The 57671-nt window shown below is 40.3% G+C and carries 54 protein-coding genes (3 of these 54 running past the window's edge); 27 read left to right on the top strand and 27 right to left on the bottom strand.

Features of this window, described 5'->3' with window-relative positions:
* Positions 1–20 carry the 3' end of a hypothetical protein gene (locus TPSD3_RS00510; RefSeq protein WP_086486643.1) on the top strand. 238 nt of this gene lie to the left of the window's left edge, so only the last 20 of its 258 coding nucleotides appear in the window; its start codon lies beyond the left edge, outside the window; the stop codon is at positions 18–20.
* On the top strand, positions 1–687 hold the 3' portion of the coding sequence (locus tag TPSD3_RS00505; RefSeq protein ID WP_176329664.1) for a substrate-binding domain-containing protein. It extends 3 nt beyond the left edge of the window; the window shows 687 of its 690 coding nt (coding positions 4–690); its start codon lies beyond the left edge, outside the window; the stop codon is at positions 685–687. The genes TPSD3_RS00510 and TPSD3_RS00505 overlap by 23 nt, the downstream gene beginning before the upstream one ends.
* A gap of 48 nt (positions 688–735) precedes the next feature.
* Positions 736–1488, top strand: a complete 753-nt coding sequence (locus tag TPSD3_RS00500) for a PspA/IM30 family protein (protein ID WP_086486641.1) — start codon at positions 736–738, stop codon at positions 1486–1488.
* On the top strand, positions 1488–2300 hold the full coding sequence (locus tag TPSD3_RS00495; protein ID WP_086486640.1) for a hypothetical protein: 813 nt from the start codon (positions 1488–1490) through the stop codon (positions 2298–2300). Before TPSD3_RS00500 ends, TPSD3_RS00495 begins: the two co-directional genes overlap by 1 nt.
* 53 nt (positions 2301–2353) lie before the next feature.
* Positions 2354–3685 carry a cell envelope integrity protein CreD gene (gene creD / locus TPSD3_RS00490; protein WP_086486639.1) on the top strand — a complete coding sequence of 444 codons (1332 nt, stop codon included), beginning with the start codon at positions 2354–2356 and terminating at the stop codon, positions 3683–3685.
* A 10-nt stretch (positions 3686–3695) separates the two neighbouring features.
* Positions 3696–4127 (top strand): DUF4259 domain-containing protein, encoded by a 432-nt coding sequence (locus TPSD3_RS00485; protein ID WP_086486638.1) that lies wholly within the window; start codon positions 3696–3698, stop codon positions 4125–4127.
* Between the two features lie 24 nt (positions 4128–4151).
* Positions 4152–6323 (top strand): polyphosphate kinase 1, encoded by a 2172-nt coding sequence (gene ppk1, locus TPSD3_RS00480; protein WP_086486637.1) that lies wholly within the window; start codon positions 4152–4154, stop codon positions 6321–6323.
* 239 nt (positions 6324–6562) lie between these two features.
* Positions 6563–7561, top strand: a complete 999-nt coding sequence (locus tag TPSD3_RS00475) for an IS630 family transposase (RefSeq protein WP_086486636.1) — start codon at positions 6563–6565, stop codon at positions 7559–7561.
* Positions 7562–7672: 111 nt separating this feature from the next.
* Complete coding sequence (gene phnD / locus TPSD3_RS00470; RefSeq protein WP_086486635.1) at positions 7673–8542, top strand: phosphonate ABC transporter substrate-binding protein; 870 nt, start codon at positions 7673–7675, stop codon at positions 8540–8542.
* Between the two features lie 62 nt (positions 8543–8604).
* Positions 8605–10776: a SpoIIE family protein phosphatase gene (locus tag TPSD3_RS00465; RefSeq protein ID WP_140048444.1), complete on the top strand. Its 2172-nt coding sequence runs from the start codon at positions 8605–8607 to the stop codon at positions 10774–10776.
* An 18-nt stretch (positions 10777–10794) separates the two neighbouring features.
* Positions 10795–11295 carry a hypothetical protein gene (locus TPSD3_RS00460; RefSeq protein WP_086486633.1) on the top strand — a complete coding sequence of 167 codons (501 nt, stop codon included), beginning with the start codon at positions 10795–10797 and terminating at the stop codon, positions 11293–11295.
* Positions 11292–11726, top strand: coding sequence for a hypothetical protein (locus TPSD3_RS00455; protein ID WP_086486632.1), 435 nt, complete (start codon positions 11292–11294; stop codon positions 11724–11726). Before TPSD3_RS00460 ends, TPSD3_RS00455 begins: the two co-directional genes overlap by 4 nt.
* Before the next feature lie 321 nt (positions 11727–12047).
* Here the strand turns inward: TPSD3_RS00455 and TPSD3_RS00450 are convergent, their stop codons facing one another.
* Complete coding sequence (locus TPSD3_RS00450; protein WP_176329663.1) at positions 12048–14657, bottom strand: PKD domain-containing protein; 2610 nt, start codon at positions 14655–14657, stop codon at positions 12048–12050.
* Between the two features lie 353 nt (positions 14658–15010).
* Here TPSD3_RS00450 and TPSD3_RS00445 point away from each other — a divergent pair, with 353 nt between their 5' ends.
* The 3 genes from TPSD3_RS00445 to TPSD3_RS00435 all read left to right on the top strand — a co-directional run bounded on the left by TPSD3_RS00445 (position 15011) and on the right by TPSD3_RS00435 (position 15932).
* Positions 15011–15442: a helix-turn-helix domain-containing protein gene (locus TPSD3_RS00445; RefSeq protein WP_086486630.1), complete on the top strand. Its 432-nt coding sequence runs from the start codon at positions 15011–15013 to the stop codon at positions 15440–15442.
* A gap of 126 nt (positions 15443–15568) precedes the next feature.
* Positions 15569–15709, top strand: coding sequence for a DUF4160 domain-containing protein (locus TPSD3_RS18240; protein WP_086486736.1), 141 nt, complete (start codon positions 15569–15571; stop codon positions 15707–15709).
* The gene (locus TPSD3_RS00435) at positions 15669–15932 is read left to right on the top strand and encodes a DUF2442 domain-containing protein (protein ID WP_086486629.1); all 264 of its coding nucleotides are present in this window, start codon (positions 15669–15671) and stop codon (positions 15930–15932) included. The genes TPSD3_RS18240 and TPSD3_RS00435 overlap by 41 nt, the downstream gene beginning before the upstream one ends.
* Positions 15933–16180: 248 nt before the next feature.
* On the opposite strand, the gene aceA is transcribed toward TPSD3_RS00435, so the two are convergent.
* Together aceA and aceB are read right to left on the bottom strand one after the other, a co-directional pair.
* Positions 16181–17458: an isocitrate lyase gene (gene aceA / locus TPSD3_RS00430; protein ID WP_086486628.1), complete on the bottom strand. Its 1278-nt coding sequence runs from the start codon at positions 17456–17458 to the stop codon at positions 16181–16183.
* A 91-nt stretch (positions 17459–17549) separates the two neighbouring features.
* Positions 17550–19169 (bottom strand): malate synthase A, encoded by a 1620-nt coding sequence (aceB, locus tag TPSD3_RS00425; RefSeq protein WP_217884323.1) that lies wholly within the window; start codon positions 19167–19169, stop codon positions 17550–17552.
* A 484-nt stretch (positions 19170–19653) separates the two neighbouring features.
* Here aceB and TPSD3_RS00420 point away from each other — a divergent pair, with 484 nt between their 5' ends.
* Entirely contained in the window at positions 19654–20565 is a 912-nt protein-coding gene (locus TPSD3_RS00420; protein ID WP_086486627.1) for a LysR family transcriptional regulator, read from the top strand.
* Positions 20566–20656: 91 nt separating this feature from the next.
* Here the strand turns inward: TPSD3_RS00420 and TPSD3_RS00415 are convergent, their stop codons facing one another.
* On the bottom strand, positions 20657–21640 hold the full coding sequence (locus tag TPSD3_RS00415; RefSeq protein ID WP_086486626.1) for a PDC sensor domain-containing protein: 984 nt from the start codon (positions 21638–21640) through the stop codon (positions 20657–20659).
* A 266-nt stretch (positions 21641–21906) separates the two neighbouring features.
* Here TPSD3_RS00415 and TPSD3_RS00410 point away from each other — a divergent pair, with 266 nt between their 5' ends.
* Together TPSD3_RS00410 and TPSD3_RS00405 are read left to right on the top strand one after the other, a co-directional pair.
* A complete protein-coding gene (locus tag TPSD3_RS00410) occupies positions 21907–22269 on the top strand; it encodes a hypothetical protein (protein ID WP_086486625.1) in 363 nt (120 codons plus the stop codon).
* Entirely contained in the window at positions 22263–23240 is a 978-nt protein-coding gene (locus tag TPSD3_RS00405; protein WP_086486624.1) for a radical SAM protein, read from the top strand. The genes TPSD3_RS00410 and TPSD3_RS00405 overlap by 7 nt, the downstream gene beginning before the upstream one ends.
* A gap of 17 nt (positions 23241–23257) precedes the next feature.
* Here TPSD3_RS00405 and TPSD3_RS00400 read toward each other — a convergent pair whose 3' ends face one another.
* The 4 genes from TPSD3_RS00400 to TPSD3_RS00385 all read right to left on the bottom strand — a co-directional run bounded on the left by TPSD3_RS00400 (position 23258) and on the right by TPSD3_RS00385 (position 29233).
* Positions 23258–23881 carry a metallophosphatase domain-containing protein gene (locus TPSD3_RS00400; RefSeq protein ID WP_086486623.1) on the bottom strand — a complete coding sequence of 208 codons (624 nt, stop codon included), beginning with the start codon at positions 23879–23881 and terminating at the stop codon, positions 23258–23260.
* Between the two features lie 12 nt (positions 23882–23893).
* A complete protein-coding gene (locus TPSD3_RS00395; RefSeq protein ID WP_086486734.1) occupies positions 23894–27076 on the bottom strand; it encodes a glycoside hydrolase family 15 protein in 3183 nt (1060 codons plus the stop codon).
* Positions 27077–27149: 73 nt separating this feature from the next.
* Positions 27150–27917: an oxygen-binding di-iron domain-containing protein gene (locus TPSD3_RS00390; protein WP_086486622.1), complete on the bottom strand. Its 768-nt coding sequence runs from the start codon at positions 27915–27917 to the stop codon at positions 27150–27152.
* 284 nt (positions 27918–28201) lie between these two features.
* Positions 28202–29233 carry an IS630 family transposase gene (locus TPSD3_RS00385; RefSeq protein ID WP_086486621.1) on the bottom strand — a complete coding sequence of 344 codons (1032 nt, stop codon included), beginning with the start codon at positions 29231–29233 and terminating at the stop codon, positions 28202–28204.
* A 56-nt stretch (positions 29234–29289) separates the two neighbouring features.
* On the opposite strand from TPSD3_RS00385, the gene TPSD3_RS00380 reads away from it, so the two are divergent.
* Together TPSD3_RS00380 and TPSD3_RS00375 are read left to right on the top strand one after the other, a co-directional pair.
* Positions 29290–29532: a hypothetical protein gene (locus tag TPSD3_RS00380; protein ID WP_086486620.1), complete on the top strand. Its 243-nt coding sequence runs from the start codon at positions 29290–29292 to the stop codon at positions 29530–29532.
* A 39-nt stretch (positions 29533–29571) separates the two neighbouring features.
* A complete protein-coding gene (locus tag TPSD3_RS00375) occupies positions 29572–30225 on the top strand; it encodes a CAP domain-containing protein (protein WP_086486619.1) in 654 nt (217 codons plus the stop codon).
* On the opposite strand, the gene TPSD3_RS17380 is transcribed toward TPSD3_RS00375, so the two are convergent.
* On the bottom strand, positions 30211–30351 hold the full coding sequence (locus TPSD3_RS17380) for a hypothetical protein (RefSeq protein ID WP_176329662.1): 141 nt from the start codon (positions 30349–30351) through the stop codon (positions 30211–30213). The genes TPSD3_RS00375 and TPSD3_RS17380 overlap by 15 nt on opposite strands.
* A 196-nt stretch (positions 30352–30547) precedes the next feature.
* Entirely contained in the window at positions 30548–31384 is an 837-nt protein-coding gene (locus TPSD3_RS00370) for an N-acetylmuramoyl-L-alanine amidase (protein ID WP_086486618.1), read from the bottom strand.
* A 114-nt stretch (positions 31385–31498) separates the two neighbouring features.
* On the opposite strand from TPSD3_RS00370, the gene TPSD3_RS00365 reads away from it, so the two are divergent.
* The 3 genes from TPSD3_RS00365 (at position 31499) to TPSD3_RS00355 (ending at position 36713) form a co-directional block, all read left to right on the top strand.
* Positions 31499–33535 carry an nSTAND1 domain-containing NTPase gene (locus TPSD3_RS00365; RefSeq protein ID WP_086486617.1) on the top strand — a complete coding sequence of 679 codons (2037 nt, stop codon included), beginning with the start codon at positions 31499–31501 and terminating at the stop codon, positions 33533–33535.
* Between the two features lie 153 nt (positions 33536–33688).
* Positions 33689–34192 carry a peptidylprolyl isomerase gene (locus tag TPSD3_RS00360; protein ID WP_086486616.1) on the top strand — a complete coding sequence of 168 codons (504 nt, stop codon included), beginning with the start codon at positions 33689–33691 and terminating at the stop codon, positions 34190–34192.
* Between the two features lie 301 nt (positions 34193–34493).
* Positions 34494–36713, top strand: a complete 2220-nt coding sequence (locus TPSD3_RS00355; RefSeq protein ID WP_086486615.1) for a RelA/SpoT family protein — start codon at positions 34494–34496, stop codon at positions 36711–36713.
* A gap of 81 nt (positions 36714–36794) precedes the next feature.
* Here TPSD3_RS00355 and TPSD3_RS00350 read toward each other — a convergent pair whose 3' ends face one another.
* From TPSD3_RS00350 to yajC, 16 genes are all read right to left on the bottom strand, one after another.
* The gene (locus TPSD3_RS00350) at positions 36795–37247 is read right to left on the bottom strand and encodes an Hsp20/alpha crystallin family protein (protein WP_217884322.1); all 453 of its coding nucleotides are present in this window, start codon (positions 37245–37247) and stop codon (positions 36795–36797) included.
* Positions 37248–37565: 318 nt separating this feature from the next.
* Positions 37566–38063, bottom strand: coding sequence for a DUF3305 domain-containing protein (locus TPSD3_RS00345; RefSeq protein ID WP_086486614.1), 498 nt, complete (start codon positions 38061–38063; stop codon positions 37566–37568).
* Entirely contained in the window at positions 38053–39645 is a 1593-nt protein-coding gene (rsxC, locus tag TPSD3_RS00340; protein WP_086486613.1) for an electron transport complex subunit RsxC, read from the bottom strand. Before rsxC ends, TPSD3_RS00345 begins: the two co-directional genes overlap by 11 nt.
* Positions 39642–40220, bottom strand: coding sequence for an electron transport complex subunit RsxB (rsxB, locus tag TPSD3_RS00335; protein WP_217884330.1), 579 nt, complete (start codon positions 40218–40220; stop codon positions 39642–39644). Before rsxB ends, rsxC begins: the two co-directional genes overlap by 4 nt.
* Positions 40221–40222: 2 nt before the next feature.
* The gene (rsxA, locus tag TPSD3_RS00330; protein WP_086486611.1) at positions 40223–40801 is read right to left on the bottom strand and encodes an electron transport complex subunit RsxA; all 579 of its coding nucleotides are present in this window, start codon (positions 40799–40801) and stop codon (positions 40223–40225) included.
* Between the two features lie 126 nt (positions 40802–40927).
* Positions 40928–42952, bottom strand: coding sequence for an ATP-binding protein (locus tag TPSD3_RS00325; protein WP_176329661.1), 2025 nt, complete (start codon positions 42950–42952; stop codon positions 40928–40930).
* 26 nt (positions 42953–42978) lie between these two features.
* Positions 42979–43263, bottom strand: coding sequence for a type 1 periplasmic-binding domain-containing protein (locus TPSD3_RS00320; protein ID WP_140048443.1), 285 nt, complete (start codon positions 43261–43263; stop codon positions 42979–42981).
* Positions 43212–44135 (bottom strand): ABC transporter substrate-binding protein, encoded by a 924-nt coding sequence (locus TPSD3_RS00315; RefSeq protein ID WP_086486608.1) that lies wholly within the window; start codon positions 44133–44135, stop codon positions 43212–43214. The genes TPSD3_RS00320 and TPSD3_RS00315 overlap by 52 nt, the downstream gene beginning before the upstream one ends.
* The gene (locus TPSD3_RS00310) at positions 44136–46190 is read right to left on the bottom strand and encodes an ABC transporter permease subunit/CPBP intramembrane protease (protein WP_086486607.1); all 2055 of its coding nucleotides are present in this window, start codon (positions 46188–46190) and stop codon (positions 44136–44138) included.
* On the bottom strand, positions 46187–46975 hold the full coding sequence (gene ccmA, locus TPSD3_RS00305; protein WP_086486606.1) for a heme ABC exporter ATP-binding protein CcmA: 789 nt from the start codon (positions 46973–46975) through the stop codon (positions 46187–46189). Before ccmA ends, TPSD3_RS00310 begins: the two co-directional genes overlap by 4 nt.
* Positions 46947–47525 (bottom strand): tetratricopeptide repeat protein, encoded by a 579-nt coding sequence (locus tag TPSD3_RS00300; RefSeq protein ID WP_086486605.1) that lies wholly within the window; start codon positions 47523–47525, stop codon positions 46947–46949. Before TPSD3_RS00300 ends, ccmA begins: the two co-directional genes overlap by 29 nt.
* Before the next feature lie 195 nt (positions 47526–47720).
* Complete coding sequence (locus tag TPSD3_RS00295; RefSeq protein WP_086486604.1) at positions 47721–47957, bottom strand: hypothetical protein; 237 nt, start codon at positions 47955–47957, stop codon at positions 47721–47723.
* Between the two features lie 25 nt (positions 47958–47982).
* Positions 47983–49380 (bottom strand): ExeA family protein, encoded by a 1398-nt coding sequence (locus TPSD3_RS00290; protein WP_217884321.1) that lies wholly within the window; start codon positions 49378–49380, stop codon positions 47983–47985.
* A gap of 114 nt (positions 49381–49494) precedes the next feature.
* Positions 49495–50451: a protein translocase subunit SecF gene (gene secF, locus TPSD3_RS00285; protein WP_086486602.1), complete on the bottom strand. Its 957-nt coding sequence runs from the start codon at positions 50449–50451 to the stop codon at positions 49495–49497.
* A gap of 18 nt (positions 50452–50469) precedes the next feature.
* The gene (secD, locus tag TPSD3_RS00280) at positions 50470–52338 is read right to left on the bottom strand and encodes a protein translocase subunit SecD (protein WP_086486601.1); all 1869 of its coding nucleotides are present in this window, start codon (positions 52336–52338) and stop codon (positions 50470–50472) included.
* 47 nt (positions 52339–52385) lie between these two features.
* Positions 52386–52712 carry a preprotein translocase subunit YajC gene (gene yajC, locus TPSD3_RS00275; RefSeq protein ID WP_086486600.1) on the bottom strand — a complete coding sequence of 109 codons (327 nt, stop codon included), beginning with the start codon at positions 52710–52712 and terminating at the stop codon, positions 52386–52388.
* A 229-nt stretch (positions 52713–52941) separates the two neighbouring features.
* Here yajC and TPSD3_RS00270 point away from each other — a divergent pair, with 229 nt between their 5' ends.
* The gene (locus tag TPSD3_RS00270) at positions 52942–53421 is read left to right on the top strand and encodes a hypothetical protein (RefSeq protein WP_086486599.1); all 480 of its coding nucleotides are present in this window, start codon (positions 52942–52944) and stop codon (positions 53419–53421) included.
* Between the two features lie 98 nt (positions 53422–53519).
* Positions 53520–53879 carry a PilZ domain-containing protein gene (locus TPSD3_RS00265; RefSeq protein WP_086486598.1) on the top strand — a complete coding sequence of 120 codons (360 nt, stop codon included), beginning with the start codon at positions 53520–53522 and terminating at the stop codon, positions 53877–53879.
* Positions 53880–53921: 42 nt separating this feature from the next.
* Here TPSD3_RS00265 and TPSD3_RS00260 read toward each other — a convergent pair whose 3' ends face one another.
* A complete protein-coding gene (locus tag TPSD3_RS00260; RefSeq protein ID WP_086486597.1) occupies positions 53922–54230 on the bottom strand; it encodes a DUF6156 family protein in 309 nt (102 codons plus the stop codon).
* Positions 54231–54452: 222 nt separating this feature from the next.
* Between TPSD3_RS00260 and TPSD3_RS00255 the strand changes: the two genes are divergently transcribed.
* Together TPSD3_RS00255 and TPSD3_RS00250 are read left to right on the top strand one after the other, a co-directional pair.
* The gene (locus tag TPSD3_RS00255) at positions 54453–56129 is read left to right on the top strand and encodes a FimL-related protein (protein ID WP_086486596.1); all 1677 of its coding nucleotides are present in this window, start codon (positions 54453–54455) and stop codon (positions 56127–56129) included.
* 73 nt (positions 56130–56202) lie between these two features.
* On the top strand, positions 56203–57671 hold the 5' portion of the coding sequence (locus TPSD3_RS00250) for a hybrid sensor histidine kinase/response regulator (protein ID WP_086486595.1). It continues 2449 nt past the right edge of the window; the window shows 1469 of its 3918 coding nt (coding positions 1–1469); the start codon lies at positions 56203–56205; its stop codon lies beyond the right edge, outside the window.

The following is a 57671-nucleotide window of genomic DNA, read 5'->3' as shown; positions in this document are numbered from 1 at the left end:
CAAAAACAGACGATATTTGAGGCATTGCAATTACCTACGGGCTGGCGTGAAATTGCGAATAAGCCTGAATGGGGATTATTTAAATTTGGCCATACGCATCCATTAGAATCTAATAGTGGTTTAATTACTTTGGTATTAATGGCTTATGATTTTCATAATAAATGTCGTCAATTAGAAGTCAGTGATTTAGTGGATATTGATTTTCAAAATTGGCTGCGTTCTTTTAGCCGATCTATTAGTGGATTAAGTAATAGTTCTGGTAATCTAATGAAGGATATGGTATTAAAAGGCCCTTCGGTTTATGATGCCTTATTTGTTTATGAAAATTTAGCAATTGATTATTTAAAATCAGCGCAGGGTCGTTGGGGAAATTTTTATATTCATTATCCTGAACGCAATTTGTGGAGTGATAATCCTTATTATATTTTAAAAACCCCTTGGGCTACGGAAAAACATCATCACGCGGCGCGTTTATTTCTCCGTTTTCTGTTGAGTGAACCTGTGCAAAAACAGGCTTTAGTGCATGGATTTCGTCCCGGTAATCCTGCTATTCCCATTAATGAACCAGACAGTCCTTTTGTACAATATCGTTCAGCGGGTTTGAGCATTGATTTAAACCAAGTTTGTCACGCGCCCTCAGCCGAAGTATTGGAAAATTTAATGCGCACTTGGGAACGGAGTCGTTGAGGTTTAACTTCCCCTATTCCCCCTATTCAACACGAGATTCTGCACAATATGTTACAACGAATTATCAACTTATTTAAAGCGTTTATTAATCTGTTTATTACAGATATGGAAAAACGCAATCCTGAAGCGTTATTAGAACTGGAAAAAGAGAATTTACGCAAGCAAATGGCGCAATATAATGAAGGATTATCTGCACATGCCACTTTATCCGAACGCTTGATGACCCAAGTGAAACGTTTAGAAACAGATGAACGAGATTTGCGCGCTAAAATTAACGCGAATTTGAACGCTGGAAATCGAGACGTTGCCGCACAATATGCTTTGCGCTTAAAAACTTTAGAACAACAATTAGCAGAAGCCCGCGATCAATTAGAGAAAGCGGAATTAACTTATCGTAATTTGGTGGCAGCTCGTGAGCAAGCTATTAACGCGGCAAAAGCGAAAATTGAAGCCATTAAAACCAGTATTAGCAGCATGAAAATGCAAAAAGCAATGGCTGAAATGAGTGAAATGGCTTCTGGAATGACGGGGACAATTGGCAGTTCTGGCGATACATTAGATCGGCTGCAAAAAATGGTAGAAGAAGAACGCGATAAAGCCGCAGGACGGGCGCGAGTGGCACACGATGCCGTCTATACCGATGAGGTCAAATTAAAGCAATCTGAACAAGCCGCATTAGCCGATATGGCGTTAGCCGAATTCATGCAAAAAGAAGGTTTAAATCCTAAATTATCTGACAATAGCACGCCCACGGTTGATGCTGAAATTGTCGATCCACAGACAATAAAACGTTTCTCTTAATGATGATGATATGGAAATATTTAAAAGCGGCTTTTTGGGCTACTTATTCTGTTCCCGCATTGGGCTATATTCCTGTTAATGCGCTGCTGGTTTTTGCGTTTTTTTTATTGGGATTGGCAGAGTTAATTCGCTATGGACATGCGGGAATTTGGTTATTGGGTTTAGGATTGGAGGTGTTTTATTTATTCACCTTGACATTTAACGCCCGTTTTCAAAAAACTGTAGAGGCTCAGGAACAGAGTGAAAAACAAGGTGAATATCACCAGAAACGAGGAATTCTCATTGCAAAATTAGATCATCTGGGACAACATCGTTTGCAGCAATTACAAAAGAAAATCGATAAAGCGATTAGCTTGCAAACCGAAGAACAGAATAGTAGAAATTTGCAATTGCTGAATAAATTAGCATGGCTGCATCTCAAGCTGTTGTTAGCACAGCAGAATTTACGCACCATTTTAGACACTAATACGGAAAAACAAATCGAACAGCAATTGGCTGTTCTCACTGAGGAATTAAAACAAAACCTGTCCAATAAAATCCGTGATTCTAAGGAAGCAACGCTGCATTTATTAACGCAACGTTTGGCTAATTTTAAACAGAAACAAGAAGATTTAGCCACGATTAATAGCGATTTAACCCGCATTGAAACGGAAGTTTCTTTATTATTAGAACAATCTGGTGTGGGTTTAACCGCTGCGGCGATTTCCCAAAGTATTAATGAAACCAGTGCGTTATTAGCCGCACATCATGAAGTATATGGCGAAGCTGAGGCAGATATTTTGGAAATAGATCGTGTTTTTGATACGATTTAATCGGCTTTACATTTAACTTTCTCTAAAGCAGAGACCAAAGGAGTGTCTATCAAATGATTAGCGTCGGTGATTCTATTCGTCAATCTGCATTTTTTAAAATTTTGGTGATTGGATTTTTAGTCATGCTTTTACTCATTCCATTAATCATGATTAGCTCTGCGGTTTATGAACGGCAAAGTCGTTATTATTCGGTGAAAAGTGAAATTGGTGAATTGTTTGGTTATGATCAAACGATTATGGGGCCTGTAGTAACTGTGCCTTATCAACGCTTTTGGAAAGATGATAAGGATAAAGTTCACACCGATTTGCATTATGCTTATTTTTTACCTGAAAATTTGCAAATTCGCGGACAATTAGTTCCTGAAACCCGTTATCGCGGCATTTATGAAGTAGTGGTTTATCGTACTGATTTAACCGTTTCTGGAGCGTTTGAACCGCCTAATTTTGGTTTTTGGAAAACCATTCAACCAGAACATATTTTATGGGATGATGCTTATTTGACTATTGGCATTTCTGATACTCGTGGCATTCGAGAAGCATTAACCTTGAATTGGAATAAAAAGGAACTGCCTTTTTTATCGGGAACACGCAGTTCTTTATTTGATAAAGGATTGCATGTTCGTTTACCTGATTTAGAACAGTTAAATACGACTAATTATGAATTTTCTTTTAAATTAAACTTAAATGGCCATGAACAATTGGCTTTTTCGCCAGTGGGCAAAGAAACGATTGTGGAATTAAGTTCAAGTTGGCAAGACCCCAGTTTTGCGGGTTCTTTTTTACCGGTAGAGCGGGTGATCAATGAAACAGGTTTTGAGGCGCGGTGGCAGGTGTCGCATTTAGGACGCAGCTATCCCCAAATGTGGAACACAGAAATGCAAGATTCTGTGAATTTACATCAGGAGCAATTTAATGTGAATTTACGCTTACCTGTTGATTTTTATCAAAAAGTGGAGCGTTCCATTAAATATGGCATTCTGTTTATTTTACTGACTTTTACCACTTTCTTTTTATTTGAAATTTTCAATCCTATTCGCATTCATCCTTTACAATATTTAATGGTTGGATTTGCGCTGTCTATTTTCTATTTATTACTGCTTTCTATCAGTGAACATCTTAACTTTTCTTGGGCTTATTTGATTGCCAGTGGGGCAACGATTGGTTTAATTATCACTTATGGGCAATGGGTATTGCAAAGCCGTCAGCGATCTTTAATTATGGGGGGATTTTTGGTGGGTTTGTATATTTACTTATACGTACTATTGCATTTACAAGATTATGCCTTATTGTTTGGTGCAATTGGGCTTTTTGTTATTTTGGCATTGGTGATGTTTATTACTCGTCGAGTCGATTGGTACGCACTCCATTTAAATCAACAACGCTAAGATAAACGCAATGGACAGTGAGCTAATTTTCGATGTTTTTAATAATATAGACGCACAAGAATGGTGGCGCGATTTAGAGGATTCTTTAGGATTTATTTTGTTGTCTAATACCATAGAAACGGCAGTAATTATGGCAGAAACTAAAGAACCTTTAGAAATCACTTTATGTTGTCAAACCTTAATTGCCATTGAATTGTGGTTGGCATTGCGCGGTTATGCCAGTAATGATTTACCCGATAGCATGAAGCAATGGTTAGCGCGTAATCAACATTTAAGTTTGCCCATAGAGATTGAGTTAAATGTAGAGAAAGCCATGCGCACTATTCAATATGATTCTGAGTGGCAACAAGAATGGAAACATTCTATTAATTACACCCAATGGTTAGCCCAATTAGATGAGATGAATCAACGTATTAATCGTTGTCTTCAAGACTCCAATTAAAACTTCTTTTTTCAGGCAGTTATTATGACCAAATCCAGCACAACATCAGCACGTCAACAACGGGTTTCTCAAGCTCAAAATGCAGAAACTATTTTAGCACAAGCCGCCTCTGTAGAAGCCGCAAGTAATGATGAAATTGATTTGCATCGTCCTGATTTTTATATTAATCGAGAATTAAGTTTATTGGCTTTTCATCGGCGCGTATTAGCGCAAGCCTTTGATGATACTTTACCGTTATTAGAACGCTTGCGTTTTCTGTGCATTGCCAGTACGAATTTAGATGAGTTTTTTGAAGTGCGCGTGGCGGGCTTAAAAGAACAATTACAATTCGGCTCTGTACAAGCCGGTTCTGATAATTTATTGCCCCAAGAAATTCTTAATCGAATTAGTGTGGCGGCGCATGAATTTGTGGATGAACAATATCGTTTGCTCAATGAGGCTTTATTGCCCGCTTTAGAAAAAGAAGGCACTCGTTTTTTAAAGCGCGATCAATGGTCTGATGAACAAAGTACATGGGTAAAAACTTTTTTTGATAATGAATTAATGCCCATTTTAAGCCCGATTGGATTAGACCCTGCGCATCCTTTTCCGCGGGTGTTAAATAAGAGTTTAAATTTTATTGTTTCTCTGCGCGGTAAAGACGCATTTGGACGCGATAGTGGCATGGCTGTGGTGCAGGCTCCGCGGGCGTTGCCGCGTTTTATTCAATTCCCGCCCGAATTGTCAGAAAAGCCTTATGATTTTGTGTTTTTATCTTCGATTATTCATGCGCATGTGGAAGATTGTTTTCCGGGCATGAAAGTCACGGGTTGTTATCAATTTCGCGTCACGCGCAATAGCGATTTATTTGTGGATGAAGAAGAAGTCGATGATTTATTGCGTGCTTTAGAAGGGGAATTACCGGGACGGCGTTATGGGGACAGTGTTCGTTTAGAAGTGGCGGATAATTGTCCTGATCATATTATTAATTTTTTATTGCGCAAATTTAAATTGGATCGGCGTGAGTTATTTCAAGTCAATGGGCCTGTGAATTTAAATCGTTTAATTGCTTTACCGGATATGGTGGATAGACCTGATTTAAAATATCCCAGTTTTACTTCGGGTAATCCTAAGCAATTGGGACGCAATTTATTTGCAACCATTCGAGAAGGTGATTTGTTATTACATCATCCTTTTCAATCGTTTATTCCCGTAGTGGATTTGGTGAAACAAGCGGCGGTTGATCCGCAGGTATTGGCGATTAAACAAACGCTTTATCGTACGGGGCCTGATTCGGTATTAGTGGATGCTTTAGTGGATGCCGCTAGAGCGGGTAAAGAAGTCACTGTGATTGTTGAATTGCGGGCGCGATTTGATGAGGAAGCGAATATTCGTTTAGCCAATCGCTTGCAAGAAGCGGGAGCGCATGTGGTTTATGGGGTGGTGGGTTATAAAACCCATGCCAAAATGTTAATGATCGTGCGGCGTGAAGATCGTAAGTTAAAGCGTTATGTGCATTTAGGTACGGGCAATTATCACGCGAGAACAGCGCGTATTTATACGGATTATGGTTTATTAACGTGCAATGAGAAAATCGGTGAAGATGTGCATAAAATGTTTATGCAATTAACCACCTTAGGCCGAGGCGCACAATTAGAGAAATTATTGCAATCGCCTTTTACCCTTCACAAGGGAATGGTAGAGCGAATTGAACGCGAAGCAGAACATGCTCGCCAAGGCAAAACGGCACACATTATGGCTAAGGTCAATGCCTTGACTGAACCTATGATTATTCGTGCCTTATATCGTGCTTCTATGGCTGGGGTAAAGATTGACTTAATTGTGCGAGGAATGTGTTGTTTGCGGCCGGGCATTCCGGGCGTGTCAGAAAACATTCATGTGCGCTCTATTGTGGGACGGTTTTTAGAGCATACGCGCAGTTTTTATTTTCATAATGACGGTAAACCCGAAGTGTATTGTTCCAGTGCGGATTGGATGGATCGTAACTTATTGAAACGGGTAGAAGTGTGTTTTCCGATTGAAGACCCCGCGTCAAAAGAGCGGGTGATTGAGCAGAATTTAAAACTGTATTTAACCGATAATGTCCAGGCTTGGGTTTTGGATCAAGAAGGCAATTACACCCGCGCCAAGCCCGCTGAAGGCGAAACCGCGATTTCGGCACAGCAAACTTTGTTACAACTGTTGAGTCACAGCTAAACAACAAAATAGGCGCGTCGCTCGGTTTGACGGAGTGACGGAGTGACGCGTTTACCGAAACACAAAAGTTATCCCCTTAATGCTTCAAGTGTATTGCTTGTGCTTCGCGTGACCGCAATCCTTTTTGCGTCTCCTCTGACTGATGTTTAGACATTTGCCCTCTCTTTTCATCATCTCTGCTTCTCTTTTTATTCATTTCTTTACGCTTAATCCTCAGATATGAAGATTTAGAAGAATTAATGTCAACAGGTGAAGCGAGAGAAGTGAAGCGAGCGATGGCAGTAAGAATGTCTTTGCTTGGTTTTGTGCGTGCGGAAGCGGCTTTAGCGTGTTGTGTCAGTGTGCAATTTGTGGATAAATGGAAAGCCATTTATTTAGCGTCAGGGGTTGAAGGATTAAAGTTAGCGTATAAAGGCTCACCAGGGTATTTAAAGCCGCGTGAACGAGAAGATGTGATTAATTGGATACAAGAAAAGAAGACAATAACAATAGAGGAACTAAAGAGATACTTAAAAGAGGAGTATGATGTTTTCTATTCTTCAAATACTTCTTATACTAAATTATTAGAAGAAGCGAATTTAAGTTATAAGAAGACACACAAAGAGAATTCGGCAAAAGATGAGGTAAAAGTGGAAGCTAAAAAAAAAGAGATTAAGGATTTAATAGATAAGGAGCGTGAACAGATAGAAAGTGGAGAGGTAATGTACTGGATGCAAGACGAAAGCCATCAGTTGTGGGGAGATATTTGTGGTTATGTTTGGTCGAAAAAAGGAGAAAGAACGTCAATAAAGATGAGTAATTATCGCACTTCTCAAACGTGGTATGGAGCGGTGAATATTTATACGGGAGAATTTATTTTAGATAGGGCAAAGAAAGCTGATACAAAATATACGATAGACTTTATTAACTGGCTCATTTACAGATATAAAGAAGCCCGTCATGTGATTATTTGGGATGGTGCAAGTTATCATCGTTCTGAAGGTTTAAGAACTTATTTAGAGAAATTAAATGGGGGACTTCCAGAATCAGAATGGAAAGTTCGTTTATTAAGATTTGCACCTAATGCCCCAGAGCAAAATCCAGTCGAGGATATTTGGCTTCAAGGTAAGAATTGGGTCAGAAAGAATTTTCATCGCCTATCAAGCTTTAAAGAAGTCACTAGTATGTTTGAGACCTTTTTGTCAGGTAAAGTGTTTAAGTTTAATAAAATTAAACAGTATCTTATACCTAATATCTAGGTAGATATTAAAACTTAATTTGTTTTTATATCTCACATAATTTTGGTACATGAAGTCTTGTTATATTGAATACTTCTATTGTTTCTATTGTCTATTTTTTACGGGATAATTATGATGAGACATTATCTTATTTTTCATGGATTATTTTTATTTTTATTCAGCTTTTCTTTTGTGGCATGGGCAGATATGCCTGAGAAACTTGTTTTAGGCAGTATTCCCAATGAATCGCCTGAAAATTTAAAAAAACATTACGCGCCACTTTTGGCTTATTTGGAGAAAACGCTGAATCTGCCTGTCGAATTAAGTACGCCATCGGATTATGATGGTGTGGTGGTTGGAATGAAGGCAAAAAATATTGATGTGGCTTATTATGGGCCTAAATCTTACGTTAAAGCCGCAGAGGAAGCAGGAGCAGTGGCTTTTGCCCGCATATTAAATGCCGATGGGGCAGAAGGTTATCACAGTTTAATTATTACGCTGAAATCATCAGGTTTAACCACATTAGCCGATTTAAAAGGCAAAACTTGGCTGTATGCTGACCCTGATTCTACCAGCGGAACATTAGTACCACGGGCTTATTTTTATCTTGATGCGCGAATTGATCCCGACACTTATTTTAGCAAAACAGGCTATTCTGGTGGGCCAGAAAAATCTATTTTAGCTTTGAAAAACAAGGAAGTAGATGCAATCGCTGCCAGCGGCATTGTTTTACATCGAGGTGGAGGAGAAGCATGGACAATGGACGATTTTAATGTCATTTGGCAATCAGAATTAATCCCCAATTCGCTTTTTGCTTACCGCAATGATTTGCCTGAAGCTTTAAAGCAGGCATTAACAGAAGCTTTCTTAAATTTTCGTGATCCAGAAGGTTTGTCCAGTTTAAAGATTACAGGGTTAGTTCCTGCTAAAGATGAGGATTATGATTTTATTCGTAAACTCTACGAATATGAAAAACGTATGGATGCCCGTCGTCAGAAATAGTCTTTTTATTCACGAGCTACTTATTGAAAAGTAAGTGGCTCATTTTATTTGTATTTAATGTTATGATATTTACTGCTTATCAATCAGGTTTTATTCATGGATTTAATCGCATTCCATTGCGTTATTTGCTGATTATTCCGTTTATTTTTTTGCTATTGCTAACTGTAGCCATTGTTTCGTGGTTGTCGTGGAATAATAGCCAAGTTGCAGTCAATCATTTGGCGAAGAAATTAAGAGAATCAGTCAGTATTCGGATTGAAGATCATTTGATACGTTCTTTAGAACGACCCACAATAGTAAATAAAAAAATGCAAAATGCAATAGATTTATCATGGTTAGAACCAGAGCAGTTGGATGTTTTACAATCTTATTTTTTTAAGCAATTACAATTATTTGAACGCATGAGTTATGTGCAGTTTGCGCACCGCAATGGTGATTTTCTGGGTTTAGAACGGCATCCAAAAGGGCATTTTAGTCTGGACATTGCCAATGCAGATACGATGGGCGATATGGAAAGCTATTCCCTTGATAGTTCAGGGATAAAGGGCAAAGTTCCGTTGTTTTTTGTCCCTGGTTACGATGCCAGACAGCAGATATGGTATCAAAACACTCAGCAAAGCCAGAGCAGTCGTTGGCAAATTCAAGTGGGGAAATCAAATTGGAATGATGTCTTTAGTTTTTTTGGACAAACTTGGTTATCGATTACTTATAGTACACCCATATTTAAACAAGGTGAATTTATTGGTGTAGCGGCTGTTGACTTTACTTTAACGGATTTAAGCCAATTTTTACACCAATTAAATTTTAGCCCGAATGGACAAACTTTTATTATTGAACGTTCTGGGAAATTACTGGCCAGTTCTAGCCAAGAAAAATTATATTCTCTGCGCTTAATAGATAAAACAATAGAACGGTTAATGGCAACTGAGAGTGAACAATTATTAATTCGAGAAACAGCACAATATTTACAACAATATTTTGGTGATTTTTCCCGTATTGATCGCAACAATCAATTAGAATTTAACATAGAAAAAAAGCGTCAATATGTGCAGATTTTACCTTTTAAATTGGATAAAGATTTAGATTGGTTAATTGTGGTGGTGGTGCCAGAATCTGATTTTATGGCAGAAATTGATGCCAATACAAAAACCACAGTACAACTTTCTATTGTGGCTTTGTGTTTGGCTTTATTATTGGGTATTGCCATTTCTTATTGGGTTATTTATCCTATTCGGGCGTTGAATCAAGCCGCGAATCAATTAGCCAGTGGAGAATGGACACAAATTCCTGTGATGCGTTACGATGAATTGGGAAAATTAACTAAAACTTTCAATCTCATGGCTAAACAGCTTCAAGAATCTTTTGTGCAACTTGAAGAAAAAGTGGCCGAACGCACCGCCCACATCACGGCACAAGCCAACCAATTGGCAGAGGCAAATCATAAAATTCATCTGTTAAATGAAAAATTACATGCCGATAATCGTCGTATGGGTGCAGAATTATCTGTGACTCGACGTTTACAACAAATGGTTCTGCCTAGGAAAGAAGAATTAAATGCAATTGAAACTTTAGAAATAGCCAGTTTTATGGAGCCTGCTACGGAAGTCGGTGGCGATTATTATGATATATTGCAAATTGGTATTGGTGATGTGACGGGACATGGTTTGGAAAGTGGCGTGTTAATGATGATGGTACAAACGGCAGTGCGGGCTTTATTGTCTTCCGATATTGAAGACCCTAAAAAATTCCTCACGATTTTAAATCGCACGCTTTATGATAATTTGCAACGAATGCAAAGTGATAAAAATTTGACTTTGGCATTAATCGATTATTATGAAGGAAAATTGCGTTTAAGTGGACAACATGAAGAAGTGTTGTTTGTGCGCCGTTCGGGAGAAATTGAGCGCATTGATACATTTTCTTTGGGTTTTATGGTGGGTTTAGAGCCGGATATTGCTGATTTTGTGACCTATCGAGAATTGGATTTACTGGAAGGAGATGGTATTGTATTGTATACAGATGGACTCACTGAAGCCATGAATGCGCAGCGTCAGCAATACGGAGTAGGGCGTTTGTGTGAGACAGTGAGTCGTCATTGGCATTTGAACGCACAACAGATTCAGCAGATAGTTATCAATGATTTGCGCCGTCATATCGGTTCTCATCGTTTGCAAGATGATGTCACCTTATTGATTATTAAACAAAAAGTTCTGACAGTGGCCGCCGCAGCTTAAAAACCTGAAACCCCAACCATGTTATCCTCTCTAATAGACAATTTTAAAAAATGGCTTTGGCAAATTATTGTCAGTGTAATAATCGCTGTGTTTTTTCTAGCCAGTTTTTACAATTACTATTTTTATAATAAAATTAATTTTGGTGTTATTTTTTTTACCATGCTATTTTTTGTTCTATTTGGGATAAAGTATATCCACTTTCTGGCAGAAACATGGAGTAAAAATCTGGTTAAACAATTCAAAAATCCAATTAAAGCGAATATTGAGAAAACATTAGTGGTGCAAAAAGAAGGACACCGCTTGAGTCAATTGGAATTAGACAATATTGGTTCAGCAGCCATTAAAGATTTAGAAAAAATAATTAAAGAACCTTTACAAACTTTGTTGTATCGTTTTTCTTTAGCGGTTATTTTTACATTTATTATTGTTATTTTTATCGTATTCAGTGAAGCTTCATTAAATGATATGATTCAATATATTTTTTACGGGGAATGCAAACCCATTTCGGTAACAAAATGACACTTAAACAATTATTGTTTCCTGCCTCTTCGCGTCAATTGCCCGGACAACGTTGGCTTAAAATTACCTTACGCACGCTGCATTTAGTTGGAGTGGGTGGATTGGGGGGCGGATTTTTATACGAAGTCGCGCCAGAGCAATGGTTGCCATATTGGGGATTGGCAGTGGTGACGGGCGTTTGTTTGGTCTTGATCGAATTGTGGAGTAATGCCATTTGGTTATTGCAATGGGCGGGCGCGGCAATTGTTTTTAAATTGTTTTTATTAGCCAGTTTGCATTTCTTTCCTCAAGCCGCTATTCCCATTTTCATTAGTGTGATTATTATTTCTGGCGTTATTTCTCACGCGCCTGCAAAGATTCGGCATCGTTTAGTTTTTTCCTCAACGCACATATCGCCAAGCCAGCCAGACGGCAAAGATGGAAAACTGTAAGTCGAACAGCAGTAAACAGTTATTATAATTTATCAACTGTTGTAGTTGATTTTTTTTGTAGTTCTAGCCAAGTAGTGAGATGAATAAAATTATCCCGAATCTGCAATGTGGCAATTTTACTGTTTGATTTTAAATTGAGATCGCGGGTTTATTCTTTAATTTTGACAGTTCTGATTCAGACGGAATAAGTAGGCGTTTTATGAATCATATTAATTCCTCCAAAAAATAAAGAACAACCCAAAACTAAAAACGTTTTGAGTTGTTCCTATTATTAACATTCGACTTGTCAGTATTTATCCTGAAATTCGCTGGCGTATTGAACTAATCCATGTTGACTTCTTTTACACGACCCAAGTCCAATACAAATGTGAAGACAGCATCTCCATATATCCCTGATGGAGATGGAGTCAGGTAAATATCGTACACCCGATCAAGGTAACGAATGCAAGGTATGTGTACATTTAAACTGTTTGGGTCATAAACTGCCGTGCATTTACTCTCAGGGACAGTTTTTTGGATTATGTCACTCCCAGTATCCAAGTCAAACCAAAACGACTCTCTCAGTGTACGTTGCTGTAGTCCTACTTCATAGCCACTACCAATTAGCGGGAATCCTGATACAACAAGGCAGGGAATCTTCAGATGATTTCGTTGGTTTTCAGGTCTGTATGTCGCTACACATTCGTCAGTAATGGTCACTGTAGTTGATGTTGAATCACTTAAACCTGTATTATCTGTTACTTTCAAGGTGACTATGTAGCTACCTACTCTATCAAAAGTCAAGTATGCTACCACACCTGATTGATTTTTTCTGCCATCTGAAACAGACCATTCGTATTTAGAAATACCATCATCTACATCCGTAGATTGACTACCTGACAGAGTCACATTTAATGGAGCATTACCTTGCGTAGCAGTTTCCGCAGAAATTCTGGCAACAGGCGGGATGCTTTCTTTAGCCTGTACCGTAATCTTTTGAGTCGTTTCTGAGGTAAAACCAAAATCATCTGTCACCTTTAAAGTAAGGGTATAAGTGCCTTCTTTTTCAAAAGTTATAGATTTCGGTTTCACACTGTTATCAATAGCGTAATATTCTTCAACAATGTACCACTCATAATTTTGTATTTTACCATCCACATCTGTTGAATCTGAGGCATCAAGAGCGACAGTCAAAGGCACTTTACCTGTGGTGGGTGTTGCCTTAATCACTGCTTTAGGTGGAGAGTTCTGGACGCTTATGCTATCAAAATTCTGTTCTGATGAAGTACCCAGCTTATCACTGACTATCAACTTTATGTAGTATGACCCAGGTTTGTCGAATCTGATACTTTCTTTAGCTGAATTGCCAATGTTAAAAGAAGTAGTGATGTCACTTCGATTATACATATACAGATTTGTCCAAACTTGCCAAGTATATTGTTGAATACCCTGAGTATCTGTTGACTCTGAAGCGTCTACTTGAACTGTCAAGGGAGAACTCCCACTTGTGGGTGAGGCTGTGAACTTCACAACGGGATCATCATTAACAAAATCCACCTCTTTAGTGAGGACATCGGATAATCCCTGTTCATCCCCCACTGTCAGTTGAACTAGATAGTTATCCTCAATGAGCGTTTTGAAAGTAATCTCATCTGGTTTAATACCTGATAATTCGGTAATAATTTCATCTGTGTTCTCGTTTAATATTTTCCACGAGTAGGCTTTTATGCCATTATCATCTTTAGAATTACTCGCATCTAGCCGCATAGAAGCAATACCATTTTTGTCGTAAGAAACAGAGAGTTGATAATCATTTTCTCCTTTTCCATTCATGGTAAAAGCTGCAACAGGATGCGAGTTTTTCTTGACCTCAATTTGCTGTGTAACTTCTGTACTCTTACCTTCCTTATCATCTTCAACCGTGAGTGTAACAGTATAAGAACCTGCTTGGGTAAAAGTAACAGAGGGTTTCACCGTATTGTCAATTTCAACTCCCGCATCATTAGCCCAAAGGTATTGTTTGATCGAACCATCAGCATCTTGTGAAGCACTGGCATCAAATTGAATAGTCAAAGGAGCAAAACCTATGGTTTTGTCTGCTGTAAAACTAGCGGTTGGGGATTTATTAATCACAAGACTCTTTGGGTATTCATATGGATTATATCCCCAGCAAACAATGGAGTTATCCACTTTAATCCCACAACCACTATCCGTGCTACTCATGCTAATTTCTTTATAATTCGCAGGAGAAGGACCATCAATAGGGACAACATAAGCAGGTTTCTCAATACCTCCTCCGTAGGCTACCTCATAACAACTCACCAAACCATCTAAAGCTCCATCAGTACGTATTCCGCATACGGCATCCCAATAATTTCCCACTGAAAAAGTACTTATTTGTGAAAACGTATTTGGTAGCACATCACCCAAATAATGGAAATCTTCCAGAGTAGAAATATATCGTCCTTTTGACGAAAGACCACTGATTGTTGACAAACTGTTGTTTTCGCTAAAAAACACTTGGGAGTACATCTCTTTATTAAGCTCTGTAGGTACTTTAATACCTCCCCAACAGGCAATATTTGAGTTTATGCTTAATATTCCACACCCTCTGCTAGGATTAGAACCTTTGGCTAATTTAACAAAACCTAGATCACTGACAGAGGAGTATAAATTTCCTTTATTGTCCCAACAAATTATCTTATTATCTTGTGAACGAATTGCACAAACGGATCCATTTGAAACACTAAAATCCACAAATGTTCCTTTAGGTATGGGAACATTTTCCAAGCCATCACCTGAACAAGATATGGATTTATCCGTTTTAAGCCCGCAAACTCCCCCGCTTCCATACCCGCTTTCATAGGCTGAAACAGCAATTTTCAGAAACGAGCCTTGCAGAGGATTATCTTTAAGATACTCTCCCCAGCATGTGACACTTTTATCAGACATAATAACGCATCCACCCCCACTGTTAGTGCTAATATTTGTATCAGCATAACTAGACTGCCAACACCACAGACATAACAGGAAGAATAGAAATTTGCTGGTAGCAAATCTAAAACTAAGCATGAAAAAAACTCCATAACTAATTGAAAAAAATAAATTAACTTAGGAATAGCCTGTTATAAATCAATACTGAACGCACTCTTCACTTTGTAATTTACATATAAAATCCAAAAATCCACCTTTACAACCCCCACAAAAACCCTTTAAACTGTGGCCGTGATTCAAATCCTAGTACGAAACACAAACCGTATCCATAAAGTAGGACTTAAACTACTTAAAGCCAGAGTTTATCTAACATGCAACTACATGAAAAAATTAAGTTTTTTCGGCGTACAAAAGGATTCACTCAGGAAGAAATCGCAGAGAAATTGAATATTACACCAGTTGCGTACTCAAATCTTGAAAGAGGAGAAAGTAATATATCGATGAAACGATTGGAAGAGATTACAAAAGCAATTGATATAGAATTGTTAGATTTATTAAGTTTTGGAGAGAAAAATGTTATTGTTTTACATGCAGATACTTACAATAGCTCAAATAGCTTTTTGCAATTTTTACAAAATGTAAATATCCCAGAAAATTTTAATGTGCGTTCAATAGAATTAGAAAAAGCAAATTTACTCATCGAACAACAAAATGAACAAATCGACTTATTACGACAAGATATTGAACATCTCAAAGAAATTATCCAACTTTTAAAACAACAATTATCTAACAAATCAGAATAGTTAGAATCCCATCAATCCCTCCCCCAAAAAAAAGAACAACCCAAAACCAAAAACCGTTTTGAGCTGTCCTTTTTTAAATTAACTGACCGAATAATAACTTAAAAACAATCTCTTGAACCTTCCCAAATCCTATTCACACTTGAACCTGAAATAGAATTAGCCCAAAATTACCGCTATTCAAGAAAGCAATTAAAAGAATTAGAATCTCTAATTGAGGCACATTACGATGAGCTTATCCATAGCTGGGCAGAACATTTTAGACGTTGAAGTTACAAATATCTCATCACACGAAATTTGGTTATTGACAGGAAACAAAGAATTTTTCATGTCTTATGAAGATTTCCCTTGGTTTCAAGACGCTACCGTTAAAGATATATTAACCGTAGAACAGCCAAGCCCTAACCACTTCTACTGGCCTAATTTAGACATAGATTTGAGCCTTGAAATCATCCAAAATCCACAACATTTCCCGTTAAAAAGTTGTATTTAATCCCCGTAGAATTAACTATAGTTGAGGCACTATAAAAAGATAATCTGAACCTGTCAAATTTGTAGGAAACTTCACAGGTTTGAATATTCTTTTTACGTTGCGGTAGCTATAAATACAACGAAGCGCATTTTCTCTCAATTCTTTAATTCTGCCCCCCAAAAAAAAAGAACAACCCAAAACCAAAAACCGTTTTGAGCTGTCCCCTTTTAAATTAACTAACCAAAGTCTAATCTAAAAACAATCCGTTTTTAATGGGCGAATTGTTCTTCTTCGGTTGAGCCTTTTAATGCGGTAATTGAAGACTCGCCGCCCATAATCGTTTGGGTGACATCGTCGAAATAACCGGCACCGACTTCGCGTTGATGCTTCACTGCGGTAAAACCACGAGGCTCTGCGGCGAATTCTTTCTCTTGTAATTCGACATAAGCCGTCATACCATTATCACGGTATTTATCGGCCAAATCAAACATAGAGTAATTCAACGCATGGAAGCCCGCTAAGGTGATGAATTGGAATTTATAACCCATCGCACCCAATTCACGTTGGAACTTGGCAATGGTGGCATCGTCTAAATGACGCTTCCAGTTGAAAGAAGGTGAACAGTTATACGCCAACATCTTGTTGGGGAACTCTTTGTGCAACGCTTCGGCAAATTCTTTGGCTTCGGCTAAATCAGGTTTACCCGTTTCTAACCACACCAAATCCGCATAAGGCGCATACGCTAAACCACGAGAAATCCCTTGTGGCATACCGGGTTTAGTTTGATAAAAACCTTCTACCGTGCGATCACCCGTCACGAAAGGTTGATCACGAGGATCAATGTCGCTGGTTAATAAATTCGCGGCCAATGCGTCGGTACGCGCCACGATAATGCTAGGAACACCACAAACGTCTGCGGCTAAACGCGCTGCATTTAACTTAGCCACCGCTTCTTGCGTGGGAACTAACACTTTACCGCCCATGTGACCGCATTTTTTCGCAGAAGCCAACTGATCTTCCCAGTGAACGCCCGCTGCACCCGCTTCGATCATGCCTTTCATCAATTCAAATGCGTTTAATACGCCACCAAAACCCGCTTCCGCATCGGCAACAATCGGCACATACCAATCGATTTTGTCATTGCCTTCAGCGTGATAAATTTGGTCAGCACGACGGAACGTATTGTTAATACGACGAACCACCGCAGGCACGCTGTCCGCAGGATACAAACTTTGGTCAGGATACATTTGTGAAGCGGTATTGTTATCGCCTGCCACTTGCCAGCCGCTCAGGTAAATCGCTTTTAAACCCGCTTTGGCTTGTTGCATCGCCTGATTACCTGTCAACGCGCCTAAGGCATTGACATAAGGCAGCGTATTCAAATAGTTCCACAACTTTTCCGCGCCTACACGCGCTAAAGTGTGTTCAATGTGCAGCGTACCACGTAAGCGAACTACGTCAGCAGCGGTATAGTTCCGTTTTACACCTTTCCAACGTGGATTTTCGGCCCAATCTTTCTCGATAGCTTGAATGTCGTTATTGCTCATTTTTAAAATCCTGTCTCGGTTTTCTAAAGTTAGGGGTCAGTCTGAAGCACAACAGAGCTTACATTACCTGTTGTACTTAAATATAGATTTATTACGCCAAATGCTCGTAAGCAACCAACGTTAAAAATTCTGCAAAAGTGTCGGTAGTTGTAATGCGTTCGACTAATTCCGCTGCGAGCGCGTAATGGTTGGGCTTTTGACCCGCGCCACCCACTTGTGAACGGATACTATCCAGTTCCTCCTGTATAACTTGCTTAACAAATTCGGCAGTCACTTTGCGACCGTCGTTTAAAACCCCTTTCGGGTGATGAATCCATTGCCACAATTGCGCGCGTGCAATTTCAGCCGTGGCCGCGTCTTCCATTAAATTATTAATCGGCACACAACCATTTCCCGCTAACCATGCTTCCATGTAATGCAATGCCGCGCTGACGTTATTGCGCACACCTGCTTCTGTAATCTGTCCATCTTTGGGCATTTCAGGAATTTTGACCAAATCAGCCGCGCTAATCTGTACATCTTCACGTAAACGATGTTTTTGATTGGCTTGGGGCATGTGTTGGTTGAAGATGTCTAAGGCAATCGGCACGAGTCCAGGATGCGCCACCCAAGTGCCATCATGACCGTCGCTGGCTTCGCGTTCTTTATCGGCGCGAACTTTGGCCATGGCAGCGGCATTGGCTTCGGGATCGTCTTTAATTGGAATTTGTGCGGCCATGCCACCCATCGCGTGCGCGCCACGACGATGACAGGTTTTAATTAACAATTGCGAATAAGAACGCAAAAAGTGCGAAGTCATGGTGACTTGCGCCCGATCCGGCAGAACAAATTCAGGATTTTTATGGAATCGCTTAATAAAGCTAAAAATATAATCCCAACGCCCACAATTTAAACCCACACAATGATCGCGCAATTCGTATAAAATCTCATCCATTTCAAACGAAGCCAAAATGGTCTCGATCAACACTGTGACTTTAACCGTGCCGCGTGGCAATCCCAATTCGTCTTGGGCGTAATTAAACACATCATTCCACAAACGGGCTTCTAAATGGCTTTCTAATTTGGGAATGTAGAAATAAGGGCCAGTGCCTTTGCTTAATAAATTCTTGGCATTGTGGAATAAGTACAAACCAAAATCCATTAATCCGCCGGGAATGGGTTGACCATTAAACAACACATGTTTTTCTTCTAAATGCCAGCCACGTGGACGCACTAATAAAGTGGCAATGTGATCATTTAATTTGTACTGTTTGCCTTCGGGGCTGGTATAACTAATGGTGCGATTAATGGCATCGCGTAAATTAATTTGTCCTTCAATAATGCCTTCCCACGTGGGACTTTGGGCATCTTCAAAATCGGCCATGAAGACCTTCGCGCCAGAATTAAGCGCGTTAATCACCATTTTACGCTCAACAGGGCCTGTAATCTCAACACGGCGATCTTGTAAATCGGCAGGTGTTGGCGCAACTTGCCATTCGCTGTTGCGAATTGACGCGGTTTCGGGCAGAAAATCGGGCATGACGAACGCGTCGAGTTGACGTTGGCGTTCTACACGTTTAGCCAGCAATTCGTTGCGACGATCAGAGAAACGTTTTACAATTTCACCCACAAATGCCAACGCTTCAGGCGTTAGAATTTCGGCATAAGCGGGCGTAATGGGAGCGATAACGGTGAGAATGGGCGGCTGCGCAGTGGGCATCGCGGTTGACATGGCTTACTTACCTTCCTGTTTCCAATTGGGGTTGTTTGCTGACGCAAAACAACGGGCTACTGGTGAAGCAGACATAAAATCCGTCAAGATTGATCAATGTCGATCATCGGCAAACAGTAATAATACGGTTTTTATGACGTTACGCTATTGTTTTACACCTAACAGTCCTGAAACGGTCTCCCAGTGAGACGATTTCAGTTTTAGGGGACATCAAGCCATTCTTTTTATGGGCGTTTTCGGAGACATCCGCAGGGTGAGCGGTGTTGCTTCGCAAGCAGGTCAGTGGCTGCCTTGAGTGTTGGCGTATCGCTTTTGGCGTACATTACGGAGTTACTGTAAGGCGATTCAGCCGCTATCAAGTGGTTTTATAGGCGGCTTAAAGGTGACACTTTATAGTCGATCTATGCGTTGCAATGCAACATTTTAACCATTGCTTTTTTTAATGATATTTATTAACCTAGACAATAAAAAAGGAAAATCAATCATGTCCGAACGTTTTTATTATAAGCAAAATCGCTTAAAGCAGTTGCGTGCTTTTTGTCATGCGGCGCAAACTGGCAGTATTTCAAAGGCGGCCGAACGTTTATTTTTAAGCCAGCCTTCCGTTTCTCTACAAATTAAGGCATTAGAGCGAGAACTCAATGTGTCTTTGTTTGAACGGCGAGGGCCGTCTATCGAATTGACTCCGGAGGGAAAAATTTTATACGAATTAGCCGTGCCTTTGGTGGAAGGCATTGATGCGTTGCCGGACACTTTTGCCATGCGGCGCGGAAATTTGGAAAGTGGCGAATTAAATATTGCCGCGGGCGAATCGACGATTTTATATATTTTGCCTAATTTTTTGGCGCGATTTACTGAATCTTATCCGGGCATTCGGGTGCGTTTGCATAATGTGACGGGGCGAGATGGGATGTCGTTATTACGCGCCAATGAAATTGATTTTGCAGTGGGTTCTTTTATTGATGTGCCAGAGGATATTTCTTATCGGCCGATTTTTCATTTTGAACCCGTATTAATTACACCATTAGGGCATCCATTAGCATTAAAAACCGATTTTGCTTTACCCGATATTAGTGAATATGGTTTAATTTTACCGCCGCGCCATTTAAGCACGTGGCGCATGGTAAAAATGGTGTTTCAACAGCACAATTTAGATTATAAAGTGACTTTAGAAGCAGGCGGTTGGGAAGTGATTAAAAAATATGTGGCTATGGGTTTAGGCATTTCCATTGTCACCAGTATCTGTTTAACGGGAAAGGAAGATTTATGTGTGTTGCCATTAAGCTGTTATTTTCCCAAACGCAGTTATGGCGTGGTGTCTCGACGGGGTAAGTTTCTTTCGGCGGGGGCGAAAAAATTTATTGAAATGATGGACCCTGATTTTTTTGGGCGATGATAGTTTTTTTAAATCCGTAAAAATTAAAATCGCATTAGCCAAAAAACCAATGCGATTTCAATATAAAGTTACTCTTTAATAAAAAAAACAGTCAATTCGCATTAACCGCATTACGTTGTCGAGTCCAGTCGCTTAATGGACGTTCTAAAAATAAATCGGCTCGCATATATTGAGAATTGTCGCAGGTGAAACTGAGGCCAATCATGCCGTTGATCACATTGAGCGAAGCGGAACACAAATAATCTGTTCCCTCGGTTAAACGCAAGGTTTGGAAACGCTGCAAAATTTCCCGCACTTGATCGATACTGATGGCAGCTTTAGCGGGGTAAGTGCTGGGTTGGTAAGCGTGATAAATGGTGTCTCGTGTCAGTAGCTGTTCGGCGGTTAATAAGTGATATTGGTAAGGATCGCGGGTTTCCCACACCATGACCACGCCATTGGTATAATTTAACATGACATGAAACACGCCACGTTCCCACATTAAATACGCCACCATGTCGGTCACTTGACTGGCCTGCTGATCCATCAAGGTCAGCGCACGCGGGCCAGAAAAAGGCGTTTTGGGAGTCACGGGCGGGGCAGGATGGGATAAAGCGGCGGAAGCACGTTCGGATGGGTCGGATAGTTTATGGTGAGAGGCATTAACTGCCAGTGGTAAATGCCGAATGTCAAAATCGGCGACAATAAAACCTAAAAATTGTTGTTCATTAACAACAGGTTGCACCGCACTAATACTGGGGCGGCCTGTGGTTTGACTGATATAAACGGAAGACAGCATGAAATGGCGTTTAGGATACAGACTGACTGAATAAGGCCGACGTGATAAATCTTGGCCACGATAACTAGAATCAGCACCATGCACACTGACATTGGCACTGATTTGACGGCCGAGTTTATCAAGGGCATACAACAATTGAATATGAGGGACACGGGAAAATTGGGTTAATAATACCGTATCCAGTGTTGTTGTATCATGCCATTCCCCTACGCAACACTTGGCGATTTCCTGCATAGGGGGTTCTAGCAGGGCTGACAACAATTTACGTTGTTCACCAAGGGTTTGTTTTACCCACATAAAGTCCTCCAAATAATTTTTTTAAGCGATGCGTGATGCTTGTGGCGTTCTCGGTCAGGGTTAAAGCCGAATAGGGAGAAGAAAGGTCAGCTTATTGTGTAGGCTGCCGCGGTTATTTTAACGTAAATTCAACCCAATCATCATGGGGAAATTTAAAATTATTATGACGCTGGCTTGAGATCAAGTTTAGTCGTAGTTTGCGCCATGTGAGAAAAAAGCGATTATAATACTTATTATGTTTTAACGATTATCAGGAATATGGGTTTATGAATCTGGAAAAATTGAACGCATTGAAACAAAAAGTAGTGGATACTCAAGATTTGGCTGAAGTGTGGAATGATTTTTTTGATCATTTCGGACAACGTCCCGAATTTATCCAGTCTGGACAGCGTACCCAGCATCCCAAGTTACAGCAGATGGTGGAATCATTGGGAAAAGAAATGGCCAATCCTGCGGCGGCTTCGGCTGAGTTGTTGCTCAGTGAGATTCCCCAATATCATTTTTATCATGGGGCTTGTTTTCTCAGTGGCAAAATGGTGTCGTTGTTGTATTTTTCTGATGTCAACGTGGGAATCACCGCAGTGGGAACATTCGGCAATGGCACGACGTTTTCGCGTTTTTCATGTTAAATTCGCCCCAATCCACGCCCCAACCCATTTTATTTGCTCAAGTAGAACCAACAACACATTGTAATTTTACTTGTGGTTTTTGTTGTGGACGGCAAATGGATCAAAGTCATTTATCGGTGGCGCGGTTTGAGCAATTTTTACAACGTTTTCCTGACATTCGTCATCTTGAATTGCAGGGAGAAGGTGAGCCGTTGATTCATCCTGATTTTTTTACGATGGTGGCGCGGGCGGAGACAGCGGATATTCAGGTTTCTTTGATTACAAATGGCAGTTGTTTTTCGCGTTCAGTGGTGGATAAGTTATTGAAAAGTCGCATTCGTGCTATTCGTATTTCTTTAGAAACAGGGGATGCGGTTAAATTTCAGCAGTTACGCGGTGGTTCACTGGATGCGGTGATTGCGGGCATCGTTCGTTTACGCGATGCACGCGCAGAACGCGACCAAAATACGCCCAGTATTGGTTTTGCGGTGACGGTGCTGGATTCGACTTTGGATGATTTACCTGACATTTACGCGCTGTATGAGCAATTGGGTTTAGAGGGGGGCGTGGCGGTGCAGCCGTTAAATCGAATGCCGTTTTACATTAAACACAGTACACCTGCGCTACAAACGCAATATTTAACCGCCGCACAACACGGCGCACGTTACCAATTGTATTTAAATAGTGAAGCGGCGCAACGGATTTGGCATACGCGCTCGTTCCACACACATTTTTATGATGAATTATTTAAGCGGCATCCGCTGGTGTCTTGTCCTTGGTTGGATAGTGGCATTTACATGGATCGACACGGTCGCTTGTCGCCATGCTGTATGATTAAGCCAGAAATCTGGCCATGGGGTGATGTGGATACATTGAGCGATAATGAATTATATAACATACGCCAGCAACTGGCGCAAACATTAGCCGCAAATTGTATTCCTGAACCGTGTCAAGGTTGCAATGTGGCTTGGATGGTGGTGAATTCTGGCTAATACGCTCAAGAAATCATTTATAATTCAAAACTCACAATAGGCTGGCAAGGATTGCCAAAAACATCGCAAATACTGGCGTTAATAAAAGTGGTATCTTTTAATTGCGTTGTGCCGAAACTCTCATGAATATGACCGAAAATATGGTATTTAGGCACAATGCGGTCAATGGCTTTACTTAATGCGCGACAGCCCACATGTTTTCCCGAACGAATAATGTCCCCAATTCCATAAGGTGGTGTGTGGGTAATTAAAATATCAATACCACTGGGAATGGCTGCCCATTTCTCAGCTAAATCTTCAATAATTTCTAAATTAAAAGCCCCATTTAAAAAAGCAGGTTGCCACGGCGAACCATAAATTTTTAATCCATCAATTTCCACCAAGTTATCTTGTAAATAAATCGCTGCGGATAAACATTCTCGTGCTTTTTTCGGTGTTCTGGCAAAAGCAAAATCATGATTGCCTGCAACCACTAACTTATGGCGATGCGGTAATTTTTCTAAAAATGAATTAAAATCAATCACATCACTTAAATCTTTCTTTCCCCACGAAAAATCACCAGCATGAATTAAAATATCTGCATCAGGAATGTTTAACGCATGGTGTTGCGAATGGGTGTCACTGATCACGACAATCTTCATTGGGCATTATCCTTAATGAACAGCGTTTTTTTCTACGGTTAATAAAAACTCAAAAGCCTGCATCATAAAATTAGCCACTTGATGCGGCGGTAATTGATAAAAAGCCTGCCACGCCACACTGCGTTTTTGCTCATAATTATCCCTATCTTGCGGAGATTGCGACAACCACGCCAAACGCACCGCATGACCAATTAACACATCAAATACCAAATAATCTCCTGTGGTATTGAGATCGGGATTTTTCTTTAAAATTTCCGCTAACGCTAAAATCGCTTCAATCACCAAATGTCGATATTCAGGAGCTTGAATTTTGTTTAACAAATGTTCCACACGCAAAATAAAATTCTTTTCTTCCGAAGTCATTTCAGCATGAATAGAATCGCTGTCTAAACGATTAAAACTGTCTAATTTATCCCCGATAATGACACCTTTAAATCGTTGCAATAAAAGCCGTAATGCCGCATAAAATTTATCGGTTAAACGTCCTGCGGTGCCATCGGTTTCACGCCAGTGATGCCAATCCATATTCAACGTTTGATCGGCGGGAAATGTCACCCAATGCAAATCGCCGCATAATTCAGGATTTTGCGGATGTAAGGCTTCTAACGCTAATAATTGTTCTCGACATTCTCGATAACTTTGCAAAACAGATTTTAATTGTTGCAACAATTCATAAGGGCTAAATGTCAATAATTGTTCAAAAGCCGCATCTTGGGGTAAATTTTTCTTACGCGCTATTTCGCTGGTCATTAAAGCAATCATATAAGAAGCACGTAAAGTAATAATGCCATCTAATAATTGCGGTTGCGTTTTTAATAAATGGCTAAAATAAAGCAATAATTCTTGCGTTAAAATCCATTCTTCAGGACGACCATCTTGCTGAATTTTTTTTAAAATATGGCGATTATTCAGCGGCGCAGTGATCAAGGTGGCATCGCTGTAAGAACGCCCCACTTGCACCTGTCGCTGATGCACAATAATATCCGCCACCGCGTCATCCAAACTGCTGTCATATTTGCCCAGCAAGCCCGCTGCGCGCCGCACCACAGCCCATAATTTCAAAGATCGGGCATGGGCATAGAGTTGCTTGGTTAAACTTCTCACCGTGGTCATGGGGGCTTCAAAATGCCCGCCTTTCTGTTGCCATAAAATATTTAAAATATGAGTTTGTTCATACGCATTGGCCGTGTTATGCAAACGAGTAATTAAAGTATAAATATCTTGCTGTGCCAATTGAAAAGCCATATCCGCTTCTAAGGGGAAAGTTTGGCTGTCATCAATTAATAATTCCGTAGGAGGCAGCATTAATGGTTGCCAATGCACCGGGGCAAAACGAAATTGATGTAAATATTCAATACGCTCTTCATTAATCTGCGGTAACAAATCCGTTAATAAACCCACTTCAACATTTAATTCTGGAATTTTTCCCGCAGTCAATTGATTCATCCAATCTAATAATTCTTGAGCATGCGGATCGGCTAATAACACATTGGTCATTAATACAAATAATAAAGGATGTTTTGAATTTTCCCAATGTCGTTGTAAATACATTAATTCCGCGGCTAAACGAGACATTAAAAAACGGCTGTCCACATTGACATAAAATCCGCGTGGATTTTGAAACATCGGCAAAAACACCATGCTTTCCCCACCCAAACGAAATACCCGCGCAATCGCCAAACCACGTAAACGGCGCATTGGCCGCCCGCTTAATTTCAAATTCTGATTTTTTCCCACTTGCGCATAAACACTGGCTAATTCAACCACTTGACGCACTTGGATGGGGGCGATTTCTTGTAAGGTTTGGCTGGCAATTCCTGCTTTATTCAAACAGATTTTAACGCTGTCATCTTCAGCCAACCACGCTATTTTTACCTGCGTTCCCAATGACTTACCTAAGCAAGCGTGGCGTTTTAACGGATCAATATCTGCCGGAGTCAATAAACCGTCTAACATCATTTCGCCCAATAAAAATAAACTTTGCGCCCACACTAATGGCACATTTTCATTAGGTAAACGGGTTTGACTGTGTGGATTTTCTCGCTCGGCATGAATCGCTTCTTTTGGAACATAATAAAGTTCTGGTAATAAAGAAAAGCCGTTTTTCTCAATACATAATTTCTTTAAAGTGGCGCGGTGCAATTCGGCTTGTTTTTTATCACCACGAAAAATGGCATCTAATAGCAAATACGTATAGAACAAAGGCCATTCTGATTCGATATTTTCAAATTGTTTTAATTCCTGTGGATCATAATGCAAACGTTGCGTGTCTTCTAAAACCGATTGATGACCGTCCCGTAAAAAACGTTTATAACCATAATTGCCTTTTAATTTGCTTTCAATTTCCTCGCGTGTTTTCACCACCAAATCGCACGATTCCACACTAAATGCAGGAAAACTAATAATGCTTAATAAGGCTGCATCCACTTCTTTTGATATAGATTCACGCGGCAATAACGATTCTAAAGTAATGCGCATTCTCGCCACACTATCCGCAATAATATGCACCACCGACCGCTGGCCGCCACGGGAGCCAAATAAATCAAAACCATCTAAACATTCTAAAGCCGCTTTAGCCATTCCTACCGAACTGGCATTTAATTCAGGTAAGCCATGATTTAACTTATTTCCTCGCTCCCAAATACCATAATCCGGTGTGCGGTAAGCACGAGAAATATAATAAATTAAATTCTGCACAAAATTAACTTCATCAATCGTCCAAATAATCTCTAAACCTGAAGCTGTCATTTGCGCTAACATCAATAAAAACAATGAGGTAGCATCAATCTGTAAATGTCCCCATTCATGATCACCCACCACAGAATTTCCTGTTGCGGTATCATATTTGGCGTGCAACGCATCTTCCACACATTGCGTCACTTTAAAACGCTCGACTTTAGCCGATTGTTTCATCATCGCTATTAATAAACCACGCATTAAATGAATCACGCGATGTTCTAATTCATAAGCACGCCGAGATTCACCTTCTTTTTGATGGCGACGATAGGCTAATGCTAAACCCCATACTGGCAAAATACTATACACATTATCGCGCACCCACGCATCGGTATAATTGCCATGTTGATTCACCGCAGTACTGGCAGGTAATAATCCTGTAATAGGATGCTGGCGATGTAAAATAATCGCTTCAATTTGTTTATCATAATAAGCCAGTAAGCGTTTTATCTCTGACATCTTTTTTCCGTCCGCTAGAGGGGTTAATAAAATAAAAGGATAATATTTTTTCAAATATTATCCCCATATCAAATCATGATTCATTAATAATCTGATAATGATCTTGTGTCATTAAATCCACACCGCATTCTAATTGCTCAATCCAATCCAAAAATTGAGCAATAATGGCTTTTCCTTTAAAAGGACGACCATGCTGCGGCACAATCCATTCTAAATCCAAAGGCCGCACCATATTAACCCAATATTGACACACTTTACGACTTGACATATAACGCCGATGAAATCCCTCCATAAAGGGAATATGCGCTTGAAAATCAGTGACAGGAATAGATTCGTTATTTTCAACCAAAGAAGCCCCTAAATCGCCTGAAAATAAAATTTTACTGATCGGATCGTAAAATTGAAAATTACCCTCAGAATGTAAAAAATGCGCTGGAATCGCTTTTAAAACCGCATCGCCCAATTGAATATCCATCCCCCTATCAGGAATGCCAATTAAACGCTCTCTGGATTTGCCCGGCGGCGCAAAATGAGGAATAAAACGCGACCAAATGGCAGGCACAATGACTTTACAATCACTGCCCACTAACCATTTATTTAAAGAAGAAATAATATCAGGGTCTTGATGCGACCCAATGACAAACTCTAAGTTTTTAGTAAAAAGATATTTATAAGACTGCATAAATAAGTCGTTATAAATTAAATCTCCACCGGGATCAATCAGGGCAGAATATTCCCCATTCACCACTAAAAATTGATTGGCTTGCACCCCTTCGCCAGAAACCAGATCATAAAAAGCAATACACTTATGATGACCGTTATTGTACAGTTCAACTGCCATTGATTACATTCCTTAATAAATTGTTTTATTTAGATAATTTGGATGATCTTGTCATTTTGTGCCGAAATAGCCATTGATGCAAGTCCTAGACGGGCAAACGCCTGTTTATCACCACTGGTCGGGAATAATATTTGCGTTTTGCCCCTTTATCAGGGAGTGAAACGATAATGATGATTTTAGCAAGAAAAAATACGCCTCAACAACCCATCGCACTTGTGCCTATTTCATTAATAATATACCAAAATTATGTGAGATATAAAAACAAATTAAGTTTTAATATCTAGCTAGATATTAGGTATAAGATACTGTTTAATTTTATTAAACTTAAACACTTTACCTGACAAAAAGGTCTCAAACATACTAGTGACTTCTTTAAAGCTTGATAGACGATGAAAATTCTTTCTGACCCAATTCTTACCTTGAAGCCAAATATCCTCGACTGGATTTTGCTCTGGGGCATTGGGCGCAAATCTTAATAAACGAACTTTCCATTCTGATTCTGGAAGTCCCCCATTTAATTTCTCTAAATAAGTTCTTAAACCTTCAGAACGATGATAACTTGCACCATCCCAAATAATCACATGACGGGCTTCTTTATATCTGTAAATGAGCCAGTTAATAAAGTCTATCGTATATTTTGTATCAGCTTTCTTTGCCCTATCTAAAATAAATTCTCCCGTATAAATATTCACCGCTCCATACCACGTTTGAGAAGTGCGATAATTACTCATCTTTATTGACGTTCTTTCTCCTTTTTTCGACCAAACATAACCACAAATATCTCCCCACAACTGATGGCTTTCGTCTTGCATCCAGTACATTACCTCTCCACTTTCTATCTGTTCACGCTCCTTATCTATTAAATCCTTAATCTCTTTTTTTTTAGCTTCTACTTTTACCTCATCTTTTGCCGAATTCTCTTTGTGTGTCTTCTTATAACTTAAATTCGCTTCTTCTAATAATTTAGTATAAGAAGTATTTGAAGAATAGAAAACATCATACTCCTCTTTTAAGTATCTCTTTAGTTCCTCTATTGTTATTGTCTTCTTTTCTTGTATCCAATTAATCACATTTTCTCGTTCACGCGGCTTTAAATACCCTGGTGAGCCTTTATACGCTAACTTTAATCCTTCAACCCCTGACGCTAAATAAATGGCTTTCCATTTATCCACAAATTGCACACTGACACAATACGCTAAAGCCGCTTCCGCACGCACAAAACCAAGCAAAGACATTCTTACTGCCATCGCTCGCTTCACTTCTCTCGCCTCACCTGTTGACATTAACTCTTCTAAATCTTCATATCTTTTGTTCATTATTCTCTCCTATTTGAAAAGTATTATTATACGACTCTGAAAAAATTGGTATATCAATGCTTTTATTATTACTCTGGGTGGTTGGCTATTTTGTATGGGAACATGAACAATTCACGCGAGCCGTTAAGCGCGAACTGCCCGCGCCCATTGTGACGATACAACACACGGACGGCACTCCGTTTAATTCCAATTTTTCTGAGATTTTTATTGATAAACCGTGCGTGCAACTACATATTTTTTATGCCGATTCGGACAGTGTCGAAACGGTTGTACTTTGTCGAGTTTCGGTCAGAAAATAACTTATTTTTTAATGGCGATCAAATAGGAAAAAAAAGAGGATGATGACTATTTTTTTATGGTTAATGATGCCACTATTCAACACGGCTTCAATTATACCAAATAATCAACCATTTTTTACCCCAGAAAACCAAGCCATTTTATTAATTGAAGAAGTTAATTTAGCCCGAACCCATCCTGCTTTATACGCCAAAAAATTACGTTTATTAAAACAAAATTATCACGGCTACTATTTACAGCAAGAAGAACATGTGTTTTTAACCGAAGAAGGTGTGGCAGCGGTGGAAGAGGCGATTGCGTTTTTAGAAAATACACCGCCGCTTGCGCCTTTATTGGGTGTGCCGGAACTGGCGTGGGCTGCGCGAGACCACGTGCGCGATCAAGGGCGTACAGGCGGTGTGGGACATCGTGGCTCGGATCACAGCCATCTGCTACATCGCGTTTCGCGTTACGGACGTTGGCACGGCAGTGTGGGCGAAAATATCCGCTACGGACGCAATGACGCACAAACCACAGTCATGCACTGGATCATTAACGATGGAATGACATCACGTAGTCACCGACGTAATCTTTTTGAAACCACCTATCACGTCACAGGAAGCGCGTGCGGCACACACCCCGATTATGGGCAAATGTGTGTGATGTTGTTTGCAGAGCATTTTACCGCTAATGAGATCATCTTAAATTCCCAATAAATTAGCCGACATCAAGATTAAAATAAACTTGATAATTAATATTTCAATAGAAGTACGTTTTAGTCTTTTTTTGCGCTCTAATCGAGCTTTACGGCGTTCTTCGACTTCTTTTAAAGAAATGGCCATATTTGAAAATACTCCAATCGTGCAAGTTTAGCGGGAACTAAGCGTAGTAACTATAGATTTTTTTTACCCTATTTTTGGGTATGATTTTGGATTAATGGGTTTGGGAATAAATCTGATATTGTCCGAACCACAATTGACTCCCTATTTCTGATGAAAATACATCTCTGGTGTCATTTGCAGTTCAGACATTGATATTTTATCCCACCGGACGCACATAACCGCGATGCACCCAACCCCGTGCGCCACTGACTCCTTTGACTTCAGCGACGACATCAACTTCTTTCCAAATCCCATTCTCCTGCCCAGTGGCTTGTAAGCGAGTGCCGCGAGGTAACGGACTAATGGCTAAGGCTTGAAAAGCCGTTCCGGGGCCGACACGAATATTTAAATTGGCAGTGGTTTCGTACAAATTGGCATCGGGCTTGTCCTCATAACGCCCAAATAAACGCGAACGGAACGTTTCCATCGGAAACGCAGGCCCCGGATCCGCTTTACGTCCCGGAGCAATATCGTCATGTCCTAATACATCTAACAATTTGTAAGTATTCACCAATAACGCCGATACTTCTAAGGCCACATACAATTGTTCAGGAGTGTACAAATGCCAAGCGCGCATATAGGTCTCATTTTTATGGACGGCTTCAATGACTTGATCCGGCGGATATACCGTCCCAAACCATGCCCGCCAACCATTTCCTGCTTTTTCCAAAGAGCCTGCGTTATCCAGTTCTATGCCGATGGAAGAATTATTTAAGCCCACAACGCCTTGCCATTCGCTTTGGCCGGCGTGCCAAGACACGGTGTCAAAAGGCACCAGTTGGGTAATTGTTCCATCTCGCCCAATCACCAAATGCGCCGAAGCCTTAGCCGAAGAATTAACCAACCAATTGACAGAATGTTCTGCACTGGGGCCTGCGGTGTAGTGCATAACCAAATAGCGAATATTCGCCATTTTGCCGCCGCGGTTGGGGCTTTCCCGGTAACGAATGGGCGTATCATCATCATTAAAAAGACGGTGGTTTACGATTTTCATACCAAAAATTTCCTAAAATAAAATTAAAATATCCCGATTTAAATTCACACTTGCGTCACCAAAGAAATCACGGGATCATTATGGTTTCCCAATACGGATAATAAAGCCATTCTGATGAAAAAGATTAATATTTTTGTTTCTTCACCGGGCGATCTCTCGCCAGAGCGTCATATTACCAAGCAAATCGTCAAAAAACTACAAACCAAACTGGCTGGACGTTTACAATTAGACGGTTTTTTTTGGGAAGATGAGCCAGTGCTGGCAACAGAATCCTTCCAAACCCAATTCCCACGAGCGGCCATGAGCGATGTTTTTATTTGCTTGCTGTGGTCACGCATTGGCACGCCGTTGCCAGAAGGAGCGGTTTTTGAAGATGGCACGCCCATTTTACGCCCCGACGGCACACCTTACGAATCGGGAACAGTGGCCGAATTTGAAGATGCTTTAAAGGCCTACGATTTGCATCAACAGCCCACCATTTTAATGTATTTTAAAACCGCAGAGGTACAATTCAATCCTGAATCTCCCGATTTCCCAGAAAAACAACGACAATATGAAGGCGTAAAACAATTTTTTCGTAAGTGGTTTCAAGACGAACAAGGACGTTTTCCGCGTGCCTGCGTGCAATTTAATACATTGACGGAATTCGCGCACCAACTGGAGACGCATTTGTGTAAATTGCTGGTGGATCGATTTTTACCACAAGACAGCCACAGTCGCAAACTTTGCGTATTGACTTGGGATGGTTATCCGTATACGGGCTTATCTCCGTTTACACTCGAACAAGCGGCGATTTTTTTCGGACGCAATCAAGCGATTGATGACATTTACGAAGCCCTGCAACAACAAGCGGCAAAAGGACAAGCCTTATTAATGATTTTAGGGGCGGTGGGCAGTGGTAAAACTTCTTTAGTGCAAGCGGGATTATTGCCCTTATTCTTACAATTACAAATCTCTTGTCATATTGTGCGTCCTAAAGCCATTGGTGCGGCCATGTTGGTCACTGCTTTACAACATACCATTGCCAGCATTAATGTCAATACCAGTTCTCACATTCCCCAAGCCATATTATTTGTGGATCAATTTGAAGAATTATTTACCCTCAACGACATTACTGAAGCGGATAGAGAAGCCTTTATTCGTTTATTGGTTGAAACAGCAACAGATTGCCATTCTTTATCGGGGCAACCTTCGATTTGGGTTGTGATTGCATTGCGCAGCGAATGGCAACATTATTATCAGCGTTATGTGCGTTTAATTTCTCTGTTAGAAAGTAAAAATATTTATCACTTACAATTTCCCACCCCCAGCGAATTGCGGCAAATGATTGAAGAACCTACTAAAGCCGCAGGATTAGTATTTGAACATCCCGCGAAACGGCCGCCATTAAACGAAGTGATTTTAGATGACATTAGTGCTTATCACGGTCATTTGGCATTATTACAATTTACGCTTTCTGAGTTATATCAAGATCGTCAAGAAGATAATTTAACCTATCAAGCCTATCGAGAGTTAGGCGGAATTGCAGGCGCATTAGCCCAATACGCAGAGCAAACGTTGAAACGATTAAATAAAGCGGCTCGTGATGCTTTTCCAGAATTAATGCGCACTTTAATTACCGTCAATAAAGATACGGGACAAGCCATATTGGGACGACGTTTATTATTATCAGAACAACAGTCATTAGGAATGAAAGAATTAATCACGGGATTAATGGAAGCCCATCTGTTAGTGACCGAAGAATTAAGCACCGGAGATCGCGTGGCTAAATTGGTGCATGAAGCCTTATTATCTGATTGGCCGCGAGTGCAAGAATGGTGGTTGCATAATCAAGAGTTTTTACGCATTCGTTTAAGAATTAATTATGCAGCCAGTTATTGGCAAGATGAAGGACGACCCAATGAATTATTATTACAAGAAGGAAAAGCCTTAGAAGATGCACGTTATTTATTAGAACAATGGTCAGATGCTATCACCCAAAATACCCGTGATTATATTCACACCTCCCATCGCCAAGTGGAACAGCAACGACGCATAGAAATCACTAAAGCCCATCAACAATTAAAACGCTCCCGTCATTTGGCGTTATTATTACTCCTAATGAATGCCATTATGATTTTTCTTTTCATCAACGTTTATTGTGGAAATTAAATCTTTATTGCGACTTTATCAGAAAAAACACCGCTGGAAAAACAAATGTACCTACAAGGCAAACTTCGCTAAAATAAGCTCCCAATAGCGATTCATGACTCATCATGATGACCTCATTTATAATACTTTTCCCATCCAATGGAGCAATACTTCATGCCACGTGTCAAAATGACCACCAATCACGGTCTCATCGTTTTAGAATTAAATTCCGAAAAAGCCCCCAAAACGGTGGCGAATTTCTTGGAATATGTCAATGCTGGGTTTTACACCGGAACACTGTTTCATCGGGTCATTAGCAATTTTGTCATTCAAGGCGGAGGCTTAGAAGGCAATATGCAGCAGAAAAAAACCAATCCCCCCATCCAAAACGAAGCCGATAATGGTTTAGGCAACGAGATCGGCACCATCGCCATGGCGCGTACCAACGATCCACACTCTGCCTCTTCACAATTTTTTATCAATGTCAGCAACAACACCTTTCTCAATCACACCCGCAAAGATGCCCAAGGTTGGGGCTATTGCGTGTTTGGGCGCGTGGTTGAAGGCATGGATGTGGTAGAAAGCATCAAACAAGTGCCTACGGGAAACCGTTTTGGTTATCAAGATGTCCCCAAAGAAGATGTTATTATTGAATCGGTTGAAGTTCTTGACAACTAACCCCATATAGCCGACATTTCTTACCCCAAAATCTACATTGGCTTTTCTCCCCTCATCGCACACCCCAGTGGAGAAATCATGTCATTCCCTCTTCTAACCGAAGCATCGGGACAAGGCATCACTCGAATTCGACAGAGTATTTTTGTCGAATTCGCCCCGTGTTTACAGTCAATGGGTTTAACATCAATTCATATTTCACTCTGTGCGGTCGCTGCGCACCCCCTGCACGACGTAAAAGCACACAATTCCACCACAGTCAACGTACTATCCCTCTTTTAACGCGCAAATACAGCAAACAGTCATGGTACAAGTGAAAGACCCTTTGTTTGAACCCGGTCACACCGGTCATTTACAAACAGAAACCTGGTTAGCACGGATCAGCCAAAATCTTTCTTTTGAAGAACAAGCCGCGATCCACAATGCCTATCTCTTTGCCGCAGAATGTCACCAAGACAGCACTCGACCTTCGGGAGAGTTGTATTTGCTGCATGTCTTGACGGTGGCAGATATTCTGGCGGATTTGGGCATGGAAACCGATGTTTTGATTGCGGCTATTTTGCACGAAAGCGTGATGAACCAACTCACGACGCTTGAAGTGATTGAAAAACGTTTTGGCCGCAGTGTTGCGGCCTTGACGAAGGGCGTAGCTAAAATGCGTTTTGTCGATTCGCTCAATGAAAATATAACCCAAGCCCAAACCCAACAGCGAGAAAGTTTACGTCGAATGCTGTTAGCGATGGTCAAAGATGTGCGGGTGATGCTGATTATTCTAGCGGATCGTTTACACGACATGCGCGTTATCAAATTCATGCCCGAACATGAACAACTGCGTTTAGCCCGCGAAACCCAAGAATTATTTGCCCCTTTAGCCAATCGTTTAGGGATTGGACAAATTAAATGGGAATTAGAAGATTTATCGATGCGCTATTTGCAACCTGAAATTTATCAGCAAATGGCGAAATTATTAGACGAGCGTCGTTTAGATCGAGAAAATTATATTAATGCCATTACCCAACGCCTTTCAGAAGCCTTAGAAAAACACCAAATTAAAGCCGTTGTCACGGGGCGGCCGAAACATATTTATAGCATTTGGCGCAAAATGCAGCGTAAGAATTTGGAATTTGAACAAATTTTTGACGTGCGTGCGGTGCGGGTGATTGTGGACACGGATACAGAGTGTTACAGAGTATTAGGTATTGTGCATAATATGTGGCGGCCGATTCCCCATGAATTTGACGATTACATTGCCAGTCCTAAAAATAATGACTACCGTTCGTTACACACAGCGGTTTTTGGCCCTGATGATAAATGTTTTGAAGTGCAAATTCGTACGCACGACATGCACCATCATGCAGAATTCGGAGTGGCGGCGCATTGGCGATACAAGGAAAGTAATCTTGCAACTGATGACAATTTTGCGCAAAAAATCTCCTGGTTGCGTCAAATTCCCCAGTGGAAAGAAGAAGCAAGTAACACAAATGATTTTTTAGAGCGAGTACAATCAGAAATTTTTGAAGAGCGCGTGTATGCGCTCACTCCCAAAGGAGAAATTATTGATCTGCCTAATGGTGCGACAGTGCTTGATTTTGCCTACTACATTCATACCGAATTAGGACACCGTTGTTGTGGGGCAAAAATCAATGGTCACATTGTGCCATTGACGTATCAGTTAAAAAACGGAGATCGCGTACAAATTCTGCGTTCAAATCACAATGAAGAACCGCGTCGTGATTGGTTAAATCCCGATTTAGGATTTTTAAAGACCTCCCGCGCCCGCGCCAAAGTCAAGCGATGGTTGCGTAAACTGGGAATGCCACAACACATCCAAGCCGGACGACAAACCTTAGAACGCGAATTAAAACGTTTAAATCTGCTGGATGTCAATTTAGAACAATTGGCGCAAAAATTTAAAGCAGAAAGTTTAGATCAGTTTCTCGCCACGATTGGCCGCGGTGAAATTACGCCACAACAAATTGGGCGCAGTTTTACCCGCGAAATTCTTGCACCCCATCATGATATAGACGATGAACAAGAGATTGTTCAACAACCTACGCCTACCCATTCCTCACAAGGCGTTTCGATTGAGGGCGTGGATGGGTTAATGACGGAATTAGCGCGCTGCTGTCGTCCACTGCCGGGTGATCCGATCATTGGTTATACCAGCAAAGGGCGAGGCGTGGTGATTCACCGTCAAGATTGCCCAAATGTTTTACAGTGGCAAAGTGAACAAAACGAGCGATTGATCGCCGTAGAATGGGGAAAAACTTCCAGTAACGAATTGTATGCGATGGATATTGAAGTACTTGCCAGTGAGCGCAAAGGCTTATTAGCGGATATTACAACATTAGCCGCGAATGAAGATATTAATATTATCGCCGCCAATACGTTAAGTAATAAAAAAGAAAGCACAGCCCGTATGGTTTTTACCATTGAAGTCAACAGCGTCAATCAAGCCAGTTGCTTTTTAACTAAAATTGACGGGTTAAGAAATGTCATGTCGGCGCGGCGAATTAATCATTAAAAATAGAACGGTTGAACGAAAAAATCAGGATGCCAAATTTCACTTTGACATCCTGATAAATCGCCTTAAATCAGAATTAAATTAGTGAATATTCACCGCAATTTTTCTGGGTTGTGCGACGGCTTTTTTCGGGATGGTGATGGTCAGCACACCGTGTTTTTCTGAAGCGGCGATATTTTCCGCATCTGCCGTTTCTGGCAAACTAAAACGACGGTAAAAATGACCACGCACACGTTCTACACGACGATACGATTTGTGTTCTTCTTTGTCCACCAATTCGCGTGTTCCTTTAATGGTCAACATGCCATTTTCCATAGACACTTCGATGGCTTGCGGATCAACACCGGGAATGTCCGCTTCTAATACAAATTGTTGGGCTTCTTCCCGAATATCCACCGCAGGAATCCAATTACTGGTCGCCACAGTGGATTGATCACCATAGGCTTGTGTTTGTTCATACCAGTGGTTCAAATCTTTAAAAACTTGTTTGAACAAGTCCCAAGGTTCTTGACGCACGGTTGACAAGTTTGACATGGTAAACCTCCTATTTATCAGATGGTTAGCTGTGTGGTTTTCAGTTGACACCTGATATAGTGTCGCTCTCTATTTTTTCAAGTCTATCGTCAATAAATCCATTGTTATCAGATGATTAGCTGGGCTATCTTCTGTTGACATCAGATATAGTGTCATGGGTTATTTTTTCAAGTTCATCATGGATAAAGTTGTTTTTCGGAAAAACGCTTATTTTCACATTTTCATCACATGATAAAACATAAACTTGATGTTATTCAGCTTTATAGGGGCAACAAGGAAAATTTCAAACACAAACTGTAAAATTTTCTGATTCCAAGCCTAACTTTCCCGCGGTGGCGCATCTTTAAACCACGCCTCGCGTTGTCGTTTTTTCGGGGCATCTGGAATGTAATTTTCTACCACGTATTTTTCCAGCCAAGGATAAATCGACGGGGGAATATCGACGTTGTGAACCTCAGACGAAGCCTCCAAATAGGCGCAGGCTTCATCATCACTCAGCGTGACTAAAAACGGCGTAGGCTCAGGAAAATCAGAGGATGGATGACAAATAACGAATAATTGTGGCGTTTCTGAAGTCAAATTGTGGTAGTAACTGGGAGCTTGATCGCGGTGCAATTGTAGCGTAAATCCCTGCCACATGAACCACGTATTTTCCGCATCTTCACGAATCAATACCCGCTGACGGCTTTGTTTTTCCTCAGCCACCACCACGCCCACCACACGCCAGCGGTGTTTCAACCACGGGTGATTACGAACAGACTGTCTTTCGATAACGATAGAAATGTAAAACATTTGAGGAGAGGTATCAGGACTCATTTGTATTTTTCTCGGCTTCGACCGCGGCGGAAGCGACTGATTTTTTCGCCTGCACTCGTGCGACCGCGGCGGCGATTTCGGCTTGTTTGTCTTGGCCGTCGTTCACTGTCGTTGCGTCAGGCAAAGTGGCTTTTTGTTGGTGACGTGCGGCTTTTTCGGCTTTTTCTCGTTCTAAACGGGCTTGGCGCGACTCATAACGTTGGCGCGCATGATCGGCGCGTTGTTTTTCTCGATCCGCGGCACGAATTTCTGCTTTCGCAAAACGAAAGTAATCCACCAACGGAATATGGCTAGGGCAAACGTAAGCACAACAACCACAATCAATACATTCAAATAAATGTTGTGCTTGTAACTTCTTGAATTCTTTGGCTTGAGCGAACCAATATAACTGTTGCGGTAATAAATTGACAGGGCAGGTTTCCGCACACGCGCCACATCGAATACATGGCATGGCTTCGGGTAATATTTTTACTTCATGCGGCAAATACGCAATTAAGCAATTTGTTGTTTTCACAATCGGTAAATCATCCGACGGCAAGGCAAAACCCATCATAGGGCCGCCCATCACCAAGCGTTTGACTTCAGGTATTTTTCCCGCTTGTGCCAATAAATCCGCCATTCGCATACCCAATGGGACTTCAAAATTACCGGGACGTGTCACGCCGCCGCCTGTCACCGTGACTGTACGTGATACCAAAGGCTCGCCATATTGTACGGCACGACAGACCGCTTTAGCCGTTTCCACATTGTGCATGACAATCCCAAAACGCGCCGGCAAATCGGCACGACCAATTTCTTTTCCCGTCAAGACTTGGATGAGTTGCCGTTCGCCGCCCGTCGGATAGCGTGTGGGAACTTGTATAACTGCTATATCGCTATGCGCGTGGCGACGGGTTAATTCTTCTTGTAATGCGTTGAAGGCTTCGGGCTTATTGTCTTCCACTGCAATAATACAATGTTTCGCTCCACCTAGTACATGACGCAAAATCTCCGCGCCCGCAATAATTTCATCGGGACGCTCCCGCATTAAGCGATCATCACATGTAATATACGGCTCACATTCAGCCCCGTTTAAAATCAACGTGTTAATGCCTTCGGGACGCAATTTCATGTGCGACGGAAAACCCGCGCCCCCTAAACCCACAATACCCGCTCGCGCAATATGTTGTCTGACTTCGGCAGGAGACAAATTTTTGTAATCCAACAACGGGCGTTTTTCCACCCACGCATCCAAGCCATCCGTTTCAATAATAATACACGGCGCAGACAAACCCGACGGATGCGGCACCGGACGCGCTTCAATCGCCACCATCGTTCCCGAACTTGACGCATGAATCGGCGAACTGGTCAACACATCACAATTATCCGCTTGACAACGCGCAATAATTTGCCCTTTTAACACCGAATCGCCTACTTTTACCGCTGGCTCGGCCGGCACTCCAATGTGTTGCAATAAAGGCAAAACCAGAAAACGCGGTAATTCGGCTTTAATAATAGGGGATTGATTAGACAAGGATTTATGGCCGGGTAAATGAATTCCTCCATTAAAACGCCATAAACTTTTAAAATTCGTTAAATTCATTGCGTGACTGACTCTGGCAAGCGGGAAGAGGTGGGTTTTAAGCGAAAAACGGGATAAGGCCATTTCCAATTGCTGGTGGTTTGTGGCACAGAAATCATGCTAATACAATCTACGGGGCAAGGTGCAATACATAATTCACAGCCTGTGCATTCGCTGGCGATGACCGTGTGCATTTGTTTTGCCATGCCAAGAATGGCATCGACGGGACAGGCTTGAATACATAATGTACAACCGATACAAGTTTGTTCATCAATAACGGCCACTTTTTGTATTTTTTCTGTGACTTCGGTGGCGTTTAATGGTCTAGGTTCTCGGTCTAACAAATCAGCCAAAGCCAACATGCCCGCTTCTCCGCCGGGGGGACATAAATTAATGTCTGCTTCACCCTTGGCGATGGCTTCGGCGTAAGGTCGGCAGCCCGGATAAGCGCATTTTCCACATTGCTGTTGAGGCAAAATGGCATCAATTTGATCGACCACTGGATTACTTTCAACCCGAAATCGCACCGCAGCGTAGCTCAATAAAATGCCAAACCCAAATGCCAATCCACCCAAAACAAAAATGGCCGATAAAATTATCATTTTACTAAACCCGTAAAGCCCATAAAAGCAATCGCCATAATTCCCGTAGAAATCAGCGCAATGGGCGCGCCTTTAAAAACACTCGGCACATCCGCTAATGCCACTCGTTCGCGCAAAGCCGCAAACAAAGTTAATACCAAAGAAAAACCAATTGCCGCACCAAAACCATACACCGCAGAAGATAAAAATCCATGCTGTTCTTGCACATTTAATAATGCCACGCCCAATACCGCACAATTCGTGGTAATTAACGGTAAGAAAATGCCTAAACTTTGATACAACAAAGGACTGGTTTTATGCACCACCATTTCTGTAAATTGCACCACGCCCGCAATCACTAAAATAAAAGCAATGGTGCGTAAAAATTCTAAATTTGCAGGAATCAGTAAATAATAATTCACTAAGTAGCTGGAAATTGAAGATAAGGTTAAAACAAAAGTGGTGGCCAATCCCATCCCCACAGCCGTTTCTAATTTAGTAGAAACGCTCATAAAGGGACATAAGCCTAAGAATTTCACCAAAACGAAATTATTGACCAATACTGTGCTAATAAAAATTAATAAGTAATCGCTCATGTTTTTTTTAATCTAAGTTAAAAAGTGATTTATCACCCTACATAAAGCGAGTATGAATCAATTTTTTTAAAAATTCAATCCGATAAACAGAAAGGTTTTTTATAACCACAACAGAATAGGCAGGGATCAAGCAGAAGGGGATTTACGTGGCAGCCATTTTTTCAAGGTGTTAGCCAGTGCATCAAGGGTGATAGGTTTAGTCAGAAAATCGTTCATACCCGAACGAATGCAGCTTTCAAAATCGCTATTAGACGCATTAGCGGTCATGGCAATAATGGGAATGGTCGCGTAATGAGTGGTGTTATTTTCTCGAATTCGGCGAGTGGTTTGATAACCGTCTAAAATAGGCATTTGCACATCCATTAATATCAGATCAAAAGTATGTTGTGCCAATAAATCTAAGGCTTCTTGACCGTGATTTGCAATCATAATATGCCCGCCTAATTTCTGTAACATGACTTTAGCAATAAGCTGATTGGTTTTATTATCTTCAACCAAAAGTAATTGCGCATGCTTTAACAATACATTAATATCTTCTTCTTGTTGTGCGATAAGCGCGGGATTCGCTGCTATTACGGCGGGTGGTTCTGCAATGGGTAAGGTTAAAATAAACCAGAAAATACTGCCTTCTTGGGCTTTCGTTTCCACCCCAATTTGCCCCCCCATTAACAAGACCAATTGCTGACAAATATATAATCCTAATCCTGTGCCACCATATTCTCGACTGGTAGAAGAATCGGCTTGACTAAATTTTTGAAATAAGCGTCCCAATTTTTCCGCACTAATACCAATTCCCGTGTCAATAATGGCGCATTTAAAAGTCACTTGTTGTTCTGCAAGATGCAAACATTCAACTTTAATCGTCACTTGTCCTTTAGCCGTAAATTTAATGGAATTGCTGACCAAATTCAAAATAACTTGCTGTAAACGATTATCATCGCCCACCATCCACACGGGACACTTCGCATCCATATCAACTTGTAATTTCAACCCTTTTTCTTCAGCCCGCAAACGCATTAAATTTAAAACATTATCTAAAGTATTTTTTAAATTAAAATCACGTGATTCTAGTTCTACTTTGCCCGCTTCTAATTTAGACACATCGAGCAATTCATTAATCAAATTTAATAATAATTTTCCCGAACTGTGAATAATATCCAGATTATTTTTTAACTCAGGTGTTAAAGGAGAACTTAATAACAATTCAGCCATGCCTAAAATGCCGTTCAAAGGCGTGCGCAATTCATGACTAACATTCGCCACAAATTGGCTTTTGGTTTGATTAGCGGCTTCAGCCCGTTGTCGCGCTTCGGTTAATTCTGCATTAAGCTGCTCTAAATTCAGGGTGCGTTGCCGTACTTTTTCTTCTAATTCCGAATTCGCCATTGCCACCGCTTGCAATGCACAATCTAAACGCTGCACCATCTGATTAAATGCCCGATATAATAAACCAATTTCATCTAAATCCCGCACAGGCAATTGAATCGTTAAACGTTCATGATAAATGCCATGATTCTGTGGCATTTCTTCAACTTTTTGCATCACTTCTTGCAAACGAACCACAGGTTTAATCACAAAGCGCATTAAGGTAAAATTAAGTAAAACTGAAATCACCAATAAAATAGTAAATAATAACGTGGTAAATATAATAATGCTAAAACGAGTATTTTTATTCACAGCTTCTAAAGAGTAATTAATTTTTAAATAACCCACTCGCTCTCCAATCACTTCAAATGCGGTCAAATACGTTAAAACTTCAATCCCTTCCCAAATATTTTCTTCATAAACATCTTTTTTATGATTAATCAATTCTTGCATCGTTAATGATAGCGGTTCTATTTCGCCTTTTCCCGTAGCCACAAATGGCGTTCCATCAGAGAAATAAACACTGACGTGCAACACCTTTTCCATCTCTAAAATTCGCTCTAATGTTTTTACCATAGAGCGTTGATGTCGCGCAAATAATTCATTGGCTAATTCATCCCGTCGCTGATACACAATAGAATTTAATAATAAACTCACCTGTTCTAATGCCAATTTTTGCCGCCGCATTTCAAATGGATACAAAATAGCGATATAAATAGTGGAAATAAGTAATAAAGTGAAAACTAATATAACATTAAACTTAAATCGAAGGGTTTTATTATTCATTATCGTTATCATCCAATGAAAAATAGTTATTCTGTAATAATAAAATCAGGTGGAAGTAGTGATTGATAATAACTGGCTTTTCCTTGAAACATTCGCATGATAATAACAGGTTTAATTGGATTGCCTAATTCATCAAAAGTAATTTCTCCTGTGATGCCCTGAAATCCTTTAGTTTCTGCCAAAGCTTTGCGAATATCGGCAGGATTTGAGCTATTGGCGCGAGTAATGGCATCAGCCAATAAATAAACCGCATCGCGGGCTAATACCACCTCAGAATCAATAGGAATTGGACCATTTCTTGCTGTTGCCATTCAATAAATTGTTGTGATAAGGCTAGAGTAGATTCATCTGCTGTTTCTGAAGTCCAATGTGTGCTAAAAAAACCCAGCATAGTTTTATTAAATCCTTCCCGTGGCCAGCCATCTCCACCCAATATAATGGGTCTAAAATCTAAATCATTAGCATGTTCTGTAAATAAAATAATTTCGTCATAACTGGGAACAAATAATAAATCAGGTTGCAACATCATGACAGAACGCAATAAAGGACGAAAATCACGATGTCTTTCTTGATACTCAATCTCTAGGCTAATTTTTCCCCCTAATTGCTCAAAAATAGTTTTAAACTTTTCTGATAAAGCCATGCTATAATCACTGCGAATATTGACAAAAATAACCGCCGTTTCTGCCATTAATACTTTTCTGGCAAATTCTGCCAATAATGTTCCTTGTAAAGTATCGATAAAGCAAGCGCGAAAAATATAGTCACCCATTTCTGTCAATTGATCAATCGTGGCATTGGCAGAAATCATAGGAATTCCCGCTTGCTGCAACACCGGCGCACTGCCAAGCGCGTGCGAACTCCAACCGGGACCAATCACACCATGCACTTGCTGCTGCACAGCCATATCCGCCGCCACTTTAGAGCCAATAGGGCTACTTTGATTGTCGAATTCTATTAACTCAATGGGGCGATTTAAAAGCCCGCCTTGTTGATTTAATAAAGCCACCGCAAAACGCACGCCCATTAAGCCGCTGTAATTGTAAGAAGCGGCATTGCCCGTTTTGGGCATAATCACCGCAATTTTAATAGGTTCTATCTCTTCTTTAATATCAGCAGAAACAATGAAGCTAAATAAAAGTAAAGAAAAACACAATAGAGAAAACAAGTTAATACTTTTCATTTATGACCCTTCTCTTTTCAAAAATGGGGAAATATTTGCTTGAGAAAAAACAGAAATTAACCACAACCCCAACGCACATAAAATCATCGCCAATAATACCCATAATCCCGAAATTTCAATGTCAGTGACAATCTGTCCCGTTTCTGAATCGGATAAATAACGAGTAATTAATAAAGTGCTGGCATTATTTAAAGTATGAATAATCACGGCTAACCAAATTGATCCTGTTTTCCACACCACATAACCCAATAAAAGACCTAATAAAGCAGTTGGAATAAATCGATATAAAGACATGTGCGCTAAACCAAAACAAATTGCGGTTAAAACAATCGCCCACAATGGAGAAAAACGACGTAAAAAACTGGATAATAATAAACCACGAAACGCAAATTCTTCACATAGCCCCGGTAATAAAGCAATTAACAACAAATGCACAAATAAGCTATATTGGTTGTCGGTGAGGCTTAATAAATCAAGCATTTTCTGCGTAAATTCGGGCGGTGGTGGAGTTAATTGCAACACCCAACTCAATGCCAACCATGCCGTAGACCCAATAAAAATTGCAGCAATAATTAAAATAAAAGTCGGCTTTTTAAGAGAAAAAATCTGGCGTATCGGCCAACGAAAATACCACGCTAATAATAACGGCAATCCAAGAAATAACCCCAATTGCATAACTGGCACTTGAACATGCAAACCAAAACGGGCTAAACCCAGTGAAGCATAAAACGTTAAAATGAGTAGAATGAGATAAATAAAAAAACCAGTATTGGCAGTGGGAAAACGGTTTTCATACGGTCTAAAGGACAATAAACGATGCAATAAACTTTGTCCCGCAAAAATAACAGGTTCACTGGCAAAAATCTTAGTGATTAATATTAAAGCAAATAAAGCAAAAACGGCATTAGAAAAAACCGTTAAAAAAATCAATAAAGGATCAATCGGTTGAATTAATAATTGTTTAATTAAAATAGCGACATTAAAGCCCGGTAACAAGGCTAACGTAAAAGTTAATTCTAAATCAGGAATTAACGAAGTCAATGCAGGTAACATTCCCACAATCATTAACGGAGCTAATAAGTTTTGTCCTTCTCGATAACTATTAGCAAAAACGGCCACACTCATTGTCGCCGCAGAAAATAAAAACGCCAATGGCAATAAAATTAAAAAAATAACAGCTAATAAAGAAAAACTTAAATTTAAATCCGTCTGTCCCAAACCAAAAAATAAAACACTGGCAATACCGATAATATTAGCCGTGACACTGGCAATGGCAATTAAGACAATCGCAAAATATTTTCCTAAAACCAATTCCACATCATAAACGGGAGTCGATAATAAAGTGGGTAATGTGCCATGTTCTTTTTCTCCAGCAGTCACTTCAATCGCAGGGTGAAAACTGCCCACAAGCAACATAATCACCAGCACATAAGGCAATAATCCCCCCAAATGGCTACGCGATTGTTTTTGCGAAGTGGCTAAATTTTCTCGCACCACCGTTAATGGTTCAATATAGCTTTGGGCTAAACCTTGTTGAATTAAACGATCCGTGACAACTTTATTTTTCCATTCGTTCAATATTTCCCGCAAACGATTCGCTGCTTTATTAGATGCCGTTTGGGTGGAATCGAAAAGAATAGAAACATGGTAATTAATGATTTTCTCATGTTCAATAATATCAATAGGATTAATCAGTAATAGCGCATTAAATTCATGATCATTAATCATTTGCTCTATGCCTTGACGATTTTCTATATTTAATTCCTTTGTCAATGGATGAGAAGCATCGAGTAGGGTTAATTTATCGTTATTTTCTAATTCATGTAATAAACTATCAGGTAATTTTTGTAAATCACTGATAATCGCAATTTTAGACACTTCACTTTCTACTCGTAAAAAATGATTAATAATCGTTTGCGTCATTAATAACGCCAATAAAGGCCACAGTATTAACGGTAAAATTAAGCTAAAAAATAAAGTCACACGATCCCGCATAACCTTTAAAATTTCGGTGTAAAATATGGTTAAAATAATCGAACGACGTGGCCAGTTCATGGCAAATTTCCTTGTTGAGAATAATGTTTAATTTGGTGTAAAAAAGCCTCCGTCAAATTAGCGGCTTGGCTTTGTTGCATTAATTGTTCTGGTGAACCTTCGTCTAAGATATCTCCTTGATATAGCAGTAAAATATGATCACATAAATATTCTGCTTCACTCATAATATGGGTGGAAAATAAAATGCTACAGCCACGTTGTTTTTCTTGTTTTAAAAAGTCCATCATAAATTGACTGCTAATAATATCCAATGAAGCAGTAATTTCATCTAAAATAAGCACTCTCGGTTGATGTACCAATATTCTGGCAATATTGGCACGTTGCTTTTGTCCACTGGATAATTTCTCAACTGGACGATGTGCAAAAGATTGCATTTCAAATTGTTCTATTAATTGCTCAATACGTTGTTTCAATTGTGCGGGCGGTAATTGATGCAATAAACCAAAATAATTCATATTTTCTCGCGGCGATAAACGGCGATATAATTGGGTATCGCCTGATAGAAAACCAATACGCCGCCGCACTTCAAATAAATGTTGAGAAATATCATAACCACAAATTTCAATTTGACCCGCACTCATGGCCATAATTCCTGCCAATAGGCGCAATGTGGTGGTTTTTCCCGCCCCATTCGGGCCTAATAAGCCAACAATTTGTCCCGATTGCGCCGAAAAAGAAATGTTTTTAACCGCTTTAAATTCACCATAAGTTTTGCTTAAATGCTTAACATGAATTGCTGGATTTAAAGGGTCTAATTTACTGTTGATAAGGTCGTTGTTTAGCATCTTCTTCAGGCTTCTTTAATTCACGTTCATGAGCGGGCTTTGCCAATTGAATCGACAAATAATCAGCACGGCTAGCAATGGTGGGGGGTTTTTCGGTTTGCAAGCGAAAAAAGCGCGTGAGCCAGCCCGGCCCTTTGGCTAAATCAGGGTCTAGTTGCAAGGCATGTCGATAATCTGCAAGAGCTTTTTCATAATTCCCTAAATGGTCATGTAAAATGCCGCGATTGGCATAATTAGGCGCAAAATTAGGGTCACGCATAATGACATCATTAAACGCCATTAACGCCTCTGAATAACGTTCTAACCGTAATAAAGTACGCGCTTTTCCACTTAATGCGTGAAAATGATCATTATTTTGCGCTAATACTTCATTAAAACCATGTAAAGCATCTTGATAACGACCATCAGCAAAAGAATATTCCGCTGATAAATAAGTCGTATCGCCGGGATTGCGATGCGAAAAATAACTGTCATAAATCGTCCAGCCAATCCACATCACTGCCATGCTAATCGCTGTCCATTTTAAAAAAAGATAAAATTTTTCATCCATCCTATTTAATTCCTATAGCAAGATGATGTGATTTATAAAACCTTTATTTTGTCAGAATCAGAATTTACAGAATTAAATAATTTTCAAAATTTATTCTTGCAAGTCATTTATTTTAAACAGATTTTTTATTCTTTAATTCTGAAAATCCTAAAATTCTGTAAATTCTGATTCTGACAGAAAAATTTTATGAATGACTTAATTTTGGTATAGCAGTGAGACATTAAAAAGAAACGAGAAAAATAAAACAAAAAATAAGCTAATTATTCGAGCGCGCTGTAATTGTCCTTTTAATTCAATTTCGTTTAATTCCCGTTTCCATTTTCGCTGCAAACGACGTACACTTAATATCCAAATTAAGCGCGTCACAAAAGGAAATAGCAAAAGACTTAATACAATAATTGACAATAATAAATAAATGCTCTCATCACTCATAATTATCGTTTTCCTATCCCACTCATCATGGTGTCATTAAAGTTGATAAACGCCGCACATAAGGGCGATTCTGACGGATATTTTCGGGCAATTCATTTATCGCTAATAACGCACTATTTTCATCAGCAAATGTACCATAAAAAACGCTCCATTGTTGATCTTTATGGTATAAAAATAAAGTGGGCAATAAAGGAGCTAATTCTTCTCGCTGTAAAAATTGTGTTAATTCCATTGTTTTTTGATAAGAAGTACGCAAAATTTGAATACTATAGTGCTGTGAATTGCTGTTTTGTAACCATAATTCACTGGCTTTAAGGCGTTCCTGTAATAATTCGGGTAATATTAAAGTAATTGTGATGGTATTGGGAGGCGTTTCGGTGGGTTTATTCTCAGGTTTAATATCTGTTTCAATGGGCGTTAATTGAACTGTTTCTGTCACGGGTTCTATGACAACAGGATGCGTCATTTCACGAGGTTCATTTTTAATGACATATTGAGCTAACCATTGCTTCCAATAAGAGCCATGTGGTAAAAACCAAAACGCGCTAATAATTAAAATGGCTATCACCGTTATTAAAATAAAACTGGAGAATGATTTAAATTTTGTTTTTACGATAAAACCGCTGTCTTGAGCGGCTCTTTTCACATGTTTCACTTGAACACATTGTTGATTATCCATATAAGCGGCTAATAACGATTTATCGGCTAATATATTAATGCGTCGCATCAAACCTTGAGAATAATAATATAAAGTATGAATGGCTTTTTTAGTAAAAACAGGTAAGCCGCGATAGCCCACCGATTGCATTCTAAAATATAAATAATCTTGAATGTCGTTTTCATGCAGTGGCATTAAATAAATACTGTGTGTAATTCTTTCTTTTAATTGACAAATATGCGGTGCAGATAATAATTCATCTAATTCAGGTTGTCCGAATAAAACAATTTGCAATAATTTATCGTGCGCTGTTTCTAAATTACTTAATAAACGAATTTCTTCCAAAGTGGCTACAGGCATACTTTGCGCTTCTTCAATAAAAATAACCACTTGCCGATTTTCGCTGTGGTGTTGTAATAAGCTGTGTTGTAAATGGCGCATCACCTCTAAACGGTTTGTTTCTGTGCAGATGGGCAAATTCATTTCAAAGGCAATTGCATGTAGAATTAGCTCTGGCGATAAGCTGGGATTCGCCAAATAAATAATTAATACCGACGCAGGCAATTTTCGCTCTAACATGCGGCATAACATGGTTTTTCCACTGCCCACTTCTCCTACCACTTTCACAATGCCTTCGCCGTGCAAAATGGCGTATATTAAGGCTTCTAAAGCTAGACCGCGATAGCCGCCTGTATAAAATAATTGCGGGTCTGGCGTAATTTTAAAAGGAGGCGCATTTAAACCAAAAAAATCATGATACATCATGACAATACCGTTTATTATAATTAAGAGTGAAAAAAAGAGGGATAACACAACTTTTTCCAGTTACGTTATCCCTTTTCTTAAAGTGGCATGAGTACCTTTATTTAGTGTATTTTACTAAGGCTGATCTATCTCACGTTGGGGAGGTTGATCCGCACCTTCTTTAACAGGAGGTAATAAATCATTTCGGTTAATTCCTAATGCCAATGCGGCCACGCTGGCAATATAGATAGAGGAATATGTCCCCACCACAATCCCAACAATTAACGCCGTCGCAAAGCCGTGAATTAACTCGCCTCCTAATAAAAATAAAACGATCAACACTAACAAAGTTGTCAACGAAGTCATGACACTTCGCCCTAACATTTGATTAATCGAGCGATTAACAATTTCTTCTACGCTTTGCTTACGCATTTTTAAGAAATTATCCCGCACCCGATCAAAAACCACAATGGTATCATTTAATGAATAACCAATCACCGCCAATACCGCCGCCAATACCGTTAAATCAAATTGCATGTGCGTCACGGCAAATAAACCCACCGTGATTACCGTATCGTGTACCAAAGCGATAATTGCCCCCACAGCAAAGCGATATTCAAAACGAAAAGCCACATAAATTAAAATACCAATTAAGGTATAAATAACCGCTAAACCACCGTCTTCTACCAGTTCTTTACCCACTTGCGGGCCAACAAACTCAACACGGCGCATTTGCACTTCGACACCGCCATCTTTAAGAATTTCTAAGACGCGATTGCTTAACTGCTCATTATTATATTCTTCATGAATACCTAGACGAATTAATACTTCAGTTGAGGAGCCGAAATTCTGCACCGTCGCATCACTAAAACCGTTACTCGATAATCGCGTGCGAATATTCTCCAATTCAGCCGCTTGAGTATAGCCAACTTCAACCAACGTACCGCCCGTAAAATCAATCCCGAAATTAAGCCCACGAAAGCCAATCGCTAATAGGGAAACAACAAACAAAAAGGCAGAAATCGCCACTGCAATTTTCCGTTTAGAGAGAAAATCATAGTTGTAATCAAAACGATGTAAAAAATTAAACATAATTCTTTTTCTCTCACATTAAACAGGCAAACGTTGCAAACGACGATTACCGTAGAAATAATTGATAATGCCACGACTCACTAAAATCGCAGTGAACATGGATGAAATAATTCCTAAGGATAAAGTAATCGCAAAACCTTTAATCGGCCCCGTACCAAAACTGAAAAGCATTAACGCCGCAATCAAAGTGGTTAAATTCGAGTCAAAAATGGTGGTAAATGCCCGATCAAAACCCGAAGTAATGCTATTTTGTGGACTGTTGCCATTAGCAATCTCCTCACGGGTACGCTCAAAGATTAAAACATTGGCATCAACCGCCATCCCCAACGTTAAAACAATACCCGCAATCCCCGGTAAAGTTAAAGTCGCTTGTAATAAAGACAATAAAGCCACCAATACCACCACATTTAACATTAATGCCACATTGGCAATTAAGCCAAAAATGTGATAACGCAAAAACATGAAAAACATCACGACAAGAAAAGCAATCATCACAGAAATTAAACCTTGATTAATATTCTCTTGACCTAAGCTGGGGCCAATGGTGCGTTCCTCAATGATTTCCATAGGAGCTTTTAATGCGCCTGCCCGCAATAATAAGGCTAAATTATGCGCTTCGGCTGAGGTTAAACCCGTGATTTGAAAATTGCGCCCAAAAGCCTCTTGAATCGTGGCCACATTAATCACTTCTTCTACTTTTTTACGGGATTTAACTTCCTGTCCATTGACCACACTGGTTTCAGTTTTATATTCAATAAAAACCACTGCCATCGGTTTACCGACATTGTCGCGGGTGGTTTCTAACATACGGTTTGCGCCTTTGCTGTCTAATCGTACGACAGTTGCAGGGCTGCCAGAGCGTTGATCGATGGTTGAAGCCGCGTCATTGATTTGGTCTCCCGTCACGATGACGCTGCGTTTTAACAACACCGGTGCGCCGTCACGACGTTGATATAAGCGCGCATTGACAGGCGCACGGCCGCTGCTTTGGGCTTCTTGCCACGCCTGCATATCGCCTTCGGTCAAACGAAATTCTAATGTCGCCGTCGCCCCTAGAATTTCCTTAGCGCGGGCAGTGTCTTGCACGCCGGGCAATTGCACCACAATTCGATCTGTGCCTTGACGTTGAATAATCGGTTCCGCAACCCCTAATTCATTCACACGATTACGCAAAGTGGTAATGTTTTGTTCCACCGCTTGTTGGCGATTTTCCTCTAAGGCTTTCTCAGTAAATTGCAAATGCAATTGATAATCATCAGTGCCGTCAAATTCTGTGATCATTAATTCAGAATAATCTTTGGCTATAAATTTTCGTGCTTGTTCTCGCAATTCTGCATCACTAAAACTGAGCCGAATGCCCCCAGATTCTCCGGGCAAACGGTTAATTCCTCGATAGCGAATTTTTTGTTCGCGCAACACATTACGAAAATCATTAATATAACGTTCTTCGTCTTGAACAAGAGCCGATTTCATATCCACGGCCATTAAGAAATGCACCCCACCGCGTAAATCCAATCCCAAATACATGGGTTTCGCGCCCAAAGCAATCAGCCATGAGGGTGTCGCTGGAGCTAAATTTTGCGCCACAATATATCCCGGTAAGGCTTTTAATAACTCAGTATAAGCCAATAATTGCTGATCCGTATTAGAAAAACGTACCAACAATCTTTCGGGAGTCATTTCGATTTCTTTAAACTCCAAATTTAATTCGGTTAATTTAGCCGCAACCATCTCACGCACCGAGTCATCAATTTTGACATCTCGCGCATAAGGCGGGGAGATTTGCACGGCAGGGTCTTCGCCAAATAGATTGGGAAGGGCGTATAGGCTACAGATAAAAATAACGCTACCTATGAGCAGATATTTCCAAAGAGGATACTGGTTCATTAAACAAACTTCTAAGAAAAGGTTAAGTGGTGAATAACAGGTTGCCTTTATAATGTTTTCATCGTGCCTTTAGGCAAGACAGCAGCCACAGACATGCGTTGAATTTTCACTTCAACACCGGTTGCAATTTCGATAACAAGAAAATTATCTCCTAATTCGGTAATTTTACCCAATAAACCGCCATTAGTGACCACTTCATCGCCTTTCGCTAATGCTTCGACCATTTGTTTGTGTTCTTTTACTCGTTTTGTCTGGGGACGAATGAGTAAGAAATAAAACACCACAAATAATAAAACCAGTGGTATTAAACTGGCTAAACCACCACCAGAAGCGGCTGCGTCTTGGGCAAATGCGGGTTGAATTAAAAAATCCATCTAAAATTCCTTCTGTTGTTTTAAGCAAGATGAACTTGACATTATGCCATATTTATTGCGTCTGCTCATTAGCTGAGTACAATTTGTGTGGTTGCAAAAATAACATTTTGAATTTAAACGCTATTTAATTTAAACTGTTTCCTACTATTTGGGCAAGTCGCCCTCGCGTTATATGGGCGAATTGTCGGGATAACGAGAGTCGTGCTGTGAAAATTCATAGGAGTGTATTATGAAAACAACCATTATGGTGTTGCTATTGGGATTGTGGAGTATGACGGCGGCGGGTTTTGAAGTCAGTCAATACACGTTTACATGGAATATTGCGGCGGCGGGGCGGGCTGCATTGGACATTGAAAAGACTCCAGAAGGCAGTTATGTCATACTTAAAGCCACACAACGTGTGACAGGTGGCCGTTTAAAACTCACGCCCAGTGAGGCAGAAGCCTTGGCTCAAGTCTTCTTGCGGGTGGATGAATTTCACCAGCAAATGCGCGATAAACGCAGTGATTCTGCCAAAGTGATGGCTGAACAATATGAAGTCACATTTAGCATTTCTTCTAGTGGTTTTTGGGTGACCATTACCCCACCCAATTCTCTAATGGGATTGGGGAGTATTGCGTTGGATCGGGAAGGAATTAAGGTGGTGACACCGGCGATGTTAGAAGCCAGTCAGCGGGTAAAATATTTTGAAGAACGCATTTTATTTTAACGCCTATTGACCACAATGATCGATAAAGGGATAACGTTTTTTATACGTTATCCCTGCCATAAGCACAACAAATTGTTTTTACAATAACGGAGTGAGCAATGACCACAAGACGACAATTTCATCGACATCCAATGTGCATTCCGTTGACCGTACAAACCATTTCCAGAGCAGGTGAACAAGCCGCTGTTGAAGCGGTTTATACCAAAAATGTCAGTTTAGGTGGATTGGCTTTTACCTCTGAAAAAGCATGGAAAGAAGGCACACTTTTACACATTCACATTAAAGCAGACTCGCCTTTTACCTTTATTGGTAAAGTAATATGGTGTCATCTTTTATCAGATAAAAATTCCCTCGAACACTCACCTGTTCTTTACGATATTGGGGTGGAATTTATGGCAAAAAAAGCAGAAATGTTAGACGAATTAGTGCGCATTGAAAACTACTATAAACTGCGTTAATTCCATTAAAAAAAACAGATAAAAATCAAATTAAAATACAACCTAATCTGTTTCTATTTTTGTCCCCTGTTCATCAAATTCTATAACGCTTAATTCGCCGTCGGAATCTGTGATGTTTGCTTGCTTTAATAAGCCATTGGGATGATAAGTATAATCGTGTTTTAATTCCACATCGCCATACACGATCTTTTCACAACACACTAGACGTTGTTGCTTATCAAAATAACCGTTAAAATAAGTGTTGCGATTGGCAATGTCTTGTGGGGTTAATTCATTGAGTAAATTCAATGGCAATTTGACCCCGCTATACGTATTAAAATGGCGACACATTAAATCTTGATCTTGAGTCATGATCACGCTCTCATGAGAAATGGAGTAAAACAAATAAATGGTAGCACATATCAGGCAGGTTGCTGAATCGCTCTCCACGACATTCTCAACGCTCACTCACAAAAAGTAAATGACTTACACTAATTATCTGCTATCATAGTAAGCGCGCCTGCGAGAAAGACGCTTAAAAAAGATCATTTCGATCCTCATTAACCCCTTCATTACTGGAAAATTGGTAAATCAATGAAGCACGCAGCCCTAACATGGGTAAAAACCACAATTGACGACAGTTTAAAGCAAACCCGACAAGCCTTAGAGCAATTTGTGGAAAATCCCAGCGACACGGCACCTTTACAACAAGGCATCATTTGGTTGCACGAGATTCGTGGCGTGTTAAATATTCTTGATCTACAAACGGCTGCATTACTGGTGAAAGAAGTCGAGGCCACCATTCAAGTCCTACTGGCAGGGAAGATTGCCAATAATGAGCGTACCTATGATGTATTAATGCAGGCTTTAATTCAATTACCTAATTATCTGGATCATTTAGCCATTGTTCAACAAGATATTCCGCTGGCATTATTACCACAATTAAATAGTTTACGCGAATTGCGCGAGCAGCCCGCCTTAACGGCCAATCAATTTTTTACTCCAGATTTATCTTTACCCGTTCCTGCGGCCAAAGCCCCTAATTTACCGGATGACAAATTAAAAGATTATGCCAATAAGATGCGAGCCGCGTATCAAAAAGGCTTAATGGCTTTAATTAAACAGCCTAAAGAACCTGAAGGGATTAAATTTATCTACACGGTCATGCAGCGAATGCAACAGGCCACAGGCCAAGCTCCTGTGACTAAGATTTGGTGGGTGACAGAAGGCATTTTAGAAGCCTTATTGCAAAAGGGTTTAGACGTTAATAATGCCATTGTAAATCTACTCAAACAAATCGATGCCATTATTAAACAAATCGCCGATCATGGCAACGCCGCATTGCGCGTAGCTCCACCGAAAGCCGTTTTAACCAATTTGCTTTATTACGCGGCTCATGCCCGTTCACGCGGTAAACAGATTGCAGCGATTAAAACGGCTTTTAAATTAGATGATTACGCGCCATCAGAAGCCGCTTTACAATCAGCCCGTTTGATTTTTGCAGGCCCTGATATTGAGTTAATGAAAATCGTTGTGACTTTATTAAAAGACGATTTTGCGCGGGTTGAAGAAACGTTGGATATTTTTAATCGTGCGGATAACCCTTCTGTTACTGAATTGTCTCCCTTAGTGGGTCTGTTAAAAGACATGGCTAATACTTTGGGATTGTTGGGCTTAATGGTGCAACGTAAAGCCATGTTAGGACAGGCGATCTTAATTAAAGAAATCGTCGAAGGAAAACGTGAAGCCCATTTGAATGCTTTACTCGATATTGCGAATAATTTACTTAAAATTGATGCGGCGTTAGATATTTTAGGCGTGCAAGGGGTTCATGCCCGCCAACGCTTGCAACAAAGCCCAGACACTGATTTTTCTGATACGCCGCAATTCGACATTATTCTTAATGTGGCTGTGAATGAAGCCAAAACGGAATTGTCACAAGTGATTCATCCATTAGTGACTTTTATTGACAGTCAAAATCAAGATGAAGAGCTATTAGAAGTTCCTAATCGGTTAAAACAAATTCAAGGATTTTTATCGCTAATGTCCCACGCGGATGCAGCGGTATTGTTGGCGAAATGTGGACGCTATATTGAGCAGGTTTTCATTCGGGATAATACTGTCCCCCCTGAAACCCAACAAAAAGCTTTAGCTGATGTACTGTTGAGTTTAGAATTGTATTTAGACACGTTGGCAGGCAATCCGATGGATGCGCGTGATATTCTAAAATTAACGCAACAACGCCTGAATATCTTGCTGGCTGCGGCATAAGCTCTTGTTTTTATGAGAATTACCGCATAACCTTTTTACAACCGCTCGCCCCTAGTCATGGTGATTTGCAACAATGAAACTGCTACAAATTCCAGAACAAATAACCTCTGATGAAGTCGATGAAGAAATTCTCGAAATTTTTGTGGAAGAAGCCGAAGAGGTCTTGGGTGAAATTGTCGCCAGTTTTGCCGCATGGCAAGATGATCCCACCGATCAGGAATCTTTACGAACGCTACGGCGTAATTTCCACACGCTTAAAGGCAGTGGTCGTTTAGTCGGTGCGACGGCGATTGGTGAATTGGGTTGGCGATTTGAGAATTTATTAAATCGCGTATTAGAAGGTGCATTTCCCGCCACTGAATTGGTTTTGCAAGTGGTTGGGCGGGTAGAAGGTGTGTTGCCTGATATGATTCAGCAATTTAAAACACAAAAGCCTGCAACTTATGAACAAATTTTATTAATTTCTCAAGTGGATTATTTGCTGACCAGTAAAGGCACCAGTTTGGGTGAGTTTGATTCGGCCGATACCCAAAGTGCTGAAACTAAGACCGTTGAACCCACCGCGCCCGCAGTGACGGCTAAACCCGCACCCGCAATGCCTGAATTAGAAGATGAACCAGAAGACACTTTGGAAGAAGAAATAGATTCTCCAGAAATGTCCAGCGATTTGACAGAAATTTTACCCGAATTAGGCGATTTAGACAATGCCGATGATTTGGATAATTTAAACGAAATTTCTGAAGAAACCGAATTAGCCAGCGATGATCTTCATTTACCCGATTTAGACCAGACACAAGACAATGAATTAGACACAACATTACCTGATTTAATGGATAATTCAGAAGATAATTTAGACTTGCCTGCTTTAGAGGATGAATTCGTCAGCGAATTAGGCGAGGATGCGGATTTATCTGAATTAGCCCGTTTAGAGGACATGCCCATGTTGTCTGACACTGATGCGGATTCGGAGTCAGCGTTGGAAACGGAGGCAATGTCTGATTTTGATGATGACTCTTCTTTATTATCAGAACTGTCTGATTTTGAAGCAGAAAATCAAAGCAGTCATGCCACAAGTTCCGCTTCGGGAATGGATGACGCGATTGATCCTGTTCTACTTGGTATTTTCCGCAAAGAAGCGGCCACACATTTGGTGGCTTTGAAGAAATTTTTACACGATTATGAACAATCTCCCGAAGAAACACGCATCACTCAAGATTTAATCCGTGCTTTTCATACACTTAACGGCAGTTCGCGCAGTGTGAATTTATTGCCCGTGGCGAATTTGGCCGCACCGTTGGAGACCTTGTGTCGTCAATTGGAAAATCGAGACGGAGAATTGCCGCGTGATACTTACGATTTGCTCCACAATGCCACTGCTCAGATTGAAGCGATTTTAGACGGTCATCCCCCCAGCGACGCTGAACAAACCGATTTACTCAACGACATCAAAGCAGAACAACAGGCGCATCCCCAAGCCAAGCCCGTTGCCGCTTTGGCCAACGAAACGGTTAATACAACCATTAACAGCGCGCCCAAAACCGC

Origin of the sequence: Thioflexithrix psekupsensis (assembly GCF_002149925.1) — a bacterium.
Lineage (GTDB): Bacteria > Pseudomonadota > Gammaproteobacteria > Beggiatoales > Beggiatoaceae > Thioflexithrix > Thioflexithrix psekupsensis.
This window is presented reverse-complemented; position numbering and strand designations above follow the sequence as displayed.

Excerpts from the sequence above, each read along its gene's own strand:
- ppk1 (WP_086486637.1), top strand. The coding sequence starts at position 4,152 with ATGACCAAATCCAGCACAACATCAGCACGTCAACAACGGGTTTCTCAA.
- TPSD3_RS00255 (WP_086486596.1), top strand. The coding sequence starts at position 54,453 with ATGAAGCACGCAGCCCTAACATGGGTAAAAACCACAATTGACGACAGT.
- TPSD3_RS00300 (WP_086486605.1), bottom strand. The coding sequence starts at position 47,525 with ATGGATGAAAAATTTTATCTTTTTTTAAAATGGACAGCGATTAGCATG.
- TPSD3_RS00455 (WP_086486632.1), top strand. The coding sequence starts at position 11,292 with ATGACACTTAAACAATTATTGTTTCCTGCCTCTTCGCGTCAATTGCCC.
- TPSD3_RS00270 (WP_086486599.1), top strand. The coding sequence starts at position 52,942 with ATGAAAACAACCATTATGGTGTTGCTATTGGGATTGTGGAGTATGACG.
- TPSD3_RS00500 (WP_086486641.1), top strand. The coding sequence starts at position 736 with ATGTTACAACGAATTATCAACTTATTTAAAGCGTTTATTAATCTGTTT.
- TPSD3_RS00310 (WP_086486607.1), bottom strand. The coding sequence starts at position 46,190 with ATGAACTGGCCACGTCGTTCGATTATTTTAACCATATTTTACACCGAA.
- aceA (WP_086486628.1), bottom strand. The coding sequence starts at position 17,458 with ATGAGCAATAACGACATTCAAGCTATCGAGAAAGATTGGGCCGAAAAT.
- TPSD3_RS00325 (WP_176329661.1), bottom strand. The coding sequence starts at position 42,952 with ATGAATAATAAAACCCTTCGATTTAAGTTTAATGTTATATTAGTTTTC.
- creD (WP_086486639.1), top strand. The coding sequence starts at position 2,354 with ATGATTAGCGTCGGTGATTCTATTCGTCAATCTGCATTTTTTAAAATT.
- TPSD3_RS00260 (WP_086486597.1), bottom strand. The coding sequence starts at position 54,230 with ATGACTCAAGATCAAGATTTAATGTGTCGCCATTTTAATACGTATAGC.
- TPSD3_RS00475 (WP_086486636.1), top strand. The coding sequence starts at position 6,563 with ATGTCAACAGGTGAAGCGAGAGAAGTGAAGCGAGCGATGGCAGTAAGA.
- TPSD3_RS00315 (WP_086486608.1), bottom strand. The coding sequence starts at position 44,135 with ATGAAAAGTATTAACTTGTTTTCTCTATTGTGTTTTTCTTTACTTTTA.
- TPSD3_RS00385 (WP_086486621.1), bottom strand. The coding sequence starts at position 29,233 with ATGAACAAAAGATATGAAGATTTAGAAGAGTTAATGTCAACAGGTGAG.
- TPSD3_RS00375 (WP_086486619.1), top strand. The coding sequence starts at position 29,572 with ATGATGACTATTTTTTTATGGTTAATGATGCCACTATTCAACACGGCT.
- TPSD3_RS00410 (WP_086486625.1), top strand. The coding sequence starts at position 21,907 with ATGAATCTGGAAAAATTGAACGCATTGAAACAAAAAGTAGTGGATACT.
- aceB (WP_217884323.1), bottom strand. The coding sequence starts at position 19,169 with ATGTCAACCGCGATGCCCACTGCGCAGCCGCCCATTCTCACCGTTATC.
- TPSD3_RS00320 (WP_140048443.1), bottom strand. The coding sequence starts at position 43,263 with ATGGCAACAGCAAGAAATGGTCCAATTCCTATTGATTCTGAGGTGGTA.
- TPSD3_RS00435 (WP_086486629.1), top strand. The coding sequence starts at position 15,669 with ATGAGCTTATCCATAGCTGGGCAGAACATTTTAGACGTTGAAGTTACA.
- TPSD3_RS00345 (WP_086486614.1), bottom strand. The coding sequence starts at position 38,063 with ATGAGTCCTGATACCTCTCCTCAAATGTTTTACATTTCTATCGTTATC.
- TPSD3_RS00485 (WP_086486638.1), top strand. The coding sequence starts at position 3,696 with ATGGACAGTGAGCTAATTTTCGATGTTTTTAATAATATAGACGCACAA.
- TPSD3_RS00370 (WP_086486618.1), bottom strand. The coding sequence starts at position 31,384 with ATGAAAATCGTAAACCACCGTCTTTTTAATGATGATGATACGCCCATT.
- TPSD3_RS00350 (WP_217884322.1), bottom strand. The coding sequence starts at position 37,247 with ATGTCAAACTTGTCAACCGTGCGTCAAGAACCTTGGGACTTGTTCAAA.
- TPSD3_RS00395 (WP_086486734.1), bottom strand. The coding sequence starts at position 27,076 with ATGTCAGAGATAAAACGCTTACTGGCTTATTATGATAAACAAATTGAA.
- TPSD3_RS00365 (WP_086486617.1), top strand. The coding sequence starts at position 31,499 with ATGAAAAAGATTAATATTTTTGTTTCTTCACCGGGCGATCTCTCGCCA.
- TPSD3_RS00405 (WP_086486624.1), top strand. The coding sequence starts at position 22,263 with ATGTTAAATTCGCCCCAATCCACGCCCCAACCCATTTTATTTGCTCAA.
- ccmA (WP_086486606.1), bottom strand. The coding sequence starts at position 46,975 with ATGCTAAACAACGACCTTATCAACAGTAAATTAGACCCTTTAAATCCA.
- rsxC (WP_086486613.1), bottom strand. The coding sequence starts at position 39,645 with ATGAATTTAACGAATTTTAAAAGTTTATGGCGTTTTAATGGAGGAATT.
- secF (WP_086486602.1), bottom strand. The coding sequence starts at position 50,451 with ATGTTTAATTTTTTACATCGTTTTGATTACAACTATGATTTTCTCTCT.
- TPSD3_RS17380 (WP_176329662.1), bottom strand. The coding sequence starts at position 30,351 with ATGGCCATTTCTTTAAAAGAAGTCGAAGAACGCCGTAAAGCTCGATTA.
- TPSD3_RS00415 (WP_086486626.1), bottom strand. The coding sequence starts at position 21,640 with ATGTGGGTAAAACAAACCCTTGGTGAACAACGTAAATTGTTGTCAGCC.
- TPSD3_RS00445 (WP_086486630.1), top strand. The coding sequence starts at position 15,011 with ATGCAACTACATGAAAAAATTAAGTTTTTTCGGCGTACAAAAGGATTC.
- secD (WP_086486601.1), bottom strand. The coding sequence starts at position 52,338 with ATGAACCAGTATCCTCTTTGGAAATATCTGCTCATAGGTAGCGTTATT.
- TPSD3_RS00390 (WP_086486622.1), bottom strand. The coding sequence starts at position 27,917 with ATGGCAGTTGAACTGTACAATAACGGTCATCATAAGTGTATTGCTTTT.
- rsxA (WP_086486611.1), bottom strand. The coding sequence starts at position 40,801 with ATGAGCGATTACTTATTAATTTTTATTAGCACAGTATTGGTCAATAAT.
- TPSD3_RS00465 (WP_140048444.1), top strand. The coding sequence starts at position 8,605 with ATGATATTTACTGCTTATCAATCAGGTTTTATTCATGGATTTAATCGC.
- TPSD3_RS00355 (WP_086486615.1), top strand. The coding sequence starts at position 34,494 with ATGGTACAAGTGAAAGACCCTTTGTTTGAACCCGGTCACACCGGTCAT.
- TPSD3_RS00450 (WP_176329663.1), bottom strand. The coding sequence starts at position 14,657 with ATGTCTGATAAAAGTGTCACATGCTGGGGAGAGTATCTTAAAGATAAT.
- TPSD3_RS00360 (WP_086486616.1), top strand. The coding sequence starts at position 33,689 with ATGCCACGTGTCAAAATGACCACCAATCACGGTCTCATCGTTTTAGAA.
- TPSD3_RS00295 (WP_086486604.1), bottom strand. The coding sequence starts at position 47,957 with ATGAGTGATGAGAGCATTTATTTATTATTGTCAATTATTGTATTAAGT.
- TPSD3_RS00265 (WP_086486598.1), top strand. The coding sequence starts at position 53,520 with ATGACCACAAGACGACAATTTCATCGACATCCAATGTGCATTCCGTTG.
- TPSD3_RS00495 (WP_086486640.1), top strand. The coding sequence starts at position 1,488 with ATGATGATGATATGGAAATATTTAAAAGCGGCTTTTTGGGCTACTTAT.
- yajC (WP_086486600.1), bottom strand. The coding sequence starts at position 52,712 with ATGGATTTTTTAATTCAACCCGCATTTGCCCAAGACGCAGCCGCTTCT.
- TPSD3_RS00420 (WP_086486627.1), top strand. The coding sequence starts at position 19,654 with ATGTCCGAACGTTTTTATTATAAGCAAAATCGCTTAAAGCAGTTGCGT.
- TPSD3_RS00290 (WP_217884321.1), bottom strand. The coding sequence starts at position 49,380 with ATGATGTATCATGATTTTTTTGGTTTAAATGCGCCTCCTTTTAAAATT.
- TPSD3_RS00380 (WP_086486620.1), top strand. The coding sequence starts at position 29,290 with ATGCTTTTATTATTACTCTGGGTGGTTGGCTATTTTGTATGGGAACAT.
- TPSD3_RS00460 (WP_086486633.1), top strand. The coding sequence starts at position 10,795 with ATGTTATCCTCTCTAATAGACAATTTTAAAAAATGGCTTTGGCAAATT.
- phnD (WP_086486635.1), top strand. The coding sequence starts at position 7,673 with ATGATGAGACATTATCTTATTTTTCATGGATTATTTTTATTTTTATTC.
- TPSD3_RS00400 (WP_086486623.1), bottom strand. The coding sequence starts at position 23,881 with ATGAAGATTGTCGTGATCAGTGACACCCATTCGCAACACCATGCGTTA.